48 protein-coding genes (2 of these 48 running past the window's edge) are annotated in these 57,671 nt (G+C 60.2%); 16 read left to right on the top strand and 32 right to left on the bottom strand.

Annotated features, from left to right (window positions below):
* Window positions 1-67: the final stretch of a hypothetical protein gene (locus tag CXF97_RS16355; protein ID WP_101159374.1), read on the top strand. The gene continues 458 nt to the left of window position 1, outside the view; the window shows 67 of its 525 coding nt (coding positions 459-525); the start codon falls outside the window, past its left edge; it ends in the stop codon at window positions 65-67.
* Window positions 68-266: 199 nt separating this feature from the next.
* Here the strand turns inward: CXF97_RS16355 and CXF97_RS16350 are convergent, their stop codons facing one another.
* Window positions 267-998 (bottom strand): tellurite resistance TerB family protein, encoded by a 732-nt coding sequence (locus CXF97_RS16350; RefSeq protein WP_101159373.1) that lies wholly within the window; start codon window positions 996-998, stop codon window positions 267-269.
* Window positions 999-1,173: 175 nt separating this feature from the next.
* Window positions 1,174-1,359 (bottom strand): hypothetical protein, encoded by a 186-nt coding sequence (locus CXF97_RS16345; protein ID WP_101159372.1) that lies wholly within the window; start codon window positions 1,357-1,359, stop codon window positions 1,174-1,176.
* A gap of 403 nt (window positions 1,360-1,762) precedes the next feature.
* Here CXF97_RS16345 and CXF97_RS16340 point away from each other — a divergent pair, with 403 nt between their 5' ends.
* The gene (locus tag CXF97_RS16340; protein ID WP_101159371.1) at window positions 1,763-3,391 is read left to right on the top strand and encodes a glucan biosynthesis protein D; all 1,629 of its coding nucleotides are present in this window, start codon (window positions 1,763-1,765) and stop codon (window positions 3,389-3,391) included.
* 177 nt (window positions 3,392-3,568) lie between these two features.
* Here CXF97_RS16340 and CXF97_RS16335 read toward each other — a convergent pair whose 3' ends face one another.
* The 3 genes from CXF97_RS16335 to CXF97_RS16325 form a co-directional block, all read right to left on the bottom strand.
* The gene (locus tag CXF97_RS16335; RefSeq protein ID WP_101159370.1) at window positions 3,569-4,675 is read right to left on the bottom strand and encodes an NADH:flavin oxidoreductase/NADH oxidase; all 1,107 of its coding nucleotides are present in this window, start codon (window positions 4,673-4,675) and stop codon (window positions 3,569-3,571) included.
* 256 nt (window positions 4,676-4,931) lie between these two features.
* Entirely contained in the window at window positions 4,932-6,641 is a 1,710-nt protein-coding gene (recJ, locus tag CXF97_RS16330; RefSeq protein ID WP_101159369.1) for a single-stranded-DNA-specific exonuclease RecJ, read from the bottom strand.
* Window positions 6,642-6,695: 54 nt separating this feature from the next.
* Window positions 6,696-7,238 carry a YaeQ family protein gene (locus CXF97_RS16325; protein WP_007908961.1) on the bottom strand — a complete coding sequence of 181 codons (543 nt, stop codon included), beginning with the start codon at window positions 7,236-7,238 and terminating at the stop codon, window positions 6,696-6,698.
* A 146-nt stretch (window positions 7,239-7,384) separates the two neighbouring features.
* On the opposite strand from CXF97_RS16325, the gene CXF97_RS16320 reads away from it, so the two are divergent.
* A complete protein-coding gene (locus CXF97_RS16320) occupies window positions 7,385-8,584 on the top strand; it encodes a CaiB/BaiF CoA-transferase family protein (protein ID WP_101159368.1) in 1,200 nt (399 codons plus the stop codon).
* A gap of 222 nt (window positions 8,585-8,806) precedes the next feature.
* Here the strand turns inward: CXF97_RS16320 and CXF97_RS16315 are convergent, their stop codons facing one another.
* The 7 genes from CXF97_RS16315 to xerD form a co-directional block, all read right to left on the bottom strand.
* Complete coding sequence (locus tag CXF97_RS16315; protein WP_016771530.1) at window positions 8,807-9,088, bottom strand: DUF3509 domain-containing protein; 282 nt, start codon at window positions 9,086-9,088, stop codon at window positions 8,807-8,809.
* Window positions 9,089-9,250: 162 nt separating this feature from the next.
* Window positions 9,251-9,658 (bottom strand): response regulator, encoded by a 408-nt coding sequence (locus CXF97_RS16310; protein WP_101159367.1) that lies wholly within the window; start codon window positions 9,656-9,658, stop codon window positions 9,251-9,253.
* A 117-nt stretch (window positions 9,659-9,775) separates the two neighbouring features.
* Window positions 9,776-11,149 carry a transporter substrate-binding domain-containing protein gene (locus tag CXF97_RS16305; RefSeq protein ID WP_101159366.1) on the bottom strand — a complete coding sequence of 458 codons (1,374 nt, stop codon included), beginning with the start codon at window positions 11,147-11,149 and terminating at the stop codon, window positions 9,776-9,778.
* A gap of 120 nt (window positions 11,150-11,269) precedes the next feature.
* Window positions 11,270-12,679, bottom strand: coding sequence for a threonine synthase (gene thrC, locus CXF97_RS16300; RefSeq protein WP_101159365.1), 1,410 nt, complete (start codon window positions 12,677-12,679; stop codon window positions 11,270-11,272).
* Between the two features lie 103 nt (window positions 12,680-12,782).
* A complete protein-coding gene (locus CXF97_RS16295; RefSeq protein ID WP_039759108.1) occupies window positions 12,783-14,087 on the bottom strand; it encodes a homoserine dehydrogenase in 1,305 nt (434 codons plus the stop codon).
* A gap of 131 nt (window positions 14,088-14,218) precedes the next feature.
* Window positions 14,219-14,950, bottom strand: coding sequence for a bifunctional protein-disulfide isomerase/oxidoreductase DsbC (gene dsbC / locus CXF97_RS16290; RefSeq protein ID WP_101159364.1), 732 nt, complete (start codon window positions 14,948-14,950; stop codon window positions 14,219-14,221).
* A gap of 250 nt (window positions 14,951-15,200) precedes the next feature.
* Window positions 15,201-16,097, bottom strand: coding sequence for a site-specific tyrosine recombinase XerD (xerD, locus tag CXF97_RS16285; protein WP_101159363.1), 897 nt, complete (start codon window positions 16,095-16,097; stop codon window positions 15,201-15,203).
* 108 nt (window positions 16,098-16,205) lie between these two features.
* Here xerD and CXF97_RS16280 point away from each other — a divergent pair, with 108 nt between their 5' ends.
* A complete protein-coding gene (locus CXF97_RS16280; RefSeq protein ID WP_101159362.1) occupies window positions 16,206-18,014 on the top strand; it encodes a sodium:proton antiporter in 1,809 nt (602 codons plus the stop codon).
* A 129-nt stretch (window positions 18,015-18,143) separates the two neighbouring features.
* On the opposite strand, the gene rplS is transcribed toward CXF97_RS16280, so the two are convergent.
* The 5 genes from rplS to ffh all read right to left on the bottom strand — a co-directional run bounded on the left by rplS (window position 18,144) and on the right by ffh (window position 21,726).
* Window positions 18,144-18,494, bottom strand: a complete 351-nt coding sequence (rplS, locus tag CXF97_RS16275; RefSeq protein WP_003175895.1) for a 50S ribosomal protein L19 — start codon at window positions 18,492-18,494, stop codon at window positions 18,144-18,146.
* Window positions 18,495-18,539: 45 nt separating this feature from the next.
* Window positions 18,540-19,283, bottom strand: a complete 744-nt coding sequence (gene trmD, locus CXF97_RS16270) for a tRNA (guanosine(37)-N1)-methyltransferase TrmD (protein WP_178081201.1) — start codon at window positions 19,281-19,283, stop codon at window positions 18,540-18,542.
* An 11-nt stretch (window positions 19,284-19,294) separates the two neighbouring features.
* The gene (gene rimM / locus CXF97_RS16265; protein ID WP_101159360.1) at window positions 19,295-19,831 is read right to left on the bottom strand and encodes a ribosome maturation factor RimM; all 537 of its coding nucleotides are present in this window, start codon (window positions 19,829-19,831) and stop codon (window positions 19,295-19,297) included.
* Window positions 19,832-19,836: 5 nt separating this feature from the next.
* Window positions 19,837-20,088: a 30S ribosomal protein S16 gene (gene rpsP, locus CXF97_RS16260; protein ID WP_003185073.1), complete on the bottom strand. Its 252-nt coding sequence runs from the start codon at window positions 20,086-20,088 to the stop codon at window positions 19,837-19,839.
* Between the two features lie 261 nt (window positions 20,089-20,349).
* Entirely contained in the window at window positions 20,350-21,726 is a 1,377-nt protein-coding gene (gene ffh / locus CXF97_RS16255) for a signal recognition particle protein (protein WP_007967791.1), read from the bottom strand.
* Between the two features lie 210 nt (window positions 21,727-21,936).
* Between ffh and CXF97_RS16250 the strand changes: the two genes are divergently transcribed.
* From CXF97_RS16250 to CXF97_RS16235, 3 genes are all read left to right on the top strand, one after another.
* Window positions 21,937-22,749: an inner membrane protein YpjD gene (locus CXF97_RS16250; RefSeq protein WP_101159359.1), complete on the top strand. Its 813-nt coding sequence runs from the start codon at window positions 21,937-21,939 to the stop codon at window positions 22,747-22,749.
* Window positions 22,750-22,761: 12 nt separating this feature from the next.
* Window positions 22,762-24,003, top strand: coding sequence for a transporter associated domain-containing protein (locus CXF97_RS16245; protein ID WP_101159358.1), 1,242 nt, complete (start codon window positions 22,762-22,764; stop codon window positions 24,001-24,003).
* Window positions 24,004-24,281: 278 nt separating this feature from the next.
* The gene (locus CXF97_RS16235) at window positions 24,282-25,598 is read left to right on the top strand and encodes an MFS transporter (RefSeq protein WP_101159356.1); all 1,317 of its coding nucleotides are present in this window, start codon (window positions 24,282-24,284) and stop codon (window positions 25,596-25,598) included.
* Between the two features lie 120 nt (window positions 25,599-25,718).
* Here the strand turns inward: CXF97_RS16235 and purT are convergent, their stop codons facing one another.
* The 5 genes from purT to CXF97_RS16210 all read right to left on the bottom strand — a co-directional run bounded on the left by purT (window position 25,719) and on the right by CXF97_RS16210 (window position 28,999).
* Entirely contained in the window at window positions 25,719-26,900 is a 1,182-nt protein-coding gene (gene purT / locus CXF97_RS16230) for a formate-dependent phosphoribosylglycinamide formyltransferase (RefSeq protein ID WP_101159355.1), read from the bottom strand.
* Window positions 26,901-27,000: 100 nt separating this feature from the next.
* Complete coding sequence (locus tag CXF97_RS16225) at window positions 27,001-27,468, bottom strand: VUT family protein (protein ID WP_101159354.1); 468 nt, start codon at window positions 27,466-27,468, stop codon at window positions 27,001-27,003.
* Window positions 27,469-27,623: 155 nt separating this feature from the next.
* Window positions 27,624-27,839: a DUF1289 domain-containing protein gene (locus CXF97_RS16220; protein ID WP_101159353.1), complete on the bottom strand. Its 216-nt coding sequence runs from the start codon at window positions 27,837-27,839 to the stop codon at window positions 27,624-27,626.
* Window positions 27,836-28,360 carry a gamma carbonic anhydrase family protein gene (locus CXF97_RS16215; protein WP_101159352.1) on the bottom strand — a complete coding sequence of 175 codons (525 nt, stop codon included), beginning with the start codon at window positions 28,358-28,360 and terminating at the stop codon, window positions 27,836-27,838. Before CXF97_RS16215 ends, CXF97_RS16220 begins: the two co-directional genes overlap by 4 nt.
* A 39-nt stretch (window positions 28,361-28,399) precedes the next feature.
* Window positions 28,400-28,999 carry a CoA pyrophosphatase gene (locus CXF97_RS16210; RefSeq protein ID WP_039759145.1) on the bottom strand — a complete coding sequence of 200 codons (600 nt, stop codon included), beginning with the start codon at window positions 28,997-28,999 and terminating at the stop codon, window positions 28,400-28,402.
* Between the two features lie 147 nt (window positions 29,000-29,146).
* On the opposite strand from CXF97_RS16210, the gene CXF97_RS16205 reads away from it, so the two are divergent.
* The 8 genes from CXF97_RS16205 to CXF97_RS16170 all read left to right on the top strand — a co-directional run bounded on the left by CXF97_RS16205 (window position 29,147) and on the right by CXF97_RS16170 (window position 43,725).
* Entirely contained in the window at window positions 29,147-29,701 is a 555-nt protein-coding gene (locus CXF97_RS16205) for an NUDIX hydrolase (protein ID WP_101159351.1), read from the top strand.
* A gap of 74 nt (window positions 29,702-29,775) precedes the next feature.
* Window positions 29,776-30,291 (top strand): murein L,D-transpeptidase family protein, encoded by a 516-nt coding sequence (locus tag CXF97_RS16200; protein WP_042606909.1) that lies wholly within the window; start codon window positions 29,776-29,778, stop codon window positions 30,289-30,291.
* Between the two features lie 281 nt (window positions 30,292-30,572).
* Window positions 30,573-31,304 (top strand): GntR family transcriptional regulator, encoded by a 732-nt coding sequence (locus CXF97_RS16195; RefSeq protein WP_101159350.1) that lies wholly within the window; start codon window positions 30,573-30,575, stop codon window positions 31,302-31,304.
* Window positions 31,305-31,328: 24 nt separating this feature from the next.
* Window positions 31,329-32,435 carry an N-acetylglucosamine-6-phosphate deacetylase gene (gene nagA / locus CXF97_RS16190; RefSeq protein WP_101159349.1) on the top strand — a complete coding sequence of 369 codons (1,107 nt, stop codon included), beginning with the start codon at window positions 31,329-31,331 and terminating at the stop codon, window positions 32,433-32,435.
* Window positions 32,416-33,438, top strand: coding sequence for an SIS domain-containing protein (locus tag CXF97_RS16185; protein ID WP_101159348.1), 1,023 nt, complete (start codon window positions 32,416-32,418; stop codon window positions 33,436-33,438). The genes nagA and CXF97_RS16185 overlap by 20 nt, the downstream gene beginning before the upstream one ends.
* Before the next feature lie 141 nt (window positions 33,439-33,579).
* The gene (gene ptsP, locus CXF97_RS16180; protein WP_101159347.1) at window positions 33,580-36,093 is read left to right on the top strand and encodes a phosphoenolpyruvate--protein phosphotransferase; all 2,514 of its coding nucleotides are present in this window, start codon (window positions 33,580-33,582) and stop codon (window positions 36,091-36,093) included.
* Window positions 36,094-36,127: 34 nt separating this feature from the next.
* Window positions 36,128-37,843, top strand: a complete 1,716-nt coding sequence (gene nagE, locus CXF97_RS16175) for an N-acetylglucosamine-specific PTS transporter subunit IIBC (RefSeq protein ID WP_101159346.1) — start codon at window positions 36,128-36,130, stop codon at window positions 37,841-37,843.
* Window positions 37,844-37,989: 146 nt separating this feature from the next.
* Window positions 37,990-43,725, top strand: a complete 5,736-nt coding sequence (locus tag CXF97_RS16170) for a membrane-targeted effector domain-containing toxin (RefSeq protein WP_101159345.1) — start codon at window positions 37,990-37,992, stop codon at window positions 43,723-43,725.
* Between the two features lie 413 nt (window positions 43,726-44,138).
* Here CXF97_RS16170 and CXF97_RS16165 read toward each other — a convergent pair whose 3' ends face one another.
* Both CXF97_RS16165 and purL read right to left on the bottom strand, forming a co-directional pair.
* A complete protein-coding gene (locus CXF97_RS16165) occupies window positions 44,139-44,450 on the bottom strand; it encodes a YqfO family protein (RefSeq protein WP_101159344.1) in 312 nt (103 codons plus the stop codon).
* 5 nt (window positions 44,451-44,455) lie between these two features.
* Window positions 44,456-48,352: a phosphoribosylformylglycinamidine synthase gene (gene purL / locus CXF97_RS16160; protein WP_101159343.1), complete on the bottom strand. Its 3,897-nt coding sequence runs from the start codon at window positions 48,350-48,352 to the stop codon at window positions 44,456-44,458.
* Between the two features lie 285 nt (window positions 48,353-48,637).
* Between purL and mltF the strand changes: the two genes are divergently transcribed.
* Window positions 48,638-50,098, top strand: a complete 1,461-nt coding sequence (mltF, locus tag CXF97_RS16155; protein ID WP_101159342.1) for a membrane-bound lytic murein transglycosylase MltF — start codon at window positions 48,638-48,640, stop codon at window positions 50,096-50,098.
* A gap of 127 nt (window positions 50,099-50,225) precedes the next feature.
* On the opposite strand, the gene pdxJ is transcribed toward mltF, so the two are convergent.
* From pdxJ to lptF, 8 genes are all read right to left on the bottom strand, one after another.
* Window positions 50,226-50,969: a pyridoxine 5'-phosphate synthase gene (gene pdxJ / locus CXF97_RS16150; protein ID WP_101159341.1), complete on the bottom strand. Its 744-nt coding sequence runs from the start codon at window positions 50,967-50,969 to the stop codon at window positions 50,226-50,228.
* 39 nt (window positions 50,970-51,008) lie between these two features.
* Entirely contained in the window at window positions 51,009-51,698 is a 690-nt protein-coding gene (gene recO / locus CXF97_RS16145; protein WP_101159340.1) for a DNA repair protein RecO, read from the bottom strand.
* A 169-nt stretch (window positions 51,699-51,867) separates the two neighbouring features.
* Entirely contained in the window at window positions 51,868-52,770 is a 903-nt protein-coding gene (gene era, locus CXF97_RS16140) for a GTPase Era (protein WP_003221935.1), read from the bottom strand.
* A complete protein-coding gene (gene rnc, locus CXF97_RS16135; RefSeq protein ID WP_024011703.1) occupies window positions 52,763-53,452 on the bottom strand; it encodes a ribonuclease III in 690 nt (229 codons plus the stop codon). Before rnc ends, era begins: the two co-directional genes overlap by 8 nt.
* Before the next feature lie 169 nt (window positions 53,453-53,621).
* Complete coding sequence (gene lepB, locus CXF97_RS16130) at window positions 53,622-54,476, bottom strand: signal peptidase I (protein ID WP_101159339.1); 855 nt, start codon at window positions 54,474-54,476, stop codon at window positions 53,622-53,624.
* 9 nt (window positions 54,477-54,485) lie between these two features.
* Window positions 54,486-56,282 carry a translation elongation factor 4 gene (gene lepA, locus CXF97_RS16125; protein ID WP_016771564.1) on the bottom strand — a complete coding sequence of 599 codons (1,797 nt, stop codon included), beginning with the start codon at window positions 56,280-56,282 and terminating at the stop codon, window positions 54,486-54,488.
* A gap of 173 nt (window positions 56,283-56,455) precedes the next feature.
* Window positions 56,456-57,517: an LPS export ABC transporter permease LptG gene (lptG, locus tag CXF97_RS16120; protein ID WP_101159338.1), complete on the bottom strand. Its 1,062-nt coding sequence runs from the start codon at window positions 57,515-57,517 to the stop codon at window positions 56,456-56,458.
* Window positions 57,510-57,671, bottom strand: the final stretch of a protein-coding gene (gene lptF / locus CXF97_RS16115) for an LPS export ABC transporter permease LptF (RefSeq protein WP_101159337.1). It continues 960 nt past the right edge of the window; the window shows 162 of its 1,122 coding nt (coding positions 961-1,122); its start codon lies off the right edge, out of view; the stop codon is at window positions 57,510-57,512. Before lptF ends, lptG begins: the two co-directional genes overlap by 8 nt.

Genomic DNA, 57,671 nt, shown 5'->3' with positions numbered 1-57,671 from the left:
CGCCAACTCAGACCTCAACGGTCGACTGTTGAACAAAACGGATTTGGCGACGACATCAGCGAGCTAATCACCGATTACTAGTGATCTATTCGCCAGCTCTATTACGCGGCCAGTACCAAAATTATGTACAGAGCCAGCGGCATGCGCACTGTCCGCCATCGGGACAAAGATCGATTCAACGCCGTTACGAGAACGACTGAAACGCAGAAAGTTTAGCTAACGTAAAAGTGCAACCGCCTGCTGATGCCGGGCGATCGCCACTTCGATTACACGCTATCCGCCCCCGCCAACCGCACCTGCCTCTCCAACTCCACCTTCAACCCCGGCTCCAGCTTCAACTGCCGCGCCAGCTCATCCAGATAGCTTTTCTCCATAAAATTCTCCTCATCCACCAGCATCACACTGGCGATGTACATCTCCGCCGCCATTTCCGGCGTGTTCGCCGCGCGGGCGACGTCGGTGGGGTCGAGGGGTTTGTTGAGTTCGGCGTGGAGCCAGTGTTGCAGTTCCTGGTCGCTGTCGATTTTGGTGAATTCACCTTCGATCAGTTCGCGCTCGCGCTCGTCGATGTGGCCATCGGCTTTGGCGGCGGCGACCAAAGCTTTGAGGATCGCCTGGCTATGCTCCTCGACCTGCGCTGGAGGCAGGCGGTCGAGGGTTTGCGGTTCGCGTTGTGGTGCGCTGCCTTTCTGCGCGTTGTAGTTGCCGTAGGCTTTGTACGCCAGCACGCCCAATGCGGCCAGGCCGCCATAGATCGCCACTTTACCGCCGACTTTGCGGACCTTTTTATTGCCTAGCAGCAGGCCCATCGCGCCTGCGGCCAATGCGCCGCCGCCCGCGCCGGAGAGCAATCCCCCGAGGCCGCTGGAGCCAGGCGAGCCACCGAGCAGACCACCGAGTCCGCCGGCAGCCGACTTGCTGGAACCGCCGCCGGCCTTGTTCTGCAGCATTTCCTGCCCGGACTTGAGCAGTTGATCGAGCAATCCACGGGTGTTCATGTTCCGTCTCCAAACAAGGGTTATCCGGATCTAAGGCCCTCAGCCTAGTTCGAAAGTGCCCGGTCCCGACTTCCCAGTGTGCTTCCAGATGTTGCTCGCTGCTCGCAAGAGCCCGGTTCGCACGTTACGCAATGAAAGGCGCAGGCTTTTCGGCCTGCCCCTTTCCCCTCCTCTATTAGAATCGCGAAACACTGCGCATCGCATCCACCAGATAGCGCATGGCGATCCGGTCGCTTTCCGACAGCTCTCGATAACGTTCCACCAGTTTCAACTCGTCGGAATTGAGACGGCGTCTTCTGCGTCCGCCGCCCAAGCAAGGGAAGATGCCCAGGATTTCGGTGATGCTCTGTATTTTTGCCATGGACGATGTCCTTCTCTGTTGAGTCAAGAAACTGCTGAACCTCACATCGCCCTGCCTCTTCGAGCAGCGTCGTGTGCCCCGCCGGCACGAAGGCTTGTATCCGGTCTTGTCCATAGCATAGGAATTAAATCGGCGTTGAAAAGTGGTTTTTAGAGTAATTAATCGACAAAAGCAGATATGCCCTCTAAATCAGAGAGTCCTGTCAGAAAAGTTACAGACATGTCTTGTTTCATTGCCAGATGACACGATGCAAACAAGCCTTTTTGCCCGACAATCGAACCGATTAAGCTAGCGGGCATCTGTTTATAGTCCGTTGCGTTTGGCCGAAGGCATGACCGAACCGTAATTTCCGATCCGACAGGTGCCAGGAACGGCGCTGGATTGCACACGACAGGTTGTATTTATGCACCGCAGGAATTTGCTCAAAGCGTCCATGGCCATTGCGGCCTATACCGGTCTTTCCGCGTCTGGCCTGCTAGCGGCTCGCGCTTGGGCTGCCAATGGTGGCGCCGCTGATGGTGAGGCCCAGGCCTTCGATTTCGAGTCGTTGAAGCGTCAGGCCAAGCAGCTCGCCGGCAGTGCCTATCAGGATACGAAACAGGTGTTGCCACCAACTCTGGCGACCATGACGCCGCAGAATTTCAACGCGATCCGCTACGACGGCGAACACTCCCTATGGAAAGAAAACAAAGGCCAGCTGGACGTACAGTTCTTCCACGTCGGCATGGGTTTCCGTCAGCCGGTGCGCATGTACAGCGTTGATCCCAAGACACGCATGGCGCGCGAAGTACATTTCCGCCCGGCGCTGTTCAATTATGAAAACACTTCGGTCGACACCCAGCAGCTCAAGGGCGACCTGGGTTTTGCCGGCTTCAAGTTGTTCAAGGCGCCGGAGCTGGATCGGCATGACGTGGTGTCGTTTCTCGGCGCCAGCTATTTCCGTGCGGTCGACGCCACTGGCCAATATGGCCTCTCCGCGCGCGGCCTGGCCATCGACACCTACGCGAAGAAGCGCGAGGAGTTTCCCGACTTCACCCAATTCTGGTTCGAGACGCCGGACAAGAACGCCACGCGGTTTGTGGTTTATGCCCTGCTCGACTCGCCGAGCGCTACTGGCGCCTATCGCTTCGATATCGATTGCCAGGCCGAACGTGTCGTCATGGAAATCGATGCGCACATCAATGCGCGTACCGCCATCGAACAGTTGGGCATTTCACCGATGACCAGTATGTTCAGCTGTGGCACTCACGAACGGCGCATGTGCGACACCATTCATCCGCAGATTCATGACTCCGATCGCCTGGCCATGTGGCGCGGCAATGGCGAATGGATCTGCCGTCCGTTGAACAACCCGGCGACGCTGCAATTCAACGCATTTGCCGACACCGATCCGAAGGGTTTTGGCTTGGTGCAGACCGATCACGAATTTGCCAACTATCAGGACACTGTCGACTGGTACAGCAAGCGCCCGAGCCTGTGGGTAGAACCAACAACCGCTTGGGGCGAAGGCTCGATCGATCTGCTGGAAATTCCTACGACCGGCGAGACGCTGGATAACATCGTTGCCTTCTGGACGCCAAAAAAACCCGTCGCGGCAGGTGATTCGCTGAATTACGGTTACAAGCTGTACTGGAGCGCCTTACCGCCAGTGGGTACGCCGTTGGCCCGGGTGCATGCGACCCGCTCCGGCATGGGTGGGTTCACCGAAGGCTGGGCACCCGGCGAGCATTACCCGAAAGTGTGGGCGCGCCGTTTTGCCGTGGACTTCACCGGTGGCGGTCTGGAGCGCTTGCCGCAGGGCACCGGGATCGAACCGGTGATCACTTGTTCCAACGGCAAGGTGCAGGACTTCAGTGTGCTGGTACTGGATGACATCAAGGGTTACCGGATCCTGTTCGACTGGTACCCGACCAATGACAGCGTCGAGCCGGTGGAGCTGCGCCTGTTCATTCGCACCAATGACCGCACATTGAGCGAGACCTGGTTGTACCAGTATTTCCCGCCGGCGCCGGACAAGCGTAAGTACCCTTGAGGACTTGAAGCCCAGCTCAGGCGCCATTCGCGAGCAGGCTCGCTCCCACAATTGGAATTTGTATTCCTGTGGGGAGCGGGCGTGCTCGCGAAGAGGCCTGCTCAGGCAATACAAAACACTCGAGCACACAAAAGCCCCGACCATCACTGGCTCGGGGCTTTGCTTTCCAGCCTTCAGTCAATCCCGCATATCCGATTCATGAATCGGCTGATCCCGATGCGTCGCCCGCTGATACTGCGCCGGCCACACCGCTTTGCGCCCGCCCAGATCATCGTCGGCATGCAGCGGCCAGTACGGATCACGCAGCAGCTCGCGAGCGAGGAAGATGATATCGGCCTGGCAAGTGCGCAAAATGTGTTCGGCCTGCGCAGGCTCGGTAATCATTCCGACGGTGCCGGTGGCAATGCCTGACTCTTTGCGTACACGTTCGGCGAAGCGCGTCTGATAACCGGGCCCAACCGGGATTTCCGCGTTTGCAGCGGTCCCTCCTGAAGACACGTCAATAAGATCGGCGCCCAGCGTATGAAGGCGACGCGCAAGCTCGACGGTCTCATCCGGATTCCAGCCATCTTCCACCCAATCGGTCGCCGAGACGCGAACGAATACAGGCAATTGCTCGGGCCACACCGCCCTCACCGCTTCAGTGACTTGCAGCACCAGACGGATACGATTCTCGAACGAGCCACCATATTGATCGCGGCGTTGATTGCTCAGCGGCGAAAGAAACTGATGCAGCAGATAGCCGTGCGCGGCATGCACCTCAACCACGCTGAAACCCGCCGTCAGCGCACGTTTGGCCGCATCGACGAAGGCCTGAATCACTTCGGCGATCTGCCCTTCATCCAGCTGCTTCGGTTGCGTGTGCTGCGGGTCGAAGGCAATCGGTGATGGCCCGACCGGGGTCCAGCCGCCATCTTCCGGTTTGACGCTGCCATGCTTGCCGATCCACGGCCGATGGGTGCTGGCCTTACGCCCGGCGTGGGCCAGTTGAATACCGGCGACCGCGCCTTGAGCGGTGATGAAACGGGTGATGCGTTGCAGCGGCGCGATCTGTTCGTCGTTCCACAAACCGAGGTCTTCGGCAGTGATGCGCCCGTCAGCGGTAACCGCCGTGGCTTCGGTAAACACCAGACCGGCACCACCCACCGCGCGGCTGCCCAAGTGCACCAGATGCCAGTCGTTGGCCAGGCCGTCGACGCTGGAGTACTGGCACATCGGCGACACGGCGATGCGGTTGGGCAAGGTCAGTTGGCGAAGGGTAAAAGGTTCAAGCAGCAGACTCATGGGGCACCTCTCGAATCAGTGGGCAGGCTCCAGGGTTCTGTTTGAAAAGTCGACGAGTGACAGAAAAAGGGTGCAACACCCGCCCCCGCGGGCAAAATTCGACAAGACGTCACAAGGCCAATCAAGCAGTGCTTAGAGCCTAGTCGACAATGGGGGATCTCGAGGGGTTCCAGAAAAGATCGCAGCCTTCGGGCAGCTCCAGCATAGAAAATGCGATTCCCTGCAGGAGCGGCCGAAGGCTGCGACCTTTTGATCTTCAGCGCGGTTCGATGTGGGCAATCATCAACTGCACAGTCTCGTTGCCGCGAAACTCGTTAACGTCGAGCTTGTAAGCCAGTTCAACCCACTGGATCGTCGGGTTCGGCCACACATCGCGATCAATGCCAAACGCGATGCCATCGAGCTTCACCGAACCGCATTCGCTTTTGAGTACCACTTTCAGATGCCGCTCGCCGACCACGCGCTGCTCGACCAATTGAAACACACCGTGAAACAGCGGCTCCGGGAAGTGTTGCCCCCAAGGCCCGGCATGGCGCAAGGCGCGGGCCAGTTCCAGGTGGAATTCTTCGACGGCGAGCGTGCCATCCGACAACATGCGCCCGGTGAGGTCTTCTTCGCGAAGTTGCCTACGCACCTCAGCGTCGAATGCCTCGGCGAACAGCGCAAAATTCTCCTGCGGCAAGGTCAGTCCGGCCGCCATCGCGTGGCCACCGTACTTGGCGATCAGATTTGGATGCTGCGCCGCGACGACGCTCAGCGCATCGCGAATATGAAAGCCCTGCACAGAGCGTCCGGAGCCCTTGAGCAAGCCATCACCGGCATCGGCGAACGCAATGGTCGGGCGGAAATAGCGCTCTTTCATGCGCGAGGCAAGGATGCCGATCACACCCTGGTGCCACTCCGGATCGAACAGGCACAGACCAAACGGCATCGACTCCACCGGCAAGTCCTTGAGCTGCGCCAGTGCTTCACGCTGCATGCCCTGCTCGATGGATTTGCGATCCTGGTTCATGCCGTCCAGTTGCGCGGCCATTTCCCGGGCCCGATTGGCATCGGCAGTGAGCAGGCATTCGATGCCCAGGCTCATGTCGTCCAGACGCCCGGCGGCGTTCAGGCGCGGGCCGACGATGAAGCCCAGGTCGGTGGAAGTGATCCGCGCCGCGTCACGCTTGGCCACTTCCAGTATCGCTTTGATCCCCGGTCGCGCCCGGCCGGCCCGAATTCGCTCGAGCCCCTGATGCACCAGAATGCGGTTGTTGGCGTCCAGCGGCACCACATCGGCGACGCTGCCCAGGGCCACCAGATCAAGCAGTTCGCCGATGTTCGGTTGCGGCTTGCTCTCGTACCAGCCGAGGCTGCGCAGGCGCGCGCGCAATGCCATCAGAACATAGAAAATCACCCCGACGCCGGCCAGCGCCTTGCTCGGAAATTCGCAGCCCGGCTGGTTCGGGTTGACCAGCGCATCGGCTTGCGGCAGTTCGTCGCCGGGCAAGTGGTGGTCAGTGATCAATACTTTCAGTCCGGCACGCTTGGCCGCCGCGACGCCTTCGACACTGGAAATACCATTGTCGACGGTGATCAATAGTTGCGGTTCGCGGGTCAGCGCGACTTCGACGATTTCCGGCGTCAGGCCATAGCCGTATTCGAAACGGTTCGGCACCAGATAATCGACGTGCGCCGCGCCCAGCAGGCGCAGGCCGAGGACACCCACGGTGCTGGCAGTGGCGCCGTCTGCGTCGAAGTCGCCAACAATGAGAATGCGCTGGCGTTGCTCCAGTGCCGTCACCAGCAGGGCTACCGCCGCGTCGATGCCTTTGAGCTGCTGGAACGGAATCAAGCGCGCCAGACTCTTGTCCAGCTCCGCCTCCGACAGCACGCCCCGCGCCGCATACAGGCGGGTCAGCAGGGGCGGCAGATCACCGAGGAAAGGCAGCGTTGCAGGCAGTTGACGAGGTTCGATACGCATGGGGCGACGGAGGCTTCTCTTTGATTCGTGGGAAATATCAGCGGTTTCGCGAACTCAGCCGCGCTCACCTTGCAGCCATTGCAACTGGACTTCGTGTTGGCCGCGGTCGTCGGTGACGAAGATTGTGCCTTCGCTGATCATCACGTCCCACTTGATGACACGCGGCATGTCCTTGGCCAGGGTCTCCAGCACTTCTTGCGGAACGGCTGCGATGTTGACGTTTTTCAGGTTCTTGATCGCCGGGATCACCTTGGTTTCCCATACGCGCAGGCTGCCGTAGGCCAGCAGGCTGGTGCGTTCGGTGCGGCGCGAGCACCAGGTCAGGCGATCGGCATCCGGCTGGCCGACTTCAATCCAGTGCAGAACACGGTCGTCCAGGCTCTTTTCCCACAAGGCCGGTTCATCCACGTCTGACAGACCACGGCCGAACGACAGCTGCTCGTTGTACCAGAGCGCGTAGGCCAGCAGCCGCACGGTCATGCGCTCTTCGGTCTCCGAAGGATGACGGGCGATAGTCTGCTTGACGCTCTCGTAGACGCTGCGGTCGAGGTCGGTGAGGTTCAGTTCAAATTTGTAGGTAGTGGACGGCTGGGCCATGAACGGGCTTCTTGATACGAGGAAAGTCGGCAAGTCTAACCGATGCCACAGGCAATCATCGAATTGATGGCAATCAAGCTGCGGCGTCTGACCGTCGGCTATGTTAAAACCCTGTATCCGCTCAGCCTTGTCCTACAGGATTTCGCATGCCGTTTACCAGCAAACCGCTCTCGGGTCTGAAAGTCATTGAATTGGGTACGCTGATCGCCGGGCCGTTTGCCTCGCGCATTTGCGGCGAATTCGGCGCCGAAGTGATCAAGATCGAATCGCCGGACGGCGGCGATCCTCTGCGCAAGTGGCGCAAGTTGTACGAAGGCACCTCCCTCTGGTGGTTCGTTCAGGCACGCAACAAAAAGTCCCTGACCCTGAACCTCAAACACCCTGACGGTTTGGCGATCCTGAAACAACTGCTGGGCGAAGCCGACATCCTCATCGAGAATTTCCGCCCCGGCGTACTGGAAAAACTCGGTCTGAGCTGGGAAACCCTGCACGCACTCAACCCGAAACTGGTGATGGTGCGCTTGTCCGGTTTCGGTCAGACCGGGCCGATGAAGGATCAGCCAGGCTTCGGCGCGGTTGGCGAATCCATGGGCGGCTTGCGTTACATCACCGGTTTCGAGGATCGGCCCCCGGTGCGCACCGGGATTTCCATCGGCGATTCGATTGCCGCGCTGTGGGGCGTGATCGGCGCGCTGATGGCGCTGCGTCATCGCGAGGTCAATGGTGGACACGGCCAAGTGGTCGACGTTGCCCTGTATGAAGCCATTTTCGCCATGATGGAAAGCATGGTGCCGGAGTTCGACGTCTTCGGTTTCATCCGCGAGCGCAGCGGCAACATCATGCCGGGTATCACGCCCTCCTCGATCCACACCAGCGCCGACGGCAAACATGTGCAGATCGGCGCCAATGGTGATGCAATCTTCAAACGCTTCATGCTCGTGATTGGCCGCGAAGATCTTGCCAATGACCCTGCGCTGGCCAGCAATGACGGCCGCGACAGTCGCCGTGACGAGTTGTATGGCGTGATAGATCGCTGGGTCAATTCGCTGCCACTGCAAACTGTACTCGACCGGCTCAACCAGGCCGATGTGCCGGTCAGCAGGATCTTCAGCGCCGAAGACATGTTCAGCGATCCGCAATACCTGGCGCGGGAAATGTTCCTCCATGCCAAGCTGCCGGACGGCAAGGATTTCAAGATGCCCGGCATCGTGCCGAAACTGTCCGAAACACCGGGCGCGTCCGAGTGGGTCGGACCGCAGCTTGGCGAACACAATGCGCAGGTGCTTGGCGATCTGGGCTACGACGCGGCGCAAATCGCTCGGCTGCGTGAAGACGGGGCCATTTGAGCACCACCGGGCGCTTCGCTTTTTCGAGCAACAAGCCGCGCATTGAGCAAACGACGGGCAAAAGAAACCCCGAGAAGTGGGGAGACGACTCGGGGTTAAACGGGGTCTGCTTCGAGACCCGTAGCAGCAAGCGACAAGCACCGGAGCACAATGCTTGATCTCGCTGTTATGGGGTCTGACTGACAGGAATGCAGGAAGGTTCCCACAAAAGATATTTCATCTTTACAGGGCCGGACGCTTGTCCAGAGCGGCGTTGCGCAACGCCGCAATGACGCAGGGTTCCAGCCGTCCTTCGGCGATCATCACGTCACGGTGCAGGCCGTCCACCACGTCGGTCAGCAAGCGCTTGTCGCTCAACTGGGCCTGATTGAATTCGCGTTCCACCACAATGGCGCCGCTGCTGTTCTTCAGCGTCACCAGACATTCACCATGGCTGCCGCGCGGGGTCAGCGTCACCTGATACGGGCTCAGAGCCTCACCGAGCAATAGACTGATACTTTCCATCTCGATCTCCACTCAATAGTCCGAAAACACAGTGCCTGGGGCGTGTTCACATTAAATGACCACCGGCCCGAGAAGAAAGTTCTGCCTGTCGCGTCCCGACCTTGCGGGTCCGCGTCTGACAAAGCATGCACGGCGAAGATGACAGAAAAACAACCGCCGGTTTCAGGCCTCGACAAGTGCTTGCGACGTGATCAGATAGCTGTCGAGCAGAGCTCTCATCAACACTGCCGAGACCGGCGTTTGCAGCCGTCCCAGCAGGCGCAGGCGTTGTTGGCAAAGTACCGGTTCCAGATCACTCAACAAGCTCTGCGCGACCGAGCCCAGCAGAATCAGCGCACGGGCCTCATGGTGCGCCGCCAGGTGATGAATCAAAGCCAGTCCATCGCCACCCTTGAGCTGCGGATCGCAGATGGCAATATCAACTGCGCCGCGATGCCCTAATGAACACAAGGCTGAGGCAAGCGAAGGCGCCGTCAAAACGTCGTAGATGCCAATGGCATTGAGCATTTGATGCAATGCCATCAGTTGGAACGGGTTGGGTTCAAGAATCAGGACTTTAAGCGAGCGCATGGGCGACCTCTGAAGCGATCATCGCGGACTCTCACCGCAGTTATCGTTCACTCTAGGCCAGGCGTCTTAAGCCTCCCATCAGAAAAGTAGCCGCGTCTTGCAGGACATTTCCCTTCTTTAATGCAGACATCGGCAGCCGCTCTCGGTCCGACGCTGGGTGATGTCGGTCCAGCCACCCAACAAGCCGCGCAGTTTGCCGTCACCGCTGTAAAACGGCACCGTCCAGTGATAGATCTCACGTGGCCCGCCATTGAATAGCAACTCGCGCTTACTGAAGCGCGACTTGCGCGTTTGCAACTGCGAGACATACTCGTCGTGCAGCATCCGCGCGGTACTTTCAGGCAGCGCGTCGACCTCGATCAGCAAACGCCCCTGCATCTGATCCAGGCGCACCGACAGCGCCTCTTCGTAGCTGCGGTTGCAGATGATCAGGCGTCCCTGCAGATCGCGCACGAACACCGGATCCGGCATGGAATCAATCAGGGCGTGCTGAAAAGCCAACTGATCACCCAATTCCTTTTCTGCTTCACAGCGCAACTTGATCACTGCCGCCAAGCGTCTGTTCCACACCAACGACAGCATTCCGAAAACGCCAATACCCCCCATTGCCCAGCATCCCCACCCGACCAACTGCTGCCAGATCGATGGGACGGGTGCCGGCGAAATACCTTCGAGCCATTTGAGTCGGATCGCTCGCAACTCAGCGGCCGGGAAAGCTTCCAGCGCCTTGTTGAGAATACTCAGCAACTCTGGCATGCCCTTTCGTACAGCCAGATGATCGGCTTCCCACTTGCCCTCCACCAAGCCACCGACTTTGAGCATGCCCAACGGATAGAGCTGCGCGCCGATTTCGTTTTCGATCGTGGCATAGGCTTCACCACTCTCGACCAACGCTCGCGCTTCGGCATAAGTTTTTACAGAAAGAATTTCAATCGACGGATAGTCACGCCGGATCACATCTTCGAGCGCATGCCGGGCCGGCAGCACCACAACACGTTTCGCCAATTGTTCGAAAGATTCCACACTCGGCGCGCTGGCGTGCCCGACGAACACCCAGCCCGCCCCGCCGAACGCATGGCTGAAATCAAGGAACAGCTTGCGATCATCGCTCATGGCCAAGGTTGTACTGATGTCCGCGACCCCACTTTGCAGACGTTCGAGCATGTGATTGGTGGAAAAGGATTCCTGATGCTCGAATTGCAGCCCGGTCATCGCAGTGACACGCTTGAGCACATCATTGTTCAGACCGCTCCATTGCCCGTGCTCGTCCTGAAACAGATACAGCGGATACTGCACCGACGCCACCGTCACCTTCGGGTTTTCGCGAAGCCATTGACGCTCGCGTGCGTCGAGTTCGACAGGCTGCACATTGACGGACGCATTCGTCTGATCGCGTACCATTTGCGCTGCCACGCCGCTGTGCATCCATCCCAGCAGCGCCAACATAAACAACCAGCCCAGCGCCGGTTTCAAACCTCTGTAAAACAGCATTGCCATTTCCTTCGTGATCGACTCACCCCTCCTTCGTGGGTGAAAACCCGAGCAGTGTGGCAGCAGAAACAAAAAAGCCCGTCAGGAGACGGGCTTCAAAATGTGACAGCTTTTATGGGCTTACAGGGGCTTGCCGCGGTTGCCATGCTGGCTGACAAAGGCTTGCACGGCTTTAAGGTCGTTTGGCAGAACCGTGCAGCGCTCGTTTCGCTCAAACAAATCAGAAAGATGTGCAGGCAGTTCGAGCGCTTTTCCTACACCTGCTTTCTCCACTGCCTCAGGAAACTTGACCGGGTGGGCAGTGCCCAGAATCACCATCGGGATGTCCAGACTACGACGGCATTCGCGCGCGGCTTTCACGCCGATGGCGGTGTGCGGATCAAGGACTTCACCGCTCTGCTCGTAGACCTCGGCGATGGTTTCGCAAGTCTGCGCATCGTCCACTGCCAGCGAGTCGAACAGTTTGCGCGCTTCGGTCCAGCGCTCTTGTTCGACGCTGAAGCTGCCATCCTTTTTGAACGCGTCCATCAGGCCGGTAATCGCCGCACCGTTGCGACCGTGAAGGTCGAACAGCAGGCGCTCGAAGTTCGACGAAACCATGATGTCCATCGACGGCGACAAGGTCGCGTGCAGGGTTTCCTTGACGTACTGGTTGCCGCTCATGAAGCGGTGCAGGATGTCGTTGCGGTTGGTGGCGACGATCAACTGGTTGATTGGCAGACCCATGTTGCGCGCCAGGTAACCAGCGAAGATGTCGCCGAAGTTGCCGGTCGGCACCGAGAACGACACAGAACGCGCCGGCCCGCCCAACTGCAGCGAGGCGTGGAAGTAGTAGACGATCTGAGCCATGATCCGCGCCCAGTTGATCGAATTCACCGCCACCAGACGCGTACCCTTGAGGAAGCTTTGGTCGGCGAAGCTGTTCTTGACCATTTCCTGGCAGTCATCGAAGTTGCCTTCGATGGCGAGGTTGTGGATGTTCTCGCCGAAGATCGTCGTCATCTGCCGACGCTGTACTTCCGACACTCGCTGATGCGGGTGCAGGATGAAAATGTCGACGTTTTCGCAATGCTTGCAGCCCTCGATGGCTGCCGAGCCGGTGTCGCCGGACGTGGCGCCAACGATCACCACACGCTCGCCGCGCTTTTCCAGCACGTAGTCGAGCAGACGACCGAGCAGTTGCAGGGCGAAATCCTTGAACGCCAGGGTCGGACCGTGGAACAGCTCCAGCACCCACTCATTGCCATTCAACTGACGCAGTGGCGCCACAGCGCTGTGGGCAAACACACCGTAGGTTTCTTCGAGGATTTTCTTGAAATCGGCGTCGGGAATGCTGCCGGTGACGAACGGGCGCATTACCCGGAAGGCCAGCTCGTGATACGGCAGGCCAGCCCAGGAAGCAATTTCTTCCTGAGTGAAACGTGGCAGGTTTTCCGGGACGTACAAACCGCCGTCGGTCGCCAGACCAGCCAGCAGGACCTCTTCGAAATTCAGGGCCGGGGCCTGGCCGCGAGTACTGATATAACGCATAAGGGCAAACCTTTGGTTTGAGCGGCAAGCCTCAAGCTGCAAGCTGCCAGTAAAGCCGAACCGCTTTGTCTTGGCGCTTGTAGCTTGCAGCTTGCCGCTGCTGTTAATTCAAATGTTCGACACGGATCCGTACAACCGGGCCGTCGACGCCAGCCAGTGCTTCCAGCGCAGTGATCGCATCGTTGATGCGCTGCTCGACCACGCGATGAGTCAGCAGGATCATCGGCACCAGGCCGTCATGCTCTTCGACTTCCTTCTGCATGATCGATTCGATATTGATGCCGCGCTCCGACAGGATGCTTGCCACTTGAGCCAGCACGCCCGGATGGTCCTTGGCGTGTATGCGCAGGTAGTACGCGCTTTCACAGGCTTCGATCGGCAGGATCGGATGCGCCGACAGCGAGTCCGGCTGGAAGGCCAGGTGCGGTACACGATTTTCCGGGTCGGAAGTCATCGCGCGAACCACGTCCACCAGGTCGGCGATCACCGACGAAGCAGTCGGCTCCATGCCAGCGCCGGCGCCGTAGAACAGCGTCGAACCGGCGGCATCACCGTTGACCATGACGGCGTTCATCACGCCATTGACGTTGGCGATCAGGCGATCGGCCGGGATCAGCGTCGGGTGCACCCGCAACTCGATGCCGGCGTCAGTGCTGCGCGCCACACCGAGGTGCTTGATGCGATAGCCCAGTGCTTCGGCGTAGTTGACGTCGGCGGTGGTCAGCTTGGTGATGCCCTCGGTGTAAGCCTTGTCGAATTGCAGCGGAATACCGAAAGCAATCGACGCCAGAATGGTCAGCTTGTGCGCGGCATCGATGCCTTCGACGTCGAACGTCGGATCGGCTTCGGCATAACCCAGCGCTTGCGCTTCGGCGAGCACGTCTTCGAACGTTCGGCCCTTCTCGCGCATTTCGGTGAGGATGAAGTTGCCGGTGCCGTTGATGATCCCGGCGACCCAGTTGATGCGGTTGGCGGACAGGCCTTCGCGGATCGCCTTGATCACTGGAATGCCACCAGCCACGGCTGCTTCGAACGCCACGATCACGCCTTTCTCGCGTGCCCTGGCGAAAATCTCATTACCGTGAACGGCTATCAGCGCCTTGTTCGCGGTGACCACATGCTTGCCATTCTCGATGGCCTTGAGTACCAGCTCGCGGGCGACGGTGTAGCCGCCCATCAGCTCTATGACGATGTCGATCTCAGGGTTCGTGGCCACTTCGAAGACATCGTTGGTAATCGCAATACCGGTCGTCTGGAACTGAGGCTTTGGCGTGCGCGTGGCAATTTGTGCCACTTCGATCCCACGCCCGGCACGACGAGCAATTTCCTCGGCGTTGCGCTGAAGTACGTTGAAGGTACCGCCACCGACGGTCCCTAACCCACAGATGCCTACTTTGACCGGATTCACTGTGAACTCCCCATGAAACGGCCGACGCAGGGTCGGCCGGAAAACAACCGCGTGCTCGCGGCTCTCTGTTGATGGCCCGGCGCTGTTACTGCCGGGCCACGATCGTCAGCGGCTGCCCGTGACGATGCGAATTACTTCGCGCCCAGCGCCAGTTTGGCGACTTGTGGCGCCGGCTGGTAGCCCGGAATGACTTGGCCGTCAGCCAAAACGATGGCCGGTGTACCGTTCACGCCGATCGACTGACCGAGGGCGAACTGCTTGGAAACCGGGTTATCGCACTTGGCGGCCTTGATTTCCTTGCCATCGACCATCTTGTCCATGGCGGCTTTCTTGTCTTTCGAACACCACACTGCTTGCAACTGCTCGTCACCCGGCGAATTCAGGCCCTGACGCGGAAACGCCACGTAGCGGACTTCGATGCCGCGCTTGTTCAGCTCGGGCACTTCGGCATGCAATTTGTGGCAGTACGGGCAGGTGGTGTCGGTGAATACGGTGATGTGCGACTTGGTTTCGCCGACCGCCGGGTAGACCACGGTTTCGGCGACAGGGATGGCATTGATCAGTTTGGAAATGCCCAGGCGCTCGGTCTTCTCGGTCAGGTTGACCGGTTTGCCGTTCGCGAGCTGGTACAGGTTGCCCTGAACGATGTACTGGCCATCGGCACTGGCGTACAGCACGCGACTGCCTTGAAGTTTGACTTCGTACATGCCGGGCAACGGGCTGGCACTGATGCTTTCGACCGGAACCTCGAGTTCGAGTTTTTCCAGGCTTTGACGAATGGCTTTGTCGGCCGCGTCATCGGCGATGGCAAAGGTGCTCACCAACGCAATGGCGGCGGCGGCGAAAATCTGGGTCAGACGCATGAGTACTCCTGAGGGCGGGCCAATGGAACGGTCAGAACACCCATGCGAAACATCGGGTCATAACCGTCCATCGTGCAAACCGGCAAAGCCTAACACATAAGGTCACGGTGGCCGAATGCGCCTGACACAAGACATCGATCTCATTTTGTAGGAGCTGCCAGAGGCTGCGATCTTTTGATTCTGGCTTCTGTAAGCGACAGCAAGATCAAAGGATCGCAGCCTTCGGCCGCTCCTGCACAAGGTTTTGTATTCAGCCGCGCGGGTGGTGTCTGGCGTGCAGATCCTGCAAGCGGGCGCGGGCGACATGAGTATAGATCTGCGTCGTGGAGAGGTCGCTGTGCCCGAGCAACATCTGCACCACGCGCAAGTCCGCGCCATGGTTGAGCAGATGCGTGGCGAACGCATGACGCAAGGTGTGTGGTGATAGCGACTTGCTGATGCCGGCAACCTTGGCCTGATGCTTGATCCGGTGCCAGAAGGTCTGGCGGGTCATCTGCTCGCCGCGCTGGCTGGGGAACAGCACATCGCTGGGGCGGCCACCGAGCAATTCGCCACGACCATCACGCATATAACGCTCGACCCAGACAATCGCCTCCTCGCCCATCGGCACCAGCCGCTCCTTGCTGCCCTTGCCCATCACCCGCAACACGCCCTGGCGCAGGTTGACCTGCTCCAGCGTCAGACTGATCAGTTCGGTCACGCGCAGGCCACAGGCATACAGCACCTCCAGCATCGCGCGGTCGCGCTGGCCGATGGCGTCGCTCAGGTCAGGCGCCTTGAGCAGTGCTTCGACGTCGGCCTCCGACAGCGACTTGGGTAACGGCCTGCCGAGTTGCGGCATGTCGACGCGTAAGGTCGGATCGACGCTGATCAACTTTTCCCGCAGCAGATAGCGATAAAAACCACGCACTCCAGAGAGGAATCTCGCGGTGGAACGTGGCTTGTAGTTTTGCTCCAGGCGCCAGGCCAGGTGATCGAGGATCAATTCGCGCCCGGCGTTGATCAGCTCAAGGTTCTTCTCCTGCAACCACCCGTTGAACAGCGCGAGGTCGCTGCGATAGGCGTCGCGGGTATTGTCCGACAGGCCTTTCTCCAGCCATAAAGCGTCGAGGAATTGATCAATCAGCGGATGGTCGATGGCAGGCATGAGTGCTCAGGGCAGGCAGTTTTTCACACTGCGTGCAAATAGACAGTGAACGACGGGAATGGCCGCTAGTCTTTCATAGCCAGCCAGATCAAGGAACAGGGAGCTTCAATGAACGAGCAGCAAATTCTCTTGGCATTTGGCGGGATCGGCGCCGCTGCGCTGGGTTGTCAGTGGCTGGCATGGCGCCTGAAGCTGCCGGCCATTCTGTTTCTGTTGCTGACCGGCATTTTGGCCGGCCCGCTGCTGGGTTGGCTCGACCCGCAGGAAATGTTCGGCCCGCTGCTGATGCCGCTGGTGTCTCTGGCAGTGGCGCTGATCCTGTTTGAGGGCAGCCTGACCCTGCACCTGTCGGAATGGAAAGAGATCGGCAGCGTCGTCCATCGACTGGTGACCCTCGGAGCGATTTCGACCTGGATTGTCATCGCGGTTGCCACGCATTTTCTGCTCGGCTTCGACTGGATGCTGGCGATTCTGTTTGGCAGCCTGACGCTGGTCACCGGTCCGACCGTGATCGTGCCGATGCTGCGGGTGGTGCGGCCAAAAGCCTCGATCGCCAACATCCTGCGCTGGGAAGGCATCGTGATCGATCCGATCGGCGCTCTGCTCGCGGTGGTGGTGTACAGCTTCATCATCGCCAGCGCTGAAGGCCATGGCCTCAAGCAAAGTCTCCTCACCTTCGGCGGGGTGATCCTCTGCGGCGCCGTGTTTGGTGTCGTCGGTGGCTGGGCGCTGGGGACGGTGATCCGGCGTCAGTGGCTGCCCGAATACTTGCATAACCTGGCGTCGCTGGCAGCGGTGCTGGCGATTTTCATCTGCGCCAACCAAGTGATGCATGAGTCCGGCCTGCTGGCGGTGACGCTGATGGGCATGTGGCTGGCCAACATGAAAGGCGTGGATGTGCGACACATCCTGCACTTCAAGGAAAACCTCAGCGTGTTGCTGATTTCCGGGCTGTTCATCCTGCTCGCGGCACGTCTGGACCTGAACGCGTTGATCGGCCTGGGACCGCTGGTGTTGATCCTGCTGTTGGTGATCCAGCTGATCGCCCGGCCATTGAACGTCTTGCTCAGCACCGCCGGCTCCAGTCTCAGCTGGCGTGAACGGGCCTTGCTTTGCTGGATCGCGCCACGCGGGATCGTCGCTGCGGCTGTCTCGGCAATTTTCGCGATTCGCCTGGATGAATCCGGACATGAAGGCGCCCTGCTGCTGGTGCCGCTGACCTTCGCGGTAATCATCGGCACCGTGGTTTTGCAAAGCGCAACGGCACGACCGCTGGCACGGCTGCTGAAAGTGGCCGAACCGGCGCCGAGCGGTTTTCTGATCGTGGGCGCCAATGGTCCGGCCCGCGAATTGGGCAAATCGCTGCAGCAACTGGGCAGCCGCGTCCTGCTGACGGATTCGAGCTGGGAAAATATTCGAGCGGCACGCATGGAAGGCTTGCCAACCTATTTTGGCAACCCGGCGTCGCAGCATGCTGACGCGCATCTGGATCTGGTGGGGTTGGGGCATTTGCTCGCGCTGTCACCGTCGGGTGAACTGAACACATTGGCGGCGATGCGCTTTCGTCATGACTTCGGTCATCAGCGCCTGTTCGGTCTGGCCAGCGGCCATGAAAGCCGGCGCAGCGATAAACATCGAGCAAGCCTGGAACACCGGGGCAATCAATTGGGCAGTGAGGCACTGACCTATTCGAAACTGGCCGGTCAGATGGGCCAGGGAGCGGAGCTCTACAGCACAACCTTGACGGATGGGTTTGGCTGGGAGGATTACCAATCGCTGCACGGCCATCGCGCGACGCTGCTGTTCATGCGTGATGGCAGCGGCTGGGTGCATGTAGTGACACCGGAAACGGCGTTGAAGCCGGGGGCTGGGTGGACGTTGCTGGCGTTGATTCAACCGGAAGGTTCCGGCGCCTGATGGATCGATTCGCGAGCAAGCTCGAAGGTCGCGACTCGGTCACAGATAGACTGAAGATCTTCGCAGCACAAATCCCGGGCAACAAAAAAGCAGCCCGTAGGCTGCTTTTTTCTGCATCGGAAGCTGGACTTAAGCCAGTTTTTCCTTGATGCGGGCTGCTTTACCCGACAGGTCGCGCAGGTAGTACAGCTTGGCTTTACGTACGTCACCGCGACGCTTGACAGCCATGCTGTCGATTTGCGGCGAGTAGGTCTGGAAAGTACGTTCTACGCCAACACCGTTGGAGATTTTACGAACGGTGAACGCACTGTTCACGCCGCGGTTACGCTTGGCGATTACAACGCCTTCGAACGCTTGCAGACGGGAACGATCGCCTTCCTTCACTTTCACCTGAACGACAATAGTGTCGCCTGGGGCGAAGGTAGGGATTTCTTTGGTCATCTGCTCTGCTTCGAGTGCAAGGATGATTTTGTTGGTCATGCTGTGCTCCTAAGGTAAATCGTTCGATCTACCATCGATACGTTGTTAACTATCGTCCCGCTCGCGGATGTATTCCTCGAGCAGCTTCTTCTCTTCTCCAGAAAGCGAGCGGCTTTCCAGAAGATCGGCGCGTCGTTCATAGGTCCGACCTAGGGACTGCTGTAAACGCCAACGCCGGATATGCGCGTGATTGCCACTCAGCAACACGTCGGGAACACGCTGATCCGCATACACCTCCGGTCGGGTGTAGTGCGGGCAATCCAGCAGACCATCCGTAAAGGAATCTTCCTCAGCGGAATCCGCATGCCCTAAAGCTCCAGGCAGCAGTCGTGTAACCGCATCGATCAGGACCATGGCCGGCAGCTCGCCGCCAGACAGTACATAGTCGCCAATCGACCACTCTTCATCGACATGAGCCTCAATAAAGCGCTCGTCAATGCCTTCGTAGCGGCCGGCAATCAGGATCAATGCATCCGATTGTGCCAGCTCGCGTACCGCCGACTGAGTCAGTTGACGGCCTTGGGGGGACAGGTAAATCACCTTCGCCGCCTCCCCGGCTGCTGCCTTGGCCTGAGCCAGTGCATCTTCCAGGGGTTTGATCTTCATCACCATGCCCGGACCACCGCCAAACGGGCGATCGTCCACAGTGTGATGCCGATCCGTCGTGTAATCTCGCGGATTCCAACAGGTCAGCTGCAAGAGCCCCTGTTTGACCGCACGACTGGTGATGCCGTAATCGCCAATGGCGGAAAACATCTCGGGAAACAAACTGATCACTTCTACGCGCATGTTAGCCACGTTTAGAAGTCCGCGTCCCAATCCACCTTCATCTCGCCCGCTGCCAGGTCGACGGCCAACACGCATTGCTCGGTATAGGGCAACAGGCGTTCGCGATCATCCAGGCTGCCAGCGCAAGGCTTGACGACCATTACATCATTGGCGCCGGTTTCCAGAAGATGATCGATTTTCCCGAGCAATTGCCCAAGGGTGTCGATGACCTTCAGACCTTCCAGCTGGTACCAGTAGTACTCGCCTTCGGTCAATTCAGCGAACAGGTTGCGCGGCACGCAGATCTCATAACCGGCCAGAAGACGAGCTTCTTCACGATCATCGAGACCCTTGAGCTTGGCGACCAGGAACTTGTCGCTCCCGCGTCCACTGACCAGCTCGACCTGTTTGACATTGCCTTCGCGCTTGAGCGTCCAGGTTTTGTACTGCAACAGGTTTTCAGTCGGATCAGTAAAGGAATACACCTTCACTTCGCCGCGAACGCCATGAACAGAATAAATTTTGCCAATAACGATCAAATCATCGGCAGGAGCTGGCGTCGCGTTCATATTGCTCAGGCCGCAGCCTTGGCAGATTCCTTCAACAACTGAGCAACGCGCTCAGAAGGTTGTGCACCAACGCTCAGCCAGTAGGCAACGCGTTCTTGGTTCACGGACAGACGGATTTCCTGACCACGGGCAACAGGGTTGAAGAAACCAACCTGTTCTTTGTGGGAGCCGTCACGCGGGTTACGCGAGTCGGTTACGGTCAGGTGGTAAAACGGGCGCTTTTTGGAGCCGCCAAGGGCAAGACGGATTGTTAGCATGTGAACATCGTTCCTGTAGTCGGTGCTGCAAATCTAAATGCACAGCGGGCATGGGTGCCCGAAAGGCCGCATATTCTAAGGAATATCCGGACTTTTGCAAATGACTTTTTCCGGCGCCCATGGCATGCCGTGCAGATTTGCATAGAGAGCCGTCGATAAAAACGGCCGGTCAGCTCCCGCCGAGTGCGGGTTTACTGTTGATCCTGCGTCCTTGCAGGGTCTGCGCCGGTGCGACGACCGGCGAAGTCCAAGTGTCCTGTCTCACATCTTCGGCATGCCGCCGCCGGGCAACATACCGCCCATGCCGCGCATCATTTTTGCCATACCGCCCTTGGCGGTGAATTTCTTCATCATCTTCTGCATCTGCTTGTGTTGCTTGATCAAGCGGCCGATGTCCTGCACTTGAGTGCCGGAACCCATGGCGATCCGGCGCTTGCGCGAACCGCTGATCAGCTCCGGATCGCGGCGCTCGGCCGGGGTCATCGAGTTGATGATGGCTTCCATCTGTTTGAACTGCTTCTCTGCGGCGTTCTGGGCATTGCCCATTTGCGACAGGTTGACGCCGCCGATGCTCGGCAGCTTGTCCATGAGCCCGCCGAGGCCGCCCATGTTCTTCATCTGCTGCAGCTGATCGCGGAAGTCTTCGAGGTCGAAGCCCTTGCCCTTCTTCAGCTTCTTGGCCAGTTTGTCGGCCTTGTCCTTGTCCAGCGTCGCTTCGGCTTGTTCGATCAGGCTGAGCACGTCGCCCATGCCGAGGATCCGTGAGGCGATACGCTCAGGGTGGAACGGGTCGAGCGCTTCGCTCTTCTCGCCCATACCAATGAACTTGATCGGCTTGCCGGTAATGGCGCGCACCGACAGCGCCGCACCGCCACGGGCGTCGCCGTCGACCTTGGTCAGGATCACACCGGTCAGCGGCAGTGCATCACCGAAGGCCTTGGCCGTATTGGCGGCGTCCTGACCGGTCATGGCATCGACCACGAACAGGGTTTCGACCGGGTTGATCGCGGCGTGCAGCGCCTTGATCTCGCCCATCATCTCTTCGTCGATGTGCAGACGCCCGGCGGTGTCGACGATGACCACGTCGATGAATTTCAGCTTGGCTTCTTTAATAGCCGCATTGGCGATGTCGACCGGCTTCTGGCTCAGGTCGGACGGAAAAAACGTCACGCCGATGTCGTTGGCCAGGGTTTCCAGCTGTTTGATCGCTGCCGGACGGTAGATGTCCGCCGAAACAACCATGACCGACTTCTTCTTGCGCTCTTTAAGGAAGCGCGCCAGTTTGCCGGCGGTGGTGGTTTTACCGGCGCCCTGCAGACCGGCCATCAGAATCACGGCTGGCGGAACGGCACTCAGGTTCAGGTCTTCATTGGCCGCGCCCATCAGGCTTTCGAGCTCGGCCTGGACGATTTTCACGAACGCCTGGCCCGGCGTCAGGCTGCGCGACACCTCGGTGCCGACGGCGCGTTCCTTGACCGAATTGACGAAGTCCTTGACCACCGGCAGCGCGACGTCGGCTTCGAGCAACGCCATGCGCACTTCACGCAGGGTGTCTTTGATGTTGTCCTCGGTCAGCTTCGCCTTGCCGGTGACATGGCGCAGCGTCTGCGAGAGACGGTCGGTTAAGTTTTCAAACATTGCGCGATCCTTTCAGGCCCTGTACGAACCGGGATAATGGCGGCCCAGACCGGCATCAACATGTGCTCGGCGAGCCTGCGGCGTGGGCAGGTCGCGGATTATAGCGAAGACTGCGGCTGGCGGACACCTCGCCGTCAGCTAGCGGAGTCTTTCGTGCCGTGGCGGTTCTATGCCAAACTCAGCGCCTTTCGGGCTCGCCTAACAGGATTTATGCTCCCCTTGTCACCCAGTTTGCTGACCACCCTCGCCGCCGCCCTGCTCTATGCCGCTGCGACCGTCTATCAAAGTACTCGCCTGGCCACCGGCGCCAAGGCGAACAAGCGCCTGCTGGTCAGCCTCGGCATCTTCGCCGTGCTCGCCCACGGCGCCAGCCTGCTCACGCATCTGCTGACCCCGATCGGCCTGGGCCTGGATTTCTTCAGCGCATCGAGCCTGATTGCTGCCGCAGTGATTGCACTGACGCTGATCGCCTGCTCGCGAATCCCGGTGGAAAACCTGCTGGTGCTGCTGTTCCCGCTCGGTGCGATCACGGTATTGCTGGCGCAGTTCGCGCCGACCGGCACGGTACAGATCATCGATGAAGAGCCGGGCATCCTCGCGCACATCCTATTGTCGATCCTCGCCTACGGCATGTTCACCATCGCGGTGTTCCAGGCATTGCTGCTGCTGGTCCAGGATCATCAGCTCAAGCACAAACACCCGTCAGGGCTGATCAGGAACTTCCCGCCGCTGCAAACCATGGAAAGTCTGCTGTTCGGCTTTCTCTGGGCCGGCTGGACGCTGCTGTCGCTGTCGCTGATTTCCGGCTGGCTGTTCGTCGAGAACCTGTTTGCCCAGCATCTGGTGCACAAGACCCTGCTGGCCTGTCTGGCGTGGATCGTCTTCAGCGTGCTGCTGTGGGGTCGCAACCGTCTGGGCTGGCGCGGCCACAAGGCGATTCGCTGGACGCTCGCCGGTTTCTGCCTGCTGATGCTGGCGTACTTCGGCAGCAAACTGGTTCGTGAATACATTCTGCACATCTGACGGGCGGCATAAATGGACGGTTTGCCCATAGGGCCGATGCTCGCGATATTTGTCCTGCTGATTTTATGGTCAGGGCTGTTTACCGCCGTCGAAATCGCGCAGCAGCACCTGCTCGCGCAACGTATTGCCTCGCGCGCCAGCGATAAACCGCTGGCGAAGCTGAGCTTCCCGCTCGACAGCCTGATCCTCTGCAATACCTTATGCCGCGCTCTTGCCGTGATCATCGCGACGCTGCTGGCGATTTTTCTCTGCGAAGAAGACGGCCCATGGGCAGCATGCCTGGGCGCCGGAGCCATCCTGCTGGTGTTCGCCGATTATTTCCCGCGCACCGTGGCCCGGCGCTATCCCGACGCTGTGCTGGCGTTCGGCAACGCTTTGCTGGTGGTGCCGATGAAAATCGTCTATCCGCTTGCGTGGCTGTTCAGCCGGGTCAGCGCGTTGCTGATCACTCCTTTCACGCGCAAGGCGCAGGTGGTGCAACAGAGCGAGGACGAACTGCCGACCGATCACGATGATGATCCCGAACATCCCGTGCGCAGCCACCCGGTGTCGGGCATCCATGCGCTGGATAACATCACGGTCAATGACATTCTGGTGCCGCGCAGTGACGTCGATGGCATCAACCTCGACGATTCGATCGAAGAGATCATTGAGCAATTACTACAAAACAAACGCACGCGCCTGCCGGTGTTTCACAGCGACATCAATCAAGTCGAAGCGGTGCTCAACACTCGCCAGATCGGCCACTTGCTCAGCAACGGCGGGCTGACCCGCGAGGCGCTGATGACCGCCAGCTACGAGCCCTACTTCGTTCCGGAAAGCACGCCACTGCAACTGCAATTGCTGAACTTTCACAAGCAGCAACGCCGTCTCGGCATGGTCGTCGATGAATACGGCGAGGTGCTGGGCATCGTCACCCTTGAGGATATCCTCGAAGAGATCGTCGGCGAATTCGAAAGCGAACACAGCATCGACAACCCGCATATCCATCCTCAGGCCGACGGGCGCATGCTGATCGATGGTGCCGCGTCGATCCGCGATGTGAACAAATGCTTGGGCTGGCATCTGCCAAGCGACGGTCCGAAAACCCTGAACGGCTTGGTCACCGAAGCGCTGGAAACCATTCCGGAAAGCGCGGTGTGCCTGAAGATCGGACGTTATCGCCTGGAAATCCTCGAGACCGAGGAGAACCGGGTGAGCAAGGTGTTGATCTGGCTGACCTCCTCGGTGCCTGCTTTAGCGCCTGCCCGATAGAAAATCAAAAGATCGTCCGATCGCGGCCCGGGCCTTCGGCAGCTCCTACCCTGCGATCTTTTGCGCTTGTTTGATCGTTAGCCCCCTTCCTATAATCGAGGCGCTTACCCAAGCGCCGTCGATCCCTGTGCTTACCCGGCACTTCCGGATCCCGACTGTTGCGTTGCAAACCGACGACTGTTCCTACTCGAAACAGCGCTCGCGCCCTACCCCACATCCCTGGGTGTTCGACCATAAAATTCGCTCCACTGGAGCTCATGACTGTCAGGGATCACCGTATGACAACCCATACCGCTTACAGCGAAACCGCGCCTGCCCAGCCGACCAATTCCGCCACCCGCGTGGCCACGGCAAGCTTCATCGGCACCGCCATCGAGTTCTACGACTTCTACGTTTATGCCACTGCTGCGGCGCTGGTGATCGGGCCGGTGTTCTTTCCGCAGACCTCCGGTACGGCACAGATGCTGTCGGCATTTCTCACTTTTGGTATTGCCTTCCTCGCCCGACCACTGGGCTCGGCGCTGTTTGGCCACTTCGGCGACCGCATCGGGCGCAAATCGACGCTGGTCGCTTCGCTACTATTGATGGGCGTCTGCACAACATTGATCGGCGTCCTGCCGGGCTACGACAGCATTGGTGCCTGGGCGCCAATTCTGCTGTGCGTGCTGCGTTTCGGCCAGGGCCTTGGCCTTGGCGGCGAATGGGGCGGCGCGGCGCTGCTGGCTACGGAAAACGCGCCGAAAGGCAAGCGCGCCTGGTTCGGCATGTTCCCGCAGCTCGGCCCATCGATTGGCTTTCTGGCGGCCAACGGTTTGTTCCTGACCTTGGCCATGACGCTGGATGACGAGCAGTTCCGCAGTTGGGGCTGGCGCATTCCGTTTCTGCTCAGCGCAGCGCTGGTGATGGTCGGCCTGTATGTGCGCCTCAAGCTGCACGAAACGCCGGTCTTCGCCAATGCGATCGCCCGTCAGGAGCGGGTAAAAGTGCCGCTGGTCGAGTTGTTCAGCCAATACTGGGCGCCGACGCTGCTCGGTGCGGCGGCGATGGTGGTCTGCTATGCGCTGTTCTATATCTCGACAGTGTTTTCGCTCAGCTACGGCGTATCCACGCTGGGTTACAGCCGCGAAACGTTCCTCGGCCTGCTGTGCTTTGCCGTGTTGTTCATGGCCGCAGCGACGCCATTATCCGCTTGGGCCAGCGACCGTTACGGGCGCAAACCGGTGCTGATCATCGGTGGCGTGCTGGCGATTCTGTCCGGATTCCTGATGGAACCGTTGCTGACGCAGGGCTCGACCTGGGGCGTGGCGCTGTTTCTGTGCATCGAGCTGTTTTTGATGGGCGTGACATTCGCGCCGATGGGGGCGCTGTTGCCTGAACTGTTTCCGACCCACGTGCGTTATACCGGCGCTTCGGCGGCATATAACCTCGGCGGGATCGTCGGGGCCTCGGCGGCGCCGTTCTTTGCGCAGAAACTGGTAGCGATGGGCGGGTTGAGCTATGTCGGCGGGTATGTGTCGGCGGCAGCGGTGTTGAGTCTGATTGCGGTGGTGTGCTTGAAAGAGACGCGGGATAACGATCTGAATCGGGTTGCCTGACGCAAGATCAAAAGCTTCGCGAGCAAGCCCGCTCCCACTGGTTTATTGGTTGGCCACAAATCTTGTGTCCAACCAAATCCCATGTGGGAGCGGGCTTGCTCGCGAATGCCGCGACTCGGTTTACAGCTCTACAACAACCGCCTGCGACGCACGGGTCGCCTTGGCACGTGCAGCCTCAATCGACTCATCCCGTGCCAGCGCCACGCCCATGCGACGCTGGCCGTTCACTTCAGGCTTGCCGAACAGACGCAGCGCGGTATCCGGCTCGCTCAACGCAGCACCCAGATTGGCGAATGCGGTCTGGGTCGATTGCCCTTCGACCAGAATCACCGCCGACGCCGATGGCCCGAACTGACGGATCAGCGGTACCGGCAGGCCGAGAATGGCGCGGGCGTGCAGCGCAAATTGCGACAGATCCTGAGAAATCAGCGTGACCAGACCGGTGTCATGCGGGCGCGGCGAGACTTCGCTGAACCACACCTGATCGCCTTTGATGAACAGCTCGACGCCGAACAGTCCGCGGCCACCCAGCGCTTCAGTCACCGCTTTGGCGACGCGCTCGGATTCAGCCAGAGCAATCGGGCTCATGGCTTGTGGCTGCCAGGATTCCTGATAGTCGCCCTTCTCCTGACGGTGACCGACCGGGGCGCAGAACGTGGTGCCGCCAATGTGGCGCACGGTCAGCAGGGTGATTTCGTAATCGAAATCGATGAAGCCTTCGACGATCACCCGACCTTTGCCGGCGCGACCGCCCTCTTGCGCGTAATCCCAGGCCTTCTGCACGTCATCGACGCTGCGCAGCAGGCTCTGGCCCTTGCCCGACGAACTCATTACCGGCTTGACCACGCAAGGGAAACCCAGGTCCTGGACGGCTTTGCTGTAGTCCTCAAAGGTGTCGGCGAAGTGATACGGCGAGGTCGGCAGGTCGAGCTCTTCGGCGGCCAGACGACGGATGCCTTCGCGGTTCATGGTCAACTGCGCCGCACGGGCGGTCGGGATCACGGTGAAGCCTTCGGCTTCCAGCTCGACCAGCGTGGCGGTGGCGATGGCTTCGATTTCCGGCACGATGAAGTGCGGTTTCTCGGCTTCGATCACAGCGCGCAGTGCAGCGCCGTCGAGCATGTTGATCACGTGGCTGCGATGGGCCACTTGCATGGCCGGCGCGTTGGCGTAGCGGTCGACGGCAATCACTTCAACGCCCAGGCGCTGGAGTTCGATTACCACTTCCTTGCCCAACTCACCACAGCCACACAGCAATACGCGGGTCGCGGTTGGCGACAATGGAGTTCCGATACGGGTCATCTCAGGTCCTCAAAGGAAGCGGATCATCGAGGAAAGCCACGCAAGTGCGCTTTCCATGGGGAGAAAGCGCGGCATTTTACATGAACCCGAGGGTTTGGCTTCAGCTGGTGACAGCCTGTTTGCGGTCACGCCAGGCCATGATCAGCCAGACTGCGGTGACGCCAGCGAACTTCGAGGCCAGGGCAGTGATGATCACTGGTGGCGTCAAGGCGTCGATCATGCCGAAAAAGATGAAGGTATCCAGCGGAATGCTCAGTGCCGAACTGATCCACAAGCGGTCGCGCAACGGCCGTTTGGTAATGCTGAACACCAGCCAGTCGATGCACTCGGAGACTGCAAACGCCGTAGCGCTGGCCAGCGCAATGGAAGGGTCAGAGGTGATGTACGACAGCACCAGCGCCGCCAGCATGGCCACGATTGCGCCATGACCGAAGCGGGTTTGCACCATGTCGCGCAGCACGAACACCAAACCGCCCCAGGCCGACCAGATGATGTCCAGGTGCGGTGCGGTGGAAAAGGCGAAGTTGATCAGCACGACGCTGCTGATGTAGGCGATGAGGAAAATCATGGGGGCGGCCTGTGAATGTGGCGCACAGGTTACTTCAGGCCGTGTTGTGAGCCAATAAGAAGTAGTGAATGTACTGGCCTCTTCGCGAGCAAGCCCGCTCCTACATGAGATCTCATTCCAACTGTGGGAGCGGGCTTGCTCGCGAAAGCGGTGATTCAGGCGCCGGATTTTCCGGGGGTCATCCAAACCAGCCCGCTCGCTTTCGCCCGCTCATGACACAACCCCAGCACCACGCGGCGCTCGTCACTGCTCATGCGGCCCCAACGGGTGATCTCTGCGACCGTGCGCTGGCAGCCGGTGCAAATATCGTCCTCATCCAGCGCGCAGATATTCACACACGGCGAGGCGACTGGTCGTTCAACAGCGGTCATTGTTCTTGCTCGACCAGATCGCGGGCGTAACGCTGCGAGTTATGCACATAGTGCGCGGCGCTGGCTTCAAGCATCTTTTTCTGCGCCTCGGTCAGTTCGCGCACAACCTTGCCCGGCGAGCCCATGACCAGCGAACCGTCGGGAATTTCCTTGCCTTCGCCGATCAGCGAGTTGGCGCCGATGATGCAGTTCTTGCCGATCTTCGCGCCGTTGAGAATCACTGCGTTGATGCCGATCAGGCTGTAATCGCCGACCGTGCAGCCGTGGAGCATCGCGTTGTGGCCGATGGTCACGCCGGTACCGATGGTCAGTGGATAGCCCATGTCGGTGTGCATCACCGTACCGTCCTGCACATTGCTGTTCTTGCCGATGAGGATCAGTTCGTTATCGCCGCGCAATACGGCGTTGAACCAGACATTGGCGCCCTCTTCCAGGCGGACCTTGCCCACCAGCACGGCATTGGGCGCGACCCAGCTCTGTGGATGGGTGTCGACACGGGCGTCGCCCAGGCGGTATTTCATCTTGTTTTCCTCGGGGCTCACGGCCGTTCGAACGACGGCTCAGGTATCGATAAAGCTTTTCGGCGGTCGGTGCAGGCTGATTCTGGCGTCATAGAGCAGGTTGATCAACTCGACGATCATGATTGCCGTCAGGCCCCAGATCTTGTACTCGCCGAAGCGATAGCTCGGCACGTACCAACTGCGGCCCTGATAGTCGATGCGATGGGTGTGCTCGCGCGGGTCCTTGCGGAAGAATTCCAGTGGAACGCTGAAGACGGCGGCGATTTCAGCATCATTTGGCTGGTATTCGACAAAGTCTGGAATCACCCCGACATACGGCGTTACCTTGATGCCGTGCAGGGAAATCAGTGGACTGAGCGGGCCAATGACTTCGACCAGGCCCGGCGGCAAACCGATTTCTTCTTCGGCTTCACGCAGCGCGGTGAATATGAGGTCCGGATCTTCCGGGTCGCGGCGACCTCCGGGGAAGGCGACTTCGCCGCCGTGGGTCGAAAGCCCGCTGGCGCGCAGCGTCAGGACCAGTTCCGGTTCGTCACTGCGGGTGATCGGTACCAGCACGGCGGCTTCGGGAAAACGTGCGTCGGTCTCCAGCGTGCGCGGTGTGTGGTTGCTTACCCTATGCAGTAGCTCGTCCAGCATGAGTGTTCTCGATCGGTGCCTTGCTCCGCATCATGCACCAATCAAAGCGAGCGCCCAAGCCCCTGAAAGCCGCCGTGTCGCGAAACGACAACTTGCCGACCGGCCCCGCTGCACGCCAAGATAGGCGCAGCATTCAGGAACCTCAGCATGAAATTTTGCAGCCACTGCGGTAACCCGGTCACCCAGCGCATTCCCGAAGGCGATTCGCGGCTGCGATATGTCTGCGAAAGCTGTCAGACCATTCACTATCAGAATCCCAATATCGTCGCCGGGTGCGTGCCGACCTGGGGCCGCCAGGTGCTGCTCTGTCGCCGCGCCATCGAGCCGCGCCTCGGTTACTGGACCCTGCCTGCCGGGTTCATGGAAAACGGCGAGACCATCGAGCAGGCAGCCATCCGCGAAACCGCCGAAGAAGCCTGCGCCCGGGTGCGCAACCTGAGCATCTACACGCTGATCGACGTGCCGCACATCAGCCAGGTGCATGTGTTCTTTCGCGCCGAACTGGCCGATCTGGAGTTTGCCGCCGGCCCCGAAAGCCTCGAAGTGCAGTTGTTCGACGAAGCCGACATCCCTTGGGACGAGCTGGCTTTCCGCACGGTCGGGCGTACCTTAGAATGCTTCTTCGCTGATCGGCGCATCGAGAACTACCCGGTGCGTTCGGAATCGATCCCGCCACTGGTGCAGCCGGTCATTGTTGGCTAGAAGATCAAAAGATCGCAGCCTTCGGCAGCTCCTACCTAAAACCTGATTGCGTCACTCCTTGGGGAATCGTTTCAATGCGCTGGTTGCTTGCCTTGTTCTGCCTGTCGTTCGTCAGCGTTTCGCAAGCGTCATTCGTGACCACCGTGACGCCGTCGAATACGCCACTGATCGAAAAAGTCCTGGTACTGAAATCGGCCCACCAACTGCAGTTGATTGCCGACGGCAAGCCGCTGAAGACCTATCGCATTTCCTTGGGCAAGGGCGCGAAGAAAGGGCCGAAACTGATCGAGGGCGACAAACGCACGCCGGAAGGTTTCTATTGGATCGACTGGCGCAAGACCAGCGAGAAATTCAACCTGTCGATGCACATCTCCTACCCGAACATCAGCGATGCCGCCCGCGCTCGCCGTGAAGGGGTCGAGCCCGGCGGGATGATCATGATCCACGGCACCCCGGACTCGGAAGACAATCCGGAACAGCTGTTTCACACCCTCGACTGGACCGACGGCTGCATCGCCATGCGCAACGTCGACATGCGTGAAGTGTGGAATCTGGTGCCGGACGGCACGATGATCGAGATTCGCCCGTAACCTCGACCGCTGGTCAGCGCAAAAAAATAAATCAAAAGATCGCAGCCGTCGGCAGCTCCTACAGGGTTGATACCACTTCCCACTGTAGGAGCTGCCGAAGGCTGCGATCTTTTGCTTTTCAACGTCCACCACTAATACCACTTAAGACCACCACCCCCTGAAGCCCCGATATTCGCGGGTTACAAGCCATTTACCTGCGTTGACATGGTATTCAAGTGGTATTAGCTTCCGTCGCACAAGCGAGCCACAAAAATCCCATACTCGCGACGGAAACGACCTACATGAACGACCTTCAAACCCTACGTCCCGACGACTCCCAGCCGACGCCGCTGTACTTGCAACTGGCGCGCAACCTGGAAGCGGCGATTCACGCCGGGCAATGGAAGGCGGAACAGGCGATGCCGTCCGAACGCAACCTCAGCGACCAGCTCGGTATTTCCCGTGTTACCGCGCGCAAGGCTTTGGAGGTTTTGCTCGATCAAGGCCTGATCCGCCGCCTGCAAGGCTCCGGCACGTTCATCACCCCCCGCCTGGAGCAACCGCTGTCGCGTCTTTCCGGCTTCAGCGAGATGCTGCGCCTCAAAGGTTTCGTGCCGAGTTCAAAATGGCTGGAGCGGGAAATCAGCCTGCCGACCCACGAAGAACTGATCCGTCTTGGCCTGTCGCCGAACGACAAGGTGGCGCGCATGAAGCGCCTGCGCAAAGCCGATGACACGGTGATGGCCATCGAGATGAGCACCCTGCCCGCCTCGATCATGCCCAAGCCACAAGCGGTGGGCGATTCGCTCTACGAATACCTCGACGGCATCGGCAAACCGATCGTCCGCGCCTTGCAGCACATTCAGGCGATCAATGCTTCGGACGAATTCGCCGCGCTGGTCGGCATCGCCCCCGGCACCGCCATGCTGCTGATGACCCGGGTCGGCTATCTGGAAGACAACACGCCGATCGAAGTCACCGACACCTATTGCCGCAACGACTACTACGACTTTGTAGCAGAGCTGCGCCGCTGAGCGCGGCCCCAAGCGAGAACGAAAATGTCCGAAGACAACATCCTCACCGCCAGCGGCTGGGTTCGCGGCCGGCTGATTCACGAACACGGCAAGGTCGTGTCGATCGAAGGCGTTCCCTGCGATCCGGCTGATAACGCTCTGCCCTATCTACTGCCGGGTTTCATCGACCTGCATGTGCATGGCGGTGGCGGCAAAGACATCATGGAAGGCGCCGAAGCCTTCGAAACCATCAGCAAAACCCACGTGCGTTTTGGCACGACGTCGCTGCTGGCCACGACCATGACCGCGCCAAGCGCCGAGATTTCCAGGGTCTTGAAAGAGGTAGGCGAATTCTGCGAGCAGCGTCCGCAAGGCGCCGCGCGAGTGCTTGGCGTGCACCTTGAAGGCCCGTACATCAACCCCGGCAAACTCGGCGCACAACCGAACTTCGCCCACACCGCGTTGATGGCCGAAGTCGAAGAATATCTGGCGCTGGCGCCGATCCGCGTGATTACGATCGCCCCGGAAATCGCCGGCCATGACGCATTGATCCGTGAGCTGAGCAGCCGTGGCATTCGCATGCAGATCGGCCACACCCTCGGCAGCTACGAGGAAGGCGTCGCGGCGCTGGCTGCCGGCGCCAGCAGTTTCACTCACCTGTATAACGCGATGAGCCCGCTGCATCACCGCGAGCCGGGCATCGTCGGCGCGGCACTGGCCCACGCCAAATACGCCGAGCTGATTCCCGATCTGCTGCACGTGCACCCCGGCGCCATTCGCGTGGCCCTGCGTTCGATCCCCTGCCTGTATTGCGTCACCGATTCGACCGCCGCCGCCGGCATGCCCGACGGTGAATACAAGCTCGGCAGCCACACCGTGACCAAATGCCTGGGCGGCGTGCGGCTGCCCGACGGCACGCTGGCCGGCAGCACCCTGACCATGGATCAGGCCCTGCGCAATCTGGTCAAGATCGGTTTGCCGATCAGCGAAGCCTCGCAGCGTCTGTCGCAATTTCCCGCCGACTACCTCGGCATTACCGAACGCGGGCGCCTTGCCCCCGGCGCCTGGGCCGACTGCGTACGGCTCGATCGCTCACTCACACTGACCGCCGTCATGGTCGAAGGAGAAGACATTGACTTCAAAAATGCTTGAAGAGGCGCTGTCCTCGTTCGAAGCCGTGCAAGCGCAACTGCAACAGCTCGACGCGCCGATGATCGAGATCGCCGGGCGCCTGCGCCGGCAGCCGCCGCAAGTGGCGATGACCGTCGCCCGTGGCAGCTCCGACCACGCGGCGAGCTACTTCGCCTACCTGACGATGCAGCAACTGGGCGTGCCCGTGGCCTCGTTGCCGATGTCGGTGGTGACCATGCAGCAGGCGCCATTGAAGGTCAGCGGTCAGGTCGCCTTTGCGTTTTCGCAGTCGGGGCAGAGCCCGGATCTGGTCAACAGCCTGCGCCTGTTGCGCAAACGTGGCGCGCTCAGCGTGTCGATGGTCAACGCCGCCGATTCGCCACTGGAAGCGGCGTGTGAATTCAGCGTGCCACTGCTCGCCGGGACTGAAAGTAGCGTCGCCGCGACCAAGAGTTTTATCGCCACCCTCAGCGCCAGCGCGCGTTTGATCGCGCACTGGAAAGAGGACAGCGAATTGCTGCAAGCCCACGATGCGCTGCCAGAAGGCCTGCGCGAAGCGGCGAAACAGGACTGGAGCGTGGCCATCGAAGCGCTGCGCGATTGTGAACGCCTGATGGTGATCGGCCGTGGCGCCGGTTTCGCGATTGCCCAGGAAGCGGCGCTGAAGTTCAAGGAAACCTCGGCGATTCAGGCCGAAGCGTTCAGCAGCGCCGAAGTCCGTCACGGCCCGATGGCACTGATCGACGAACACTATCCGCTGCTGATCTTCGCTCCTCGCGGCGCGGAACAGCCCGGCCTGCTGAGCCTGGCGGCGGACATGCGCCAACGCGGCGCCCGGGTCTTGCTCGCCGCGCCGGATGACGTCAGCGAACGCGACCTGACCCTGACCCGCGCCGAACACCCGGCCCTCGACCCGATTCTGGCGATCCAGAGTTTCTACGTGATGGCCGCAGGCCTGGCTGTAGCGCGGGGCATGGACCCGGATCAGCCGCGCCATCTGAGCAAAGTGACCCGCACGCATTGATAGCGGCGAAGGACGTAACTCTATGTAGGAGCTGCCGAAGGCTGCGATCTTTTGATTTTGATTCACAAAAAACAAGATCAAAAGATCGCAGCCTTCGGCAGCTCCTACAAGGATCAGCGAAATTACTGATGAGACCCAGCCATGCCCGACAACAATAAAGAGCTGACCCTCAGCGCCCCGCTCAGCGGCCCGGTACTGACGCTCGCCAACGTCCCGGACGCGGTGTTCGCCAGTGGCGCGATGGGCGACGGCATCGCCATCGACCCGCTCAACGACACGCTGTATTCGCCCTGCGCCGGCGTGGTCATCCACGTCGCGCGCAGCAGCCACGCGGTGACCGTGCGCGCCGACAACGGCGCGGAAATCCTTTTGCATTTGGGCCTTGATACCGTTGAGCTCAATGGCGAAGGTTTCGCCATGCTGGTCAGGGAAAGCGATCGCGTCAGCCTCGGTCAGCCGCTGCTGCGTTATGACCTGGACAAGGTCGGCCAGCACTGCAAAAGCTTGGTCAGCCTGTTGATCCTGACCAACAGCGCGGATTTTCAAGTGCGGCCGATTACCCTCAAAGCGGTGAAAGTCGGCGAGCCGTTGCTGCACGTCATCGCGCGCAATGTGGTGGCGGCGAATACCGATATGACCGGTGGGCCCGAGGCTCGTGGCCAGGTGCGCGTCGCTCATCGCGGCGGCTTGCATGCGCGCCCGGCTGCACTGATCCGACAGACCGCGCAGGGTTTCAACAGCCATTCACAGCTGCACTTCAACGGCAAATCGGCGCCGTGCAACAGCCTGATCGGTTTGATGGGGCTGGCCATTGGTGAGCAGGATGAGGTGCAGGTCAGTTGTCAGGGGCCGGACGCCGATGCCGCGCTGCAAGCCTTGCTCAGCGCACTGGCCACCGCACTGCCGGAGGATCATCACGCGCAAGCGCCGGTCAGCACTGCGGCGCTGAAACGCCCGGCCGAGACCGGCGTACTGCACGGCGTTTGCGCGGCGCCGGGGCTGGTCGCCGGGCCGTTGTTTCACTTGAACGCGATCACCTTGCCGGCGGATGCGGGCAATCACGATCCCGTGCAACAGCAGCAGATTCTTGAAACGGCATTGAACGCAGTGCGCAGCGAAATCGCCGCCACCCTCGCCCAGGCGAAAAAGCACAAAAGCGCCGACGAAGAAGCGATCTTCGCCGCGCACATAGCGCTGCTCGAAGACCCCGCCCTGCTTGACGCGGCGCAGCATTTCATCGAGCACGGCACTGCAGCGACGCACGCCTGGAGTCGGTCGATCGAGGCGCAGTGCGACATGCTCCAAGGCACCGGCAGTCCGCTGCTGGCCGAGCGCGCCAACGATTTGCGCGACCTCAGGCAACGCGTCCTGCGCGCGTTGCTCGGCGAGGCGTGGCAATACCAGGTGCCGGCCGGCGCCATCGTCGCCGCGCAGGAACTGACGCCATCGGATCTGCTGCAACTGAGCGCGCAAGGTGTCGCCGGGTTGTGCATGGCCGAGGGCGGCGCGACCTCGCATGTAGCAATCCTGGCTCGCGGCAAAGGCCTGCCGTGCATCGTCGCTTTGGGCGCGCTATTGCTCGAACAACCGCAAGATCAGGCCGTCGTGCTCGACGCGGACGGCGGTCGTCTTGAGCTGACGCCGAATGCGCAACGTCTGGCCGACGTGCAACAGGCGCAAGTCGAGCGCCAGCAGCGCCGCGACAGCCAACACGCCAAAGCGCATTTGCCCGCCGAAACCCGCAATGGCGTGCACATCGAAGTGGCCGCCAATGTTGCCTCCAGCAGCGAAGCGGCAGATGCCTTTGCCAACGGTGCCGATGGCGTCGGCCTGTTGCGCACCGAGTTTCTCTTCGTCGATCGGCAAACTGCCCCGGATGTCGAAGAACAGCGCAGCAGCTACCAAGCGGTTCTCGACAACATGGGCGACAGGTCGGTAATCATCCGCACCATCGACGTCGGCGGCGACAAGCAACTCGAGTATTTGCCGCTGCCTGCCGAAGCCAACCCGGTGCTTGGTCTGCGCGGCATTCGTCTGGCGCAGGCGCGCCCGGAAATCCTCGACCGGCAACTTCGTGCACTGCTACAGGTTCGCCCGTTGCGCCGCTGCCGGGTCCTCCTGCCGATGGTCACCGAAGTGGATGAGCTGCTGCAGATTCGTCAGCAAGTCGATGCATTGTGCGTGGAACTGAACATCACTGAGCGCCCGGAAATCGGCGTGATGATCGAAGTCCCCGCCGCCGCGCTGCAAGCCGAACAACTGGCCGAACACGCCGACTTTCTCTCGATCGGCACCAACGATCTGTCGCAATACACCCTGGCCATGGACCGCGACCATGCCGGGCTGGCGGCACGGGTCGATGCCCTGCACCCGGCATTGCTTCGGCTGATCGCCATGACGTGCGAAGGCGCGGCGGTGCACAAGCGCTGGGTCGGCGTCTGCGGCGCCCTCGCCTCCGATCCGCTGGCGACGCCGGTGCTGATCGGCCTCGGCGTCACCGAGCTGTCGGTAAGCCCGGTGCAGATCGGTGAGATCAAGGATCGCGTGCGCCAATTGCACGAAGCCGAATGTCAGCGCCTGAGCCGCGACCTGCTCAAGCTGTCCAGCGCCGCCGCCGTGCGTCATGCCTGCCGTCAGCACTGGCCGTTGCCCTAACAACAAGCTCTCGTTAAAGAGCAGGAGAACCACCATGTATCAACTCTTCATCGAAGGCTTGCAACGCCTGGGCCGCGCACTGATGCTGCCCATCGCAATCCTGCCGATTGCCGGCCTGCTGCTGCGCCTGGGCGACACTGACCTGTTGAACATCGCGATCATTCACGATGCTGGACAGGTGATCTTCGCCAATCTGGCGATGATTTTTGCCATCGGTATCGCCGTCGGTTTCGCCCGGGACAACAACGGCACCGCCGGTCTGGCCGGGGTGATCGGATATCTGGTGATGATCTCGACCCTGAAGGTCCTCGATTCGACCATCAACATGGGCATGCTCGCCGGGATCGTCAGCGGCCTGTTGGCCGGCGCGCTGTACAACCGCTTCAAGGACATCAAGCTGCCGGAGTATCTGGCGTTCTTCGGTGGCCGCCGTTTTGTGCCGATTGTCACCGGGTTTGCGGCGGTCGGCCTGGGCGTGGTGTTCGGCTATATCTGGCCGCCAATCCAGCAGGGCATCAACGCTTTCGGCGCGCTGATGATGGAAAGCGGCAGCATCGGCGCCTTCGTCTTCGGCGTGTTCAACCGTTTGCTGATCGTTACTGGTCTGCACCATATCCTCAACAACATGGCGTGGTTCGTGTTCGGCAACTTCACTGATCCGACCACCGGCGCACTGGTGACCGGCGATCTGTCGCGTTATTTCGCCGGCGACCCGAAGGGCGGCCAGTTCATGACCGGGATGTTCCCGATGATGATCTTCGGCCTGCCGGCGGCGTGCCTGGCGATGTACCGCAACGCCCTGCCGGAGCGGCGCAAAGTGATGGGCGGGATTTTCCTGTCGATGGCGCTGACCTCATTCCTGACCGGGGTGACCGAGCCGATCGAATTCGCTTTCATGTTCCTCGCACCGCTGTTGTTCCTCCTGCACGCGTTGCTGACCGGCTTGTCGATGGCGATCACCAATGGCTTGAACGTCCACCTCGGCTTCACTTTCTCCGGTGGCTTTATCGACATGATTCTCGGCTGGGGTCGCTCGACCAATGGCTGGCTGGTGATTCCAGTCGGGCTGGCTTATGCGGTCATCTATTACTGCGTTTTCGATTTCTGCATCCGTCGTTTCAATCTGAAAACACCGGGGCGCGAGGATGTGGCGGTCGCCGAGCAAGCCGTACTCACCGAGAACGAGCGCGCCAGTGCCTATATCAAGGCTTTGGGCGGCGCCGAAAATCTGCTGACGGTGGGCGCTTGCACGACACGGTTGCGCCTGGAAATGGTCGATCGCAACAAGGCGCTGGACAGCGAGTTGAAAGCACTCGGCGCGATGGCCGTGGTTCGCCCCGGCAAGGGCGGCAGTTTGCAGGTGGTGGTCGGGCCGCTGGCCGACAGCATTGCCGATGAAATTCGCCAGGCCTTGCCGACCTTGGGTCGTGCCCCGATCACCTCGCCGACGGCGGTTATCGATGAGCCGAAATCGTTGGCAATCGCCAGTGCTGAGGCGCAGCAATGGCTGAAAGCGTTAGGCGGTGGCGACAATGTGCTGCAGCTCGATTGCATCGCGCTGACCCGGATTCGTCTGCAACTGGCCGATGGTGAGGCGTTGTCCGAGACGCAGCTCAACGCGCTGGGTTGTCTGGGCGTCAGCCAACTGCAGGGCGGGGTATGGCATTTGCTGGTCGGAGACAAGGCAGCGAGTCTGAGTGAAGCAATCGGGCGCTTGGCGAGTCGTCGGGAGATCAGCACGCAAGCTTGATTTCAAGTGTCACGACGGGCCTCTTCGCGAGGGGGCTCGTTCTCCTCGCAACGAGGTCTTCGCCAAAAAACGCTACATATATACCACCCCGCAAAACACCCTCATCGCCATGCTGGACCCTCATCCCCAGCCTGGAGAAAGTGCCCATGAGCACGCCCACAGCCCCCACCCCCGACGAGATCAGAAGTGATCTCAACCAGATCGGCAACTACCTGTTCCAGACACCCGATCCCTTACTGCCCGAACACCCACCGAGCACCGAACAGGCCTACCTGAAAAAGCTCAACGAGCAGCTGATAACCTACCGCACCGGCTACCTGCAACGCAGCCGCGCGCTCTACCAGACGCTGGAAACCAGCGACCTGCAAAGCGTCGCAGGCAAAAAGCTCATCGCGACGCTGAAGATCCGCCTCAACACCCAACTGATCAACATGAACCTGCGCGACCAGATCGACGGCAAACCGGCGAAAACCTTCCTGAACTACGATGCCGGATTCACCGCCATCGGCCACGAAGCGCGGCAAGCCGTCAGTGATCGCCTGCTCCATCCGCAAGCCGGCGAACTGCTGAATAAACTCGATCTGGGACCGATGCTGCGTCCTGCCATTCATGCACTGCAATTCAGCTATCAGAGCACCACGGTCGACCTGGCCGGCGCGTTTGTCGTTACGGAAAAGGACAGCCCGCGGGTCATCGGTCTGTCGACAGACCAGAGCGTCGGCTACGCCGTACTGTTCACCCCGGCACGAGGCCTTGAGCTCTTCGATTCTCTGGCCGATCTGGACAGCCACCTGCGCACGTCGCTGACATCGCGCAGCGGCCACGACGAGTTCATGCGATTACTGCCGACGGGCTACCACGATGTCGGTGCCGCAGGAATCTGGCCGCTGTCGCTCGCGCCAATCGACAGCAAACCGTTGTTCGAATATACCTACGACGCATTGATTGAAAAGCGCACGCAGGATATCGAGCGCGCCTTGAGCTTCGCCGACAACCCACAGCAAGACCCAACGCTATTGCTCGCAGCGCTTGAAAAGGCGATCGCCGCTGCCCTGCCGGATCTGACGCGGCGCCTGGAGCTACGCGCACAAACCTTGTTCGAACGCCACCTTCGCTACAGCGCACCGGATTGGTACCGCAGCGCCAGCACGGCACGGCAAACCGAACTGGCCGAGCACTTGAGCAACTATCAGCAGGCGCGGCAACACTTGCTCGATCTGATGGGACCGGTGGGCACTCTGGAGGCGCTGGCGCGCCAGCAATGGCTGGAACGCCTGAGCGATGATCTGGAAATTGACGATCTCGAACCGGAAAAACTGCAGATCAGCACTGACCGCCGAGTGCCGGGCTATGGCGTTTATATACATCAATACAATCTGCTCGAGCTGTCCTTGCGCGGCCCACACACGGGTGATGAATTGCCGGGTTCGCAATTCCTCAGCCACACCACTCTGACGTATGACGGCGCGCGCTTGCCGGAAAGTCATGCTGACCTGACACCGGCATGGCTGGTCAAACAGGCCATAAGCCTGGAGCCCCGCGTCGACTTCAATCACCTGCAAAAAGAGATGCACGCCGGCGCCGCCATCAAACCCGCCCTTGAGCGAATGCTCGATCAACGCATCCTCGCCCTCGCCCATACGGCTGTACTGCAAGGTCACCTGCTCGTCAGTGATTTGCCACTGATCCAGCGCTTGCGCAGTGGCGGCGATCCGCAGCTGCGCGCCGCGACCCTGTCGCTGCACGGCGCACAATTGCAGGATTTGTGGGTACTGCGTCAGAGCGATGCCAGCGGCACCATCAAGCGCATCTTGCTGTGCACGCCACAAGCCCCACGCGAGCAACAGTTTCAGGCCTTCGACAGTGAACGTGAATGCCAGACCCACCTATTGGGCTGGGCGAAGCATAGCGACACCGCCGACAGCATGGCCGGTTACCTGATCAACCGCGCACCAATGCGCTTTCGCCCAACGCTACACAAAGTACTGGCGGGCCTGAGCTTCAAGCCTGACGCGCTGGAGCACCGAAAGGTGACCTTTGATAACTGTGGCGACCATCTCGCTTGCCTGAAAGCGATGGCCGAACACGTGCTGGCTACGCGCGTTGACGACTATGACTGGAGCACGCCCCTGTGGTATCGCTCGACCACTGCTGCCAATCGTCGAAAACTGTCGACCCTGAGCGAAGATGCCGAAGGCGCGTTGCGTGCATTCAACCGGCACGCCTTGTCCGGCAGTCATTTTCCGTCATTTGACGACTACGTACACGAGCAAGCCAAAATCAGTCTGAATCGTCTGCTCAAGCGCCCGGCCAACGATGTCGACCCGGATACCGTCTGGGCATATGCGCCAATGTCCATCGTGCCCTCATTGACCCCCAAACCGCTGTCGTACACCCAGCTGTACCGCGACGGCTATGCCGACGGCGTCGGTTTTCTCGATGAGAAATTCTCCCGCTCGGCCCGTTTCAAAGGCCCGCCAGGCATCGACGTCAGCAGCCTCACCGCACAGAACGTTGCACGCTCGGTCACGGGCGTGTGGATCGGCCAACGTTATACCAACAAGGTCAAGAGTGATCTGCAAAGTTCGACGAGCGAAGGCTATGAGTTCAGGCGCAATGCGACATTGGCGATCACTCAGCGCCAGATGAAAAGCGCCGCGCTGGAATCTCAACTGCAAGGCCATATCGCCAGCAGCGATCTGCAATGGCTGGAGCAGAGCATCACCAGCATGGACGAAAGCGCTGGCACCACTCGCACGCAATACCCGATTCATCGCTTGATGATCGACGGCGAATGGGTGATGGATGCGTGGCTGTTCAGCCATGCCGATGACCCGGTTCTGCTGTATACCCCGGACGCGCCCGACGGTGTCAGGTTTCGCGAAGCACGCCTGTTCAACTATTTGCTTCAGCAGCAGGCCGGCATGATCGAATACCTCACGTCTCGGGTTGGCGTGAGTGCACAGACGCGCGTACGGACGTTCCTTGAGAACGCTAAAAAACAGCTCCCCGAAAACCTCAATAAAACGACGCCCAGCCCGGCACGCTACGATTCAACACCGGCCACCGCTGCCGTCAGCGATCTGCGCTCGGCGCTTTACAACATGAAGCTGCAACGGCGGATCGACAACGTCGATGCCACTACCAGCAGTCGCGCCGAAATGATCGCTGGCCTGATCTGGACAACGGTGGAATGGATCGCCGCCGTTGCCACTGCGCCCTTTCCGCTGTTGAGCCTGAGCACCGGTCTGCTACTGGCCTTCAAGGACGCCATGCTCGCGCTGCACGCTTATCGTCAGGGTGAGCATGGCGAAGCCTTCCAGCATTTGCTCGGTTATCTGTTCAACAGCACCGGCGCGGTACTGACCGATTTGCGCCCCGCCCTGCGTTCACTCAAACCCGTGCATCGGCCGTTGCGCCAAGCAATCGCCACCGCCAGCAACGAACAGCAGAACGTGGTGACGCTGATCAATCAGGTCGAGCCCCAACCCGAGTGGAACGACATGCGTGTGGTGGTTTTCAGAAGTCAGCTTTACTACACGGGGAAAAATCCCGACGCACTCGGACGCCATTTGCTTTATATACCAAAGCCGAACTCCCCTGACCTCGTTTCGACCGGCATCCTGGTGGTGCCCAACGCAAAGGGCATGATGGTGCGCAGCGGAATGACCGGCGGCGCGCCAAAGTACGATGCCGTGCCCGAGACTCCTGGCCCGCACAAGGATTATGGCGTGGCGGACAAGTATCGCCAGCGCGTCGAAACAGTGATGAATCCGCAAAACCGGGAAAACATCATCCTGCGCAGCCAGGACTACATGGGTACCAATCCCCACGTGATCTTGTTCGGTGCGGCCGAGGAACTCGCCTCGACACGCACCGCCTACCTGTTACAGGTCGAAAAACTCACCACCGATGCCACACGTCATTTCGCCGAACTCGCCCCCCTGCCCGCTCGGGCCGAAGTCCCGGCCGTTGCTGCCGATACTTCAATTGCACAGTTGATCGCCAGCGACGCCCTCAAAGGGAAAAACCTGGTGATCGGCGCCCAGCCAGGCTCTATTGCCAGTAAACAACTGCTGATCGACCATGTCGACGAGCTCGTTGCAAGCGGTTTCAAGCGCCTTTATGTCGAGTATCTGGCGGGGGATGTGTTTTACCCCAAGCTGGAAAAGATGAACAAGGGTGGGACATGGAAGCACATCAAAACCCATCTCAAAGCGGTTGACCGCGCGCTGGGCCACGAGAAGGACGCGTCATACTCGTATCTGGCACTGGTGCGCACAGCCCGGGAAAAGGGCTTGACGATTCATGCACTGGACGCCTCGACCAGTTATCAACTGGAACACGCCATGGTACTGGCCGACCTCTCGCCACTGACCCCACGAAGCAACAGCATCAGAAATTTCTACTCGCACAAGACACTGTCCGCCGACAGCGCTGAAGTAACCGAGGAACGCTGGATCGCCCTCACCGAACAGACACGCATGAGCACCTTCGATAACACGCCTGGCCTGGCCGACCTGCACGATGCCATTGCCGTGCGGGTTGAAGACATCGACCTGTACCAGCCCCAACGTGTCGGACTGGATTCACCAGGTTCAATCGCCGGGGATGCGGCGGCCAAGGGCGATTACCTTGTACAGACACCGACCGCGTACAAGGCACCCCAACCGGTCTTGAAGCCAGCGGAAACTGCCGCTGTGGTTGATCATTTCAGCGACTACGACATTGCTCCGTCACTGCGTGACGACATCGCCCGAATGCTGCATAAACCCTACTCCATGGATTCCCACTACCGCCCGGTGCTCGCAAGTGAGCAAGTGGCCTACGACGCCTTCATTGACAGTCGCAAGCGCCTGGAGAAAAAGGCCCGAGACACGTTTACCGATTACACCCCTCCCGAAGCGCCGATCCTGCCATCGCTCACGTCCGATACTTCGTTCGAGGGTTTTCTACAGCAATTGTCCGAGCGGCGCCTGAACCTGGTGATCGGCGAAGCTCATGGGGATGTTTCGAGCAAAGCGCTGCTGAAGAAGCACATGAAGGGACTCAAGCAAGCCGGTTACGACACGTTGTACGTGGAGCATGTATTGACCGATTTGCATCAGGCCGATCTGAATATCTTTCTACAGACCCAGCGCATGCCGGACAGGCTCAAAACTTATCTGCGCCATCAAGACCGCGGGCATATGCGAGCCTATGAGGGGAACGATACGTACACTGAGGTCTATCAGGCAGCGGCGAAATACAATATCCGCATCAAAGCGCTCGATTGCACAGCGTCTTACCACCTCAAGGGACTTTCGGACGAAGTTGTTTCGCGAAACGAGATGCTCAGCTATTTCGCAACTCAGGTGATCGAGGCCGACCAACTGGCGAACGGGCCGCACAAATGGGTAGCGCTCATTGGCAGTGCGCACACCAATTACAATCTCGGCGTGCCGGGCCTGGCAGACACCCTGTCAGCCGTCAGCCTCCATGTACGCGATACCGCCACTGAGCTCGCCAGAGATATCCACCGCGGCACAGGGCAAATCGTCGCCGACGTGGCTGAAAAGCGCGGTATCCATCACCGCGGCCTGCGAAGCGATTTCCTCATGGAAGTAGCCGTCGCCGGTAAGAAAAAACCAGCCGCGGCGCCATCTGTCAGCCGCAGTAGATTGACCCATCCCGGATTGTTCCTGATCGAATACGAAGGCTCGAGCGGAGCCCGCCTGGTGCATAAATCCAAGACCGGCGACATTGTTGTCACGCCGATCCAGGTGAATGACAAAGGCTTGTTGTTCGTCGATCGTTGGGAGAAGAAAGATCAGGGGTTCAAATACCTGCGCACACTGATCCAAATGCTTGAAACGGACGTGAAGTTGGTGCAGGTGACGTAACGCGGGGCCGCTTGCAGGTTTCGGAAACCACTGGGTTTGCAAGCCCAGTGGTTTTTTTATGCCCTAGAGCTGTGATTGTCCGCAGCGCTTGAGCGGCAGGTGGGAAGGTTGTGCCGATTCAGACATTGCTTTAACAGACTTCAGATCGCCACCCTCACCCTAACCCTCCCAAAATGTCGGACGGCCCGTAGGGAGAGGGTTGGGCTGGCGGCGTTCCGATGAGGGCAGCCACACCCACCATCCAAAGCCAACCACCCGCTTCTAACCACTCAACAATGAGCGCCAGCTCGAGTGCTCTTGATCTTGATCTTGCCACTGCTCGGCTGTAAGGCTATCGCTCACAAAATCGGCGCCAACAAAAAACCCGCAGACAATCACTCATCTGCGGGTTTCCCGTTCAGCCGCCAAAAGGATCAGAAATCCTCCAGCCGCCACACCTCATAAGCCGGCGTCTCATACGGATGGCTCAATTTCAACGCTGCCACAACAGCAACAATCAACTCATCCGTAACGACAAGCTCAACCTTCCATTCCTCGACCCGCTCAACCTGCCCCGCCTCACCAATAAACGGCTGACTGCCATCCAGCGGCCGAAACTGACCCGAGCCAAGCACTTGCCACGCACAGTGGTCGTAGTCACCGATCCGCCCGCCACCGGCAGCGAACACAGCGTCCTTGACCACCTCGACATGACTGTCGGGAACGAAAAATGCGAGCTTGAACACAGGCCTCAGTTCACCCAGACACGGGCATTACGGAACATACGCATCCACGGTGCATCTTCGTTCCAGTCTTCCGAGCGCCACGAGTTCTGCACCGCGCGGAACACCCGCTCCGGGTGCGGCATCATGATCGTCACGCGACCGTCACGGCTGGTAAGGCCGGTAATGCCCCGCGGCGAGCCGTTCGGGTTGGCCGGGTAGGCTTCGGTGACCTTGCCGTGGTTATCGACAAAACGCATCGCCACGCAACCGGACAGATCGGCTTCCAGCAGTGCTTCTTCGCTGGCGAACTCGGCGTGACCTTCACCGTGGGCGATGGCGATCGGCATGCGCGAACCGGCCATGCCCTGCAGGAAGATCGAGTTCGACTCCTGGATCTGCACCATCGCCACGCGCGCTTCGAACTGCTCGGAGCGGTTGCGCACAAAGTGCGGCCAGAACTCGCTGCCCGGGATCAGCTCGTGCAGGTTGGACATCATCTGGCAACCGTTGCACACGCCGAGGGTGAAGCTGTCGTTACGCTCGAAGAAGCCCTGGAACGCATCGCGGGCGCGGCTGTTGAACAGCGCCGACTTGGCCCAGCCCTCACCGGCGCCGAGCACGTCGCCGTAGGAGAAACCGCCGCAGGCCACCAGGCCTTTGAACTCGTTGAGGTCGACACGACCGGCGAGGATATCGCTCATGTGCACATCAATCGCGCTGAAACCGGCGCGGTCGAACGCGGCGGCCATTTCCACCTGACCGTTGACGCCCTGCTCGCGCAGCACGGCAACCTGTGGACGGATGCCTTTCTTGATGTAAGGCGCGGCGACATCCTGGTTGACGTCGTAGCTGAGCTTGACGCTCAGACCCGGGTTGTCTTCTTCCAGCAGCGCGTCGAATTCCTGCTCGGCGCAGTCGGCGTTGTCGCGCAGACGCTGGATCTGGTAACTGGTCTCGGCCCACTGACGCTGCAGCAGACGCCGCTGGCCTTCGAACACGGTGTCACCGTTGAAGGTGATGTTGATCTGGCCATTGTTGATCGGCTGACCGATCACCGACACGCAGTCGCCCAGACCGGCAGCGCTGAATTGCGCGAGGATGTCCGGCGTGGCGTCCTGACGAACCTGGATCACCGCGCCGAGTTCTTCGTTGAACAGGATCGCGGCGATTTCCGAGGCGGATTCGGCAACGCTGTCCAGGTTCAGGCTCAGACCGCAGTGGCCGGCGAAGGCCATTTCCACCACGGAAGTCAGCAGACCACCATCGGAGCGGTCGTGGTAGGCCAGCAGGTGACCGTCGGCGTTGAGGCCCTGGATCACCGCGAAGAAGGCTTTCAGGTCTTCGGCGTCATCGACGTCCGGCGCTTGCTTGCCGAGCTTGCCGTGGACTTGCGCGAGGATCGATGCACCCATGCGGTTCTGGCCGCGACCGAGGTCGATCAGGATCAGGTCGGTGGTGCCCTTGTCCATGCGCAGTTCCGGGGTCAGGGTCTGACGGATGTCAGCCACTGGCGCGAAACCGGTGACGATCAGCGACATCGGCGAGGTGACGGTTTTTTCTTCGCCGTTGTCGTTCCAGCGGGTGGCCATGGACATCGAGTCCTTGCCCACCGGAATGGTGATGCCCAGCTCAGGGCACAGCTCCATGCCGACCGCTTTTACGGTGTCGTACAGACGCGCGTCTTCGCCCGGGTGGCCGGCCGCCGACATCCAGTTCGCCGACAGTTTGATGTCGGAAAGCTTGTTGATGCGCGAGGCGGCAATGTTGGTGATGGTTTCGCCAATCGCCATGCGGCCCGATGCCGGGGCGTCCAGCAGAGCCAGCGGCGTACGCTCGCCCATTGCCATCGCTTCACCGGTGTAGACGTCGAAACTGGTCGCGGTGACGGCAACATCGGCCACCGGCACTTGCCACGGGCCAACCATCTGGTCACGGGCGACGAGGCCGGTGATGGTGCGGTCGCCGATGGTGATCAGGAAGCTCTTGCTCGCCACGGCCGGGTGATGCAGAACGCGTTCGATGGACTCGGTAATGTCGAGGTTCGACGGATCAAAGTCATCACCCAATTCAGCTTCGCGAACCACCGAACGGTGCATGCGCGGGGCCTTGCCCAGCAACACTTCCAGAGGCATGTCCACCGGGTTGTTGCCGAAGTGGCTGTCGGTCACGGTCAGTTGCGGTTCGGCGGTGGCTTCGCCGACGACGGCAAACGGGCAACGCTCGCGTTCGCAGATCGCCTGGAAGCGCTCGAAGTCTTCCGGGCCGACCGCCAGCACGTAACGTTCCTGGGATTCGTTCGACCAGATTTCGTGCGGGGCCATGCCCGGCTCGTCGTTGGGAATGTTGCGCAGTTCGAAACGGCCACCGCGGTCGCCGTCGTTGACCAGTTCCGGGAAGGCGTTGGACAGACCGCCCGCGCCGACGTCGTGGATGAAGCTAATCGGGTTCTTGTCACCGAGTTGCCAGCAACGGTCGATGACCTCCTGGCAGCGACGCTCCATTTCAGGGTTTTCACGCTGCACGGAAGCAAAGTCCAGATCCGCCGAGCTGGTGCCGGTAGCCATCGACGAAGCCGCGCCGCCGCCCAGACCGATCAACATGGCCGGGCCGCCGAGGACGATCAGTTTGGAGCCGACGACGATCTCGCCTTTCTTGACGTGTTCTTCGCGGATATTGCCCATGCCGCCTGCGAGCATGATCGGCTTGTGGTAACCGCGCACTTCGTCACCGTGCGGCGTGCTGATCGCTTGTTCGAAGGTACGGAAGTAGCCAGTCAGGGCCGGACGACCGAATTCGTTGTTGAACGCGGCGCCGCCGAGCGGGCCTTCGATCATGATGTCCAGTGCGGTAACGATGCGCTCAGGCTTGCCATACGGCACTTCCCATGGCTGTTCGAAGCCAGGGATCTGCAGGTTGGATACGGTGAAACCGGTCAGGCCAGCCTTTGGCTTGGCGCCACGGCCAGTTGCACCTTCGTCACGGATCTCGCCGCCGGAACCGGTCGATGCGCCCGGGAACGGGGCGATCGCGGTCGGGTGGTTGTGGGTTTCGACCTTCATCAGGATGTGCACCGGCTCCTGCACCGCACCGTACTGGCGCGTTTCAGGGTTCGGGAAGAAGCGGCCGGCAACGTTGCCGACGATCACCGAAGCGTTGTCCTTGTAAGCGGACAGCACGCCTTCGCTGTGCATCTGATAGGTGTTCTTGATCATGCCGAACAGGCTTTTTTCCTGGCTCTGACCATCGATGTCCCAACTGGCGTTGAAAATCTTGTGACGGCAGTGCTCGGAGTTGGCCTGGGCAAACATCATCAGCTCGATGTCGTGCGGGTTGCGCTTCAAACCGTTGAAGGCGTTGACCAGATAGTCGATCTCGTCTTCGGCCAAGGCCAGGCCCAGCTCGGTGTTGGCCTTTTCCAGCGCGGCGCGGCCGCCACCGAGGATGTCGATCGCGGTCAGCGGCTTCGGTTCGGCGTGGCTGAACAGACCGGCGGCCTGCTCGAGGTTGGCCAGCACGATCTGGGTCATGCGGTCATGCAGTGCGTCCGAAATCAGTTGGGCTTCGGCTTCGCTGAACTCACCGGCGACATAGAAGGCGATACCGCGTTCCAGGCGCAGGACCTTGCTCAGGCCGCAGTTGCGGGCGATGTCGCTGGCCTTGCTCGACCACGGCGAGATGGTGCCGAAACGCGGCAACACCAGAAACAGACGGCCGGTCGGCTCTTGAACCGGAACACTTGGGCCGTACTTCAGAAGGCGCGCTAGCACCTGCTGTTCGTCGCCGGTCAGGACGCCGGTGACTTCGGCGAAGTGAGCGAATTCAGCATACAGGCCACTGACAGCTGGAACCTTCTGGCTCAGTTGCTCAAGGAGTTTGCTGTGGCGAAAGGCAGAAAGGGCAGGAGCGCCGCGCAGGATCAACATCTTCGGGACAGCCTCGGGAAGGGGTGTGCTTTGAGGCCGTGCATTCTAGCCTAAACCGACCTCAACATCACCCGAAACGCTACGCACGGTTGCACTCGGGTAGCAATCTGTGTTTCTGCCTTCGGAGTCAGGTAAATCGGGCGTTTCAGCGCGGCTTATTTTTTATGTAACAAAGTGCCCTGAAGGCCCGTTCTCAAGGTATTTCGCGCGAATTTGTGATCGCTAGCAGACTCGTCCTACGCTGTCGAGATATGGCGCCCGTGGCCGTTTGCGTATACTGCGCAGATGTTTTTCCCAACGGCTTTGCGTCCGCGATACGCCAAATGGCTGATCGCAACCGGACTCTTCCTGATGCTCGGTGGTTGTGTTGATAAACCCAACACACTCGAGCGCGTAAAGGAGGACGGTGTGCTGCGGGTGGTTACCCGCAACAGCCCCGCCACCTACTTTCAGGATCGCAGCGGTGAAACCGGCTTCGAATACGAGCTGGTGAAGCGTTTCGCCGACGATTTGGGCGTCGAATTGAAGATCGAGACCGCCGACAATCTCGACGACCTGTTCAATCAGGTCGGCAAGCCGAACGGCCCGGTGCTCGCGGCCGCCGGTCTGGTCAGCAGCGATGAACGCAAGAAGCAGGTGCGGTTCTCCCATTCCTACCTTGAAGTCACCCCGCAGATCATCTACCGCAACGGCCAGTCGCGCCCCACCGATCCGGTGGATCTGGTCGGCAAGAAGATCACCGTGCTCAAGGGCAGTACCCACGCCGAGCAACTGGCCGAACTGAAGCAGAAATATCCCGGCATCGAGTACGAAGAATCCGACGCAGTTGAAGTGGTCGATCTGCTGCGCATGGTCGATGAAGGCCAGATTGACCTGACGCTGGTCGACTCCAACGAAGTGGCGATGAACCAAGTGTACTTCACCAATATCCGCGTAGCTTTCGACCTTGGTGACGCGCGCAGCCAGAGCTGGGCGGTTGGCCCGGGCGAAGACAACAGCCTGCTCAATGAAATCAATGCGTATCTGGACAAGGTTCAGAAAAACGGCACCCTGCAACGCCTGAAAGACCGCTACTACGGCCATGTCGATGTACTCGGTTATATGGGCGCCACCACTTTTGCCCAGCATTTGCAGCAGCGTCTGCCGAAATACGAACAGCACTTCAAGAACTACGCGAAGAAAGAGAAAGTCGACTGGCGCCTGCTGGCGGCCATCGGCTATCAGGAATCGCTGTGGCAGCCGACGGTGACCTCGAAAACCGGCGTACGCGGCCTGATGATGTTGACCCAGAACACCGCGCAGGCGATGGGCGTGTCCAACCGCCTCGATCCCAAGCAGAGCATCATGGGCGGCGCCAAGTACCTGGCTTATATGAAGGATCAGCTCGACGATTCGATCCAGGAACCGGACCGCACCTGGTTCGCCCTGGCGGCGTATAACGTCGGCAGCGGCCATCTGGATGACGCACGCAAGCTGGCGGCGAAGGAAGGCTTGAATCCGGACAAGTGGCTGGATGTGAAAAAGATACTGCCGCGCCTGTCGCAGAAGCAGTGGTACAGCAAGACCCGCTACGGTTACGCCCGCGGTGGCGAACCGGTGCACTTCGTGGCGAACATTCGTCGTTACTACGACATCCTGACCTGGGTGACCCAGCCGCAGCTTGAAGGCGATCAGGTGGCCGAGGGCAACCTGCATGTGCCGGCGATCGACAAATCGAAACCGGCGCAGGAACCTGCCCCGCTCTAACCAACACTTCAAATCCAACTGTGGGAGCGGGCTTGCTCGCGAATGCGCGGTGTCAGTCGACATCATCTTTGGCTGACCCACCGTTTTCGCGAGCAAGCCCGCTCCCACAGTTGTTACGCGCTGACCTTTAAACCTTGGCCGCGGCCAGGATCAGGGCTTTCATCTCGAACACGGCGGACTTGAACCCTACGAACAACGCATGCGCCACCAGCGCGTGGCCGATATTCAGTTCGTTGATGCCCTTGATCGCCGCCACTGCTTCGACGTTGTGGTAATGCAGGCCATGTCCGGCATTGACGATCAGGCCCTGAGCCAGACCGAACGCGACGCCATCAGCGACGCGCTTGAGCTCTTCGGCCACTTCGGTGGGAGTGTCGGCATCGGCGTAGCGCCCGGTGTGCAGTTCGATCGCCGGCGCACCGATGCGCTTGGAGGCGGCGATCTGCCGCTCGTCGGCGTCGATGAACAGCGATACTTCGCTGCCGATTTTCGACAACCGCTCCACCGCAGCCCTGATGCGTTCCTCCTGTCCCGCCACATCCAGGCCACCTTCAGTGGTCAACTCCTGACGGGTTTCCGGCACCAGACAGATATGCGCGGGGCGAATACGCTCGGCAAACGCCATCATTTCTTCGGTGACGCCCATTTCGAAATTCATGCGCGTTTGCAGCACATCCTTGAGCAGCAACACGTCGCGTTCCTGGATGTGCCGGCGATCTTCGCGCAGGTGCACGGTGATGCCATCGGCCCCCGCCTCTTCTGCGTCCAGCGCCGCCTTGACCGGATCCGGGTAGCGCGTGCCACGGGCCTGACGCAGGGTGGCGACGTGGTCGATGTTCACGCCAAGAAGAATGCGATTGCTGGTGGTCACGAGTGCGCTCCTGAAGGGAAGAATTCGGCGCACAGCATATCAGGGCTTGCGAAACAGCTCGCGACTGACAAGCGGACGCCCGCCCAAATGGACTGCCAGCGCCTGGCGCATCAGACGCTTGGCCGCCGACAGCGCACCGTGCGCCGACCAGTCGGCCTCGGCCATGGCCAGCAGTTCAGTGCCGTTGAACAGGCCTGGCTGCAACAGATAAACCCGCTCGAGCCCGGCATCGACTTGCAGGCGATAGAGACCGTCCGCAGCAACAGGATCGCCATGTATGTCTGTATTCATGGAAAAACCGTAGCCAAGATCATCCAGCAGCCGCCACTCGAAGGAGCGCAACAATGGCTCAAGCGGTCGGCCTTCGGCGAGCGCCAACAGGGTCGCGGCATAGTGATCAAACACCGCAGGATGCGGATCCTCGGCAGGCAGCAGGCGAATCAACAGTTCGTTGAGATAGAGACCGCTGAACAGCGCCTCGCCGTTGAGCCAGGCGGAGGTGCCAGAGCTCTCCATGCGCCCGACGTTTTTCAGCTCACCCTTGCCACGGAACTCGACCTCCAGCGCCACAAACGGTCGCGCCAGCGTCCCGGCCTTGCCCCGCGCACTGCGCAACACCGCCCGCAGCCGCCCTTGTGGCGTGAGGAAGTCGACCAGAGCACTGGATTCGCGGTAGGCGCGCGAATGCAGGACGTAGGCGGATTGGGCGGGAGGCGGGTTTTGCGACATTGAGTTCTCGATGAAGAAACGCATTCCTGAGTCAACATAAACCCAATGTGGGAGCGGGCTTGCTCGCGAAGGCGGGGTATCAGTCGAAGAATGTATCGACTGATACCCCGCCTTCGCGAGCAAGCCCGCTCCCACAAGGGTTCTCTGGTGTATGAGAAAACCGGGACTGTTACAGGTCGCCATACCCCAGCGAACGCAGCGCGCGCTCGTCATCGGACCAGCCACCTTTCACCTTGACCCACAGGTTGAGCATGATCTTGGAGTCGAACAGCAGCTCCATGTCCTTGCGCGCTTCGGTGCCGATGCGTTTGATGCGCTCGCCCTTGTCGCCAATGATGATTTTTTTCTGGCCGTCACGCTCGACAAGAATCAGCGCGTGGATGTGCAGGGTCTTGCCCTGCTGCTTGAACTCTTCGATTTCGACGGTGATCTGGTACGGCAGCTCGGCGCCCATCTGGCGCATGATTTTCTCGCGCACCAGTTCGGCGGCAAGGAAACGGCTGCTGCGGTCGGTGATCTGGTCTTCCGGGAAGAAGTGATCATTCTCCGGCAGGTGATCGGCGATGACCTTTTCCAGCGCGTCGAGGTTGTGCCCGTGCTGCGCGGAAATCGGGATGATCTGCGCGTTCGGCAGCTGTTCCTGCAACCAGCTCAGGTGCGGCATCAGCTCGGCTTTGTCTTCGATGCGATCGGTCTTGTTCAGCGCAACGATCAGCGGGCCAGTGACGTATTGCACGCGTTCGAGGACCATCTGGTCTTCTTCGGTCCACTTGGTGCGGTCGACCACGAAAATCACCACGTCGACGTCTTTCAACGCTGCCGAAGCGGTTTTATTCATGTAACGGTTCAGGGCCTTTTCGCCGCCCTTGTGCATGCCCGGGGTGTCGACGTAGATCGCCTGCACGTCGCCCTCGGTCTTGATGCCGAGCATGTTGTGGCGCGTGGTCTGCGGCTTGCGCGAGGTGATCGCGAGTTTCTGCCCGAGGATGTGGTTGAGCAACGTCGACTTGCCGACGTTGGGACGGCCGACGATGGCAACGTAGCCACAGCGAGTTGCGTTTGTATCAGTCATTGCCATTCTCCACGCCCAGGGCAATCAATGCTGCGGCGGCCGCTACCTGTTCGGCAATACGACGGCTCACGCCTTGACCTCGGCTTTTTTCATTCAATAAGACCACTTCGCACTCGACGAAGAAGGTTCGGCAGTGCGGTTCGCCCTGGATATCTACAACTTCGTAGCGTGGCAGTTCGCAACCGCGCGATTGCAGATGTTCCTGCAAGCGGGTTTTCGGATCCTTGTTGGTATCGACCAGCGTCAGGCCTTCGAATTCGCCGGCCAGCCAGGCCAGCACGCGCTCGCGGGCGACGTCCATGCCGGCGTCGAGGTAGATCGCACCGATCAGGGCTTCGAGGGCATCGGCGAGGATCGATTCACGGCGGAAACCACCGCTCTTGAGCTCACCCGACCCCAGACGCAGATAATCGCCGAGGTCGAAACCGCGAGCCAGTACGGCCAGCGTCTCACCTTTCACCAAGCGCGCGCGCAAACGCGACAACTGGCCTTCGCGGGCCAGCGGGAAACGATCGAACAGCGCCTCGCCAGCGACGAAGTTGAGGATGGCATCGCCGAGGAATTCCAGACGCTCGTTGTTGCGTCCGGCAAAACTGCGGTGCGTGAGGGCCAGCAGCATCAGCTCCTGATCCTTGAAGGTGTAACCGAGCTGGCGCTCGAGACGGCTTAGAGAAACGCTCACGGTTTACCCACGCTGAGTTCGTGGCTGGTTTCCACTGCCATCGCCGGGGTACGGCGCAGGCCTGGGACAATTAACGCTGTGTTCAAAAAATAGATCCTGGCGATTGCGAAGCCGATTGTGCCGGCTCCAGAAATGCATTCGGCGCTGTGGTCAACAGCGCCGTGTTTGATTACTTGATCAGGCCGACCCGCGAGAAATTCGGCAGGTGGCTGAGTTTCGGCTCCGGCCAGCTCATCCAGACCGCGAAGGCCTTGCCGACGATATTGCGGTCGGGAACCATGCCCAGCAGGTCCTTGGGAATGTTCGGATCATCCCAGTAACGGCTGTCGTTCGAATTGTCGCGGTTGTCGCCCATCATGAAGTAGTGCCCGGCAGGCACTGTCCACGAACGATCCGGCGTGGCGCGATAGCGGCTCATTTCCTTGCGGATCAGGTGCTCGGCGGCGCCCAGCTTCTCTTTGTAGAGTTCAGCGCTGCCCAGCGTGCCCGGTTCGGCGCCGACCATTTTCTCGGCAATCGACTCACCGTTGACGAACAGACGCTTGTCGGCGGTGTAACGCACCGTGTCACCCGGCAGGCCGACCACACGCTTGATGTAGTTGACGTTCGGGTCGCTCGGGTAGCGGAACACCATGACATCACCGCGCTGCGGATCACCGACTTCGATGATCTTCTTGTCGATCACCGGCAAGCGGATGCCGTAGGAAAACTTGTTCACCAGAATGAAATCGCCGACATCCAGGGTCGGTTTCATCGAGCCGGACGGAATCTGGAACGGCTCCACCAGGAACGAACGCAGAACCAGCACGATGAACAGCACAGGAAAGAACGACTTGCCGTATTCGACCAGCAGCGGCTCTTTGTTCAGCTTCTCGACCACCACAGGCTCGGGCTGGCTGACACTGCCTTGATACGAGGCAATGGCAGCCCGCCGACGCGGTGCCAGGAACAGCAGATCAAGCAACGCCAACAGGCCGCAGACGAACACGGCGATGACCAGCAACAGCGGGAAATTTAGCGACATAGGACCTGATTATTCCAACCTGAGCACGGCGAGGAAGGCTTCCTGTGGAATTTCCACGTTGCCGACCTGTTTCATGCGTTTCTTACCGGCCTTCTGCTTCTCGAGCAGCTTCTTCTTACGACTGACGTCACCGCCGTAGCATTTGGCCAATACGTTCTTTCTGAGCGCCTTGACGGTTGTCCGCGCCACGATCTGACCACCGATGGCGGCCTGGATCGCCACGTCGAACATCTGACGAGGAATCAGTTCTTTCATCTTCTCGGTCAACTGGCGACCTTTGAAGTGCGAATTGTCACGGTGCACGATCAATGCCAGGGCATCGACCTTGTCGCCGTTGATCAGCACGTCCAGTTTCACCAGATTAGCCGATTGGTAACGATCGAAATGGTAGTCCAGCGAAGCATAGCCGCGGCTGGTGGATTTGAGACGGTCGAAGAAGTCCAGGACCACTTCGTTCATCGGCAGGTCGTAGGTGACTTGCACCTGATTGCCGAGGAACAGCATGTCGACCTGAACACCGCGTTTCTCGATGCACAGGGTGATCACGTTACCCAAGTGTTCCTGCGGTACGAGGATATTGGCGCGCACGATTGGCTCGCGCATGTCCTCGATCGCCGACACGTCCGGAAGCTTCGACGGGTTGTCGACGTAAATCGTTTCACCGGTTTTCAGCACCAGCTCGAAAATTACCGTCGGCGCGGTGGTGATCAGGTCCAGGTCGTACTCGCGCTCGAGGCGCTCCTGGATGATCTCCATGTGCAGCATGCCGAGGAAGCCGCAACGGAAGCCGAAGCCCAGGGCGTCGGAGCTTTCCGGGGTGTACTGCAACGAGGAGTCGTTCAGGGTCAGCTTCTGCAGCGCTTCGCGGAAATCCTCGAAGTCATCGGAGCTGACCGGGAACAGACCGGCGTAAACCTGTGGCTGAATGCGTTTGAAGCCCGGCAGCACCGGCACGTCCGGCGTGGAGCTCAGGGTCAGGGTGTCACCGACCGGCGCACCGTGAATGTCCTTGATGCTGGCGATGATGAAGCCCACTTCGCCGGCCTTCAGATCAACGGTGGCGGTGTGTTTCGGGTTGAACACGCCGACGCTGTCGACCAGGTGCACCTTGCCGGTGGACTTGACCAGAATCTTGTCGCCCTTCTTCACACGGCCGTGGCGCACGCGTACCAGGGAAACAACGCCCAGGTAGTTGTCGAACCAGGAGTCGATGATCAACGCTTGCAGCGGATCTTCGATGTTGCCGGTCGGCGCAGGGATGGTGTGCACCAGACGCTCGAGCACTTCGTCGACACCCAGGCCGGTCTTGGCGCTGCAAGTAACGGCGTCGGTGGCGTCGATGCCGATGATCTTCTCGATCTCGTCCTTGACGCGATCCGGCTCGGCCTGTGGCAGGTCGATCTTGTTCAGGACCGGCATGACCTCCAGGCCCTGCTCGATGGCGGTGTAGCAGTTGGCCACGGACTGGGCTTCGACGCCCTGCCCCGCATCGACCACCAGCAAGGCGCCTTCGCACGCGGCCAGGGAACGGCTGACTTCGTAGGTGAAGTCGACGTGGCCCGGGGTGTCAATGAAGTTCAGCTGGTAGGTGATGCCGTCTTTGGCTTTGTAATAGAGGGTAACGCTGTGGGCCTTGATGGTGATCCCGCGTTCACGCTCAAGATCCATGGAATCCAGCACCTGGGCTTCCATTTCACGCTCGGCCAGGCCGCCGCACATCTGGATGAAACGGTCAGCCAGCGTCGACTTGCCATGGTCAATGTGGGCGATGATGGAGAAATTGCGGATATGACTCAAATCACTCACGGATCAACACTCAAAAAGGCTGCAGGCTTGGCCCGCCGAAAAATAGCCGGGAATTGTACCTGATACACGGCGCAAGCGTCACGTTCGCCTGTCACCCGGATCGCATGCAAAAACGCCCCGGTCTGGCGACCGAGGCGTTTTCTGGGTTCAAGCGCTGAATGAAAGCTTGTTCATCAGCCCGCGCGTCTGAGCAGCCAGACGCCCGCCAATGCGCAGACTGCGGCCGGCACCAGCACCGCAAACAGCGGCGAGAAACCGAACACCAGACTCGATGGCCCCAGCAGATCCTGGACGATGCGGAAGGTGAAGCCCACCAGCACGCCGGTGAAAACACGCTGGCCCAGGGTCACCGAACGCAGCGGGCCGAAGATGAACGAGATCGCCATCAGCACCAGCGCGGCGGTCACCAGCGGTTGCAACACCTTGACCCAAAATGCCAGCCAGTAGCGGCCATTGCTCAGGCCCTGCTCGGCCAGATAGTGGATGTAGCCCCACAGACCGCTGATCGACAGCGATTCCGGCGCCATGACCACAGTGCTGAGCAGTTGCGGGCTCAACGCCACGTCCCATTCTTCGCTCGGGGCATTGACGACTTCAGTACTACGGTCCTTGAACAGCGTGGTGGCAACGTCGGTGAGCTGCCACTTGCTGCCGTCGAACTCGGCCTTTTTGGCGAAGCTGGAGCTGAGCAGATGGCGCTCCTTGTCGAAGTGATAGCGCGTCACGCCGTACAACAGACCGTTCGGCTGAACCGCGTTGATGTGGATGAATTCTTCACCCTGACGGTGCCACATGCCGTGCTTGGCGCTTTGCGCGTCGCCGCTGCCCTGGGCCAGCGAGCGATTGGCCTGCGCCATGCTCTCGGTGGCCGGGGCGACGTATTCGCCGATCAGCACGCCGGCGAGCATCAACACCAGCATCGGCTTCATGACGGCCCAGACGATACGGCCGATCGACACGCCAGCGGCGCGCATGACCGTCAGCTCACTGCTGCTGGCCAGACTGCCGAGGCCGATCAGACAGCCGATCAGTGCGGCCATTGGCAGCATCTCGTAGAGCCGGCGCGGTGCGGTCAGCAATACAAAACCGAGCACGTCGATCAAAGTGTAGGTGTCGCTGACGTCGCCCATTTCATCGATGAAGGCGAACAGCGTCGCCAGGCCGAGGATGATTGCCAGCACGGCGATGATCGCCATGAACACGCTGCTGCCGATGTAGCGGTCGAGTTTAACCACGAGCCACCTCCAGCGCGGCGCTGCGACGGCTGGCCAGCTTCAGGCGCATCGGCTCCCAGTAAAGCAGGCCGAGGCCGATGACCAGGAAGATCGCGTGTACCCACCACAGGCCGAGGGCTGGCGGGATCTTGCCTTTTTCGAGGGCGCCGCGGGC

Origin of the sequence: Pseudomonas sp. Choline-02u-1 (assembly GCF_002836515.1) — a bacterium.
Lineage (GTDB): Bacteria > Pseudomonadota > Gammaproteobacteria > Pseudomonadales > Pseudomonadaceae > Aquipseudomonas.
The sequence above is the reverse complement of the archived record's forward strand: the minus strand, read 5'-3'. Positions and strand labels throughout refer to the sequence as shown.

Coding starts and splice junctions, on each gene's coding strand:
- CXF97_RS16350 (WP_101159373.1), bottom strand. CDS start 998: ATGAACACCCGTGGATTGCTCGATCAACTGCTCAAGTCCGGGCAGGAA.
- CXF97_RS16345 (WP_101159372.1), bottom strand. CDS start 1,359: ATGGCAAAAATACAGAGCATCACCGAAATCCTGGGCATCTTCCCTTGC.
- CXF97_RS16340 (WP_101159371.1), top strand. CDS start 1,763: ATGCACCGCAGGAATTTGCTCAAAGCGTCCATGGCCATTGCGGCCTAT.
- CXF97_RS16335 (WP_101159370.1), bottom strand. CDS start 4,675: ATGAGTCTGCTGCTTGAACCTTTTACCCTTCGCCAACTGACCTTGCCC.
- recJ (WP_101159369.1), bottom strand. CDS start 6,641: ATGCGTATCGAACCTCGTCAACTGCCTGCAACGCTGCCTTTCCTCGGT.
- CXF97_RS16325 (WP_007908961.1), bottom strand. CDS start 7,238: ATGGCCCAGCCGTCCACTACCTACAAATTTGAACTGAACCTCACCGAC.
- CXF97_RS16320 (WP_101159368.1), top strand. CDS start 7,385: ATGCCGTTTACCAGCAAACCGCTCTCGGGTCTGAAAGTCATTGAATTG.
- CXF97_RS16315 (WP_016771530.1), bottom strand. CDS start 9,088: ATGGAAAGTATCAGTCTATTGCTCGGTGAGGCTCTGAGCCCGTATCAG.
- CXF97_RS16310 (WP_101159367.1), bottom strand. CDS start 9,658: ATGCGCTCGCTTAAAGTCCTGATTCTTGAACCCAACCCGTTCCAACTG.
- CXF97_RS16305 (WP_101159366.1), bottom strand. CDS start 11,149: ATGCTGTTTTACAGAGGTTTGAAACCGGCGCTGGGCTGGTTGTTTATG.
- thrC (WP_101159365.1), bottom strand. CDS start 12,679: ATGCGTTATATCAGTACTCGCGGCCAGGCCCCGGCCCTGAATTTCGAA.
- dsbC (WP_101159364.1), bottom strand. CDS start 14,950: ATGCGTCTGACCCAGATTTTCGCCGCCGCCGCCATTGCGTTGGTGAGC.
- xerD (WP_101159363.1), bottom strand. CDS start 16,097: ATGCCTGCCATCGACCATCCGCTGATTGATCAATTCCTCGACGCTTTA.
- CXF97_RS16280 (WP_101159362.1), top strand. CDS start 16,206: ATGAACGAGCAGCAAATTCTCTTGGCATTTGGCGGGATCGGCGCCGCT.
- rplS (WP_003175895.1), bottom strand. CDS start 18,494: ATGACCAACAAAATCATCCTTGCACTCGAAGCAGAGCAGATGACCAAA.
- trmD (WP_178081201.1), bottom strand. CDS start 19,283: ATGCGCGTAGAAGTGATCAGTTTGTTTCCCGAGATGTTTTCCGCCATT.
- rimM (WP_101159360.1), bottom strand. CDS start 19,831: ATGAACGCGACGCCAGCTCCTGCCGATGATTTGATCGTTATTGGCAAA.
- rpsP (WP_003185073.1), bottom strand. CDS start 20,088: ATGCTAACAATCCGTCTTGCCCTTGGCGGCTCCAAAAAGCGCCCGTTT.
- ffh (WP_007967791.1), bottom strand. CDS start 21,726: ATGTTTGAAAACTTAACCGACCGTCTCTCGCAGACGCTGCGCCATGTC.
- CXF97_RS16250 (WP_101159359.1), top strand. CDS start 21,937: ATGCTCCCCTTGTCACCCAGTTTGCTGACCACCCTCGCCGCCGCCCTG.
- CXF97_RS16245 (WP_101159358.1), top strand. CDS start 22,762: ATGGACGGTTTGCCCATAGGGCCGATGCTCGCGATATTTGTCCTGCTG.
- CXF97_RS16235 (WP_101159356.1), top strand. CDS start 24,282: ATGACAACCCATACCGCTTACAGCGAAACCGCGCCTGCCCAGCCGACC.
- purT (WP_101159355.1), bottom strand. CDS start 26,900: ATGACCCGTATCGGAACTCCATTGTCGCCAACCGCGACCCGCGTATTG.
- CXF97_RS16225 (WP_101159354.1), bottom strand. CDS start 27,468: ATGATTTTCCTCATCGCCTACATCAGCAGCGTCGTGCTGATCAACTTC.
- CXF97_RS16220 (WP_101159353.1), bottom strand. CDS start 27,839: ATGACCGCTGTTGAACGACCAGTCGCCTCGCCGTGTGTGAATATCTGC.
- CXF97_RS16215 (WP_101159352.1), bottom strand. CDS start 28,360: ATGAAATACCGCCTGGGCGACGCCCGTGTCGACACCCATCCACAGAGC.
- CXF97_RS16210 (WP_039759145.1), bottom strand. CDS start 28,999: ATGCTGGACGAGCTACTGCATAGGGTAAGCAACCACACACCGCGCACG.
- CXF97_RS16205 (WP_101159351.1), top strand. CDS start 29,147: ATGAAATTTTGCAGCCACTGCGGTAACCCGGTCACCCAGCGCATTCCC.
- CXF97_RS16200 (WP_042606909.1), top strand. CDS start 29,776: ATGCGCTGGTTGCTTGCCTTGTTCTGCCTGTCGTTCGTCAGCGTTTCG.
- CXF97_RS16195 (WP_101159350.1), top strand. CDS start 30,573: ATGAACGACCTTCAAACCCTACGTCCCGACGACTCCCAGCCGACGCCG.
- nagA (WP_101159349.1), top strand. CDS start 31,329: ATGTCCGAAGACAACATCCTCACCGCCAGCGGCTGGGTTCGCGGCCGG.
- ptsP (WP_101159347.1), top strand. CDS start 33,580: ATGCCCGACAACAATAAAGAGCTGACCCTCAGCGCCCCGCTCAGCGGC.
- nagE (WP_101159346.1), top strand. CDS start 36,128: ATGTATCAACTCTTCATCGAAGGCTTGCAACGCCTGGGCCGCGCACTG.
- CXF97_RS16170 (WP_101159345.1), top strand. CDS start 37,990: ATGAGCACGCCCACAGCCCCCACCCCCGACGAGATCAGAAGTGATCTC.
- purL (WP_101159343.1), bottom strand. CDS start 48,352: ATGTTGATCCTGCGCGGCGCTCCTGCCCTTTCTGCCTTTCGCCACAGC.
- mltF (WP_101159342.1), top strand. CDS start 48,638: ATGTTTTTCCCAACGGCTTTGCGTCCGCGATACGCCAAATGGCTGATC.
- recO (WP_101159340.1), bottom strand. CDS start 51,698: ATGTCGCAAAACCCGCCTCCCGCCCAATCCGCCTACGTCCTGCATTCG.
- era (WP_003221935.1), bottom strand. CDS start 52,770: ATGACTGATACAAACGCAACTCGCTGTGGCTACGTTGCCATCGTCGGC.
- lepB (WP_101159339.1), bottom strand. CDS start 54,476: ATGTCGCTAAATTTCCCGCTGTTGCTGGTCATCGCCGTGTTCGTCTGC.